The organism is Nocardia asiatica NBRC 100129, assembly GCF_000308415.1.
Lineage (GTDB): Bacteria > Actinomycetota > Actinomycetes > Mycobacteriales > Mycobacteriaceae > Nocardia > Nocardia asiatica.
Genome location: NZ_BAFS01000170.1, coordinates 1 through 57,671, shown reverse-complemented (window position 1 = coordinate 57,671; position 57,671 = coordinate 1). Strand labels below are relative to the sequence as shown.

The window sequence follows — 57,671 nt, the reverse complement described above, 5'->3', positions numbered from 1 at the left end:
AGCCGGTGATCTTCTGCCACGGATTTCCGCACACCTGGTACATCTGGCACCGCCAGCTTCCCGCGCTCGCCGCGGCGGGCTATCGCGCCCTCGCGCCGGACCTGCGCGGTTACGGGCAGACCGACGCCCCGGCCGACCCAGAGGCGTACACGAATCACGCGGTCGGCGCGGATCTGCTCGCCCTGCTCGACGACATCGGCGCCGAGCAGGCGGTCTTCGTCGGCCTGGACTTCGGCGCGGCGTTGGTGTGGGAACTGGCCTTGCGCGCGCCGGAGCGGGTGCGCGGCGTCATCGTCCTGAACAATCCGTTCGCGCCGCGCCCGCCGCGTGCTCCGTCGCAACTGTGGGCCAAGGCGGCGGCTCGGCACTTCCTGCACCTGCACTACTTCCAGACGCCAGGGGTCGCCGACGCCGAACTCGCCGCGCGTCCCCGCGATTTCCTCACCCGCGTCTACTACGCCCTCAGCGCCGACTATCACTATCTGGACACCTGGCGCTTCCCGGCGGAGGGCACCGGTTACCTCGACGTGCTGCCGGAGGCGCCCGCGTTGCCGTGGCGCTGGCTCGGCGCGGACGAGTTGGACGTGCTGGCCGCTGATTTCGAGCGCACCGGGTTCACCGGCGGATTGAACTGGTACCGCAGCCTGGATCGCAACTGGGAACTCACCGCCGAGTACGCGGACGCGAAAGTCACCGTGCCCGCCTATTTCCTCTATGGCGACCGCGACCCGGACATGGAAGGTTTCAGTGGTCGCGACCCGCTGGCCACCCTGCGCGAGCATGTGGTCGACCTGCGCGCGGTGACCGAGATCGGCGGCGCGGGCCACCTCGTACAGTTGGAGCGGACCGAGCGGGTGAACGCGTTGCTCACCGCGCATCTGGCCCATCTGGCCGCGCACCCGGACCGGCTTCCGGCCTGAGGCGAAACGTCTTCGGTCCCACCGCCGTTCGTTGTCGGTGGGCACCGCTAATGTTCGGTGAATGAGTTATAGCCTGAGCATCTACGTCGTCGAACTGGACAGGGTCAAGGGCGCCATCGGGTCCGGGGACGACAAGCTCCGGCGGATGATCGGGGGCCGGTTCAAGGCCCAGCTGACCCATGACGACGACTGGTTCGCCGAGGAGATCGCCGGCGGCGCGCCCACCCGCTACGAGGCGGTGCGCGCCGTCGTCGACGGCGGTCCGTTCGACCCGGCCTATGGTTTCCAATACGGCTACGCCTATCAGACGATCTGCCAGTTCTACGGCCGGTTCGCGGACAACCGCTACTTCTCGGCGTTCCGCGGTCGCTGGCTCGATCACATCGACGACGGGCTCGCCACGCTGGGCATCAAAGCGGTCAGCGTCCGCGCGTTCATGTACCACTCGCTGCCGCCTTCGCTGCCGCAGCCCGACGAGTTGCCCGGCTACGGCGAATGGACGCCGGAGCAGTGCGCGGAAGCGCTCGTACAGTGGGAGTCGACCACGCCACCGCAGCGCGAAGAGGTCGACCACGAGGTCCTCGCCGCCATCGAGTCCTGTATCGAGTGGATCCGGGAGGCTCAGGCGCGTCCGGGCTGGGGGATCGCCGGGTTCTTCTACTGAGCCGGCGGTCTAGCGGTATTCCTCGGCCAGCTTCGGATAGTCCGACCACCGTGGCAGCGGCTGGAAGTCGAGGTAGGCGGTCAGGCGATCGAGCAGGTACTGCCACCGTGGGCCGATGACGCCCGCGTCGGCGGGGCACACGTGGCGGCGGGTCAGCTCCACGGTGGTGACCACGCCGACCTGGCTCGTCCGCACTTCGAGCAGGCAGCCGTCGACATGCACGACGAACTCGTGCGGCGCCTGGCAGTGGTCGACGCGCACCGCGACCGGGCCGGGAACGGGACCGTCGAACAACTCGATGGTGAGGTTCCCGTTGCCGCCGGAGACGGCGCCGAGCCAGCGGGCGAGCTGGCCGCGCTCGGTGGCCGCCGACCATACGTCCAGGACCGGCTTGTGGAACGAACGCAGGTAGTGCAGGAGCACCAGATCGCCGTCCGCTGTGTGCTCGTGCTCCGGCCGTACCTCGCCGAGCATGGACATCGTGGTCATCGCCGTGTCCTTTCCGCTGCTGGTCACCGTCACCCTCACTGTATTTCCACTATTCACCCGCCGAATCGGATTACCGGGAAGGCCGGGCCTCGGCGCGCCGCGGGTCCGCGCCGGTCGCCGCGCCCAGCAGCCGCAGGGCCGCGGCTTCGATGCGGTCCTCGTCGAGCAGCACCGTCGCGGCGGCCGGGCCCAGTGGCACGAAACTGTCCTCGCTGGTGACGCGCGCGATCCGTCCGGTGAAACCGGCGTCGAGCAGAGCCGCGCACACCGCTTCAGACACGCCCCCGCCGCGGCGGGTCTCGTCCGCGACGAGAACCCGGCCGGTCGCGCGCGCGTGCCGCAGCAGGTCGTCCGCCGGGAGCGGAGCCAGCCAGCGCAGGTCGAGCACACGTGCGTGGATCCCGTGCCGGGCCAGCCGCCGCGCCGCGCGCAGGCTCATCGGCACGCCGTTGGCGAAGCTGACCAAGGTCAGGTCGGTCCCCTCGCCGTAGACCCGGGCGCGGCCGATCTCGATGTGCTCCGCCGGAGAGGGGCGGGCCAGCCAGCCGTCGTCGCCCGGACGGTGCAGGTCGCGCGTGTGATACAGCGCGATGGGCTCGAGGTACAGGCAGACTCTGCCGTCCACTCGTGCGGCGGACACGCAAGTGCGCAGCATCGCCGCCGCGTCGTCGGCGCGGGACGGGGAGGCGAGGACGACGCCCGGGATGTCGCGCAGCGCGGCCACCGAGTTGTCGTTGTGGAAGTGGCCGCCGAAGCCCTTCTGATAGGCGTATCCGGCGATCCGCACCACCATCGGGTTGCGGTAGCGGCCGTCGGAGAAGAACGACAGCGTGGCCGCTTCGCCACGGATCTGATCGGCGGCGTTGTGCAGGTAGGCCAGGTACTGGATCTCCGGGATCGGCAGGAATCCGGCCAGCGCCGCGCCGAGCGCCGTGCCCAGGACGCTCTGCTCGTCCAGCAAGGTATCGAACACGCGCCGCGCGCCGAACGTCTTCTGCAACCCTTTGGTCACGCCGTACACGCCGCCTTTGCGGCCGACGTCCTCGCCGAAGACGAGCACGTCGCGATCACGCTCGAGCAGGTGGGCGAGAGTGTGGTTGACCGCCTGCGCCAGGGTCATCGGATCGCTCTGCGCGACAGCGCCGTTCACGCGGTGCGGCGCACCGATGCGCGGGATCGGATGGCCGCTGTGCGCGGGTTCGCGCGGAAGCGGGTCGGTGCGCAGCGCGTCGGCGCGCACGAGCGCGGGACGGGAGGGCGCGATCGGTGCGATCACGGCCGCCGCCGACGTGAGTTTCGGTTCGGCGCACACCAGCTCGGCGGTCTCGGCGACTCGGCGGCCCAGGTCGGCGTAGCGGTCGAGTAGGCCGGCGGGTGTGGCGACGCCGCATTCGATCAGCAGCCGCGCGGTCGCGGCCACCGGGTCGCGAGCGAGGTCGGCGGCGATCTCGGCGGAGCGGCGGTAGGCGGTCTCGACGTCGGATCCGGCGTGACCGAGCAACCGCACGGTCCGCAGGCGCAGGAACGCGGGCGCGCGGTGCTGCCTGACCCACCCGGCGGCGGCGTCAGCGGTGGTGAGCGCGTCGAGCGCGGCGCAGCCGTCGGCGCTGAAGTACGCCAGGCCGGGCCGGTGGCCGAACGCCTGCTCGATCCAGCCCGGTGGGGTGGGGACGCTGATCCCGATGCCGTTGTCCTCGCAGACGAACAGTATCGGCATCGGAATTCCTCGACCGGCGGCGTGAATCGCGGCGTTGATCGCTCCGGCCGCGGTGGAGTGGTTGGCCGACGCGTCCCCGAAACTGCACAGCACCACCGCGTCGGCGGGCCAGGGACCAGGGACACCCAGCCGCGCGGCGCGATCGATCGCGAAAGCCAACCCGACGGCGCGCGGAAGATGCGACGCGATGGTCGAGGTCTGCGGGATGACGTTCGCGGCGGCACTGCCGAACACCTTGTGCCGCCCACCGGAAATCGGGTCCGTCGCCGCGGCGACCACACCGAGCAGGACGTCCCGGATCGGGTCGAGCCCCGGCACCTGACGAGCCCGGTGCACGAAGAACGCTCCCGACCGGTAGTGCAGCAGGGCGGGGTCGGTGCTGCGCAGGGCGGCCGCCAAGGCGGCATTGCCCTCGTGGCCGGACGAGCCGATGCTGTAGTAGCCGCGCCGGTCGCTGCCGAGGCGGCGCGCCGCCAGATCGAGTTGCCTGCTCGTCGCCTGTGCCTCGAACAGCTCCAGGCAGGCCGTGCCGGTGACCGCGCTGCCGGACACGATCGCGCGATCCGCCGGACGGCCGGGCCCCGGCACGCATGCGGCGACGGCGGCGCGGAACCGCTCGTCCAGATCCACTGCCTGATCGGTCACCGACCGATCATCTCGTAAACCGCGCCGTCAGGACGGGTTATCCGCCGGTGTTCTTTCGGAAACGCTGGACGATATCGGACAAATTTACGAAATGATCGTCCCGTGACGTAGTCAGCGCAGCCCGGCAGCCGCCTCTTGGTCCAGCAGCCAGGTCGTGGAGTCGATTCCGGTCGCGCCGGCCGCGGGCACGTCCGCCGGGTTCGCGCCGCCGATGGCCGCGGCGACCGCCTCGGCCTTGGCTGCGCCGCCGACCACCAGCACAACGTGGCGGGTCCGGCGGATCGCGGGCCGGGTGAGGGTCACCCGCACCGGCGGCGGCTTCGGCGAGTTCGTGACGGCGACAACGAGTTCGTGCTCTTCCCGCACCGCCTCGGTGTCCGGGAACAGCGAGTTCACGTGGCCCTCGCCGCCCATGCCGAGCAGGTGCAGATCGAACGCGCCGTGTTCGGCGAGGTAGGCGTGCACCGTCGCGGAGTACTCGGCGGCGGCCTCCACCGGGTCGGGGTACTCGCCGTCGGAGGCGGCCACCGGGTGCACCCGAGCCGGGTCCACCGGCACGTGGTCCAGCAGCGCGTGCCTGGCTTGCAGGTCGTTGCGCTCGGGATCGCTCGCGGGCACGAAACGCTCGTCACCCCAGAACACCTCCACCCGGGACCAGTCGATGTCGCCGGGCGACTTGCGCACCTGCTCCAGCAGGGCGATGCCGGTTCCGCCGCCGGTCAGCACCACCGACGCGGAGCCGCGCTCGGCCTGCGCCGCGACCACGACGGAGACGAAGCGGGCCGCCGCGGCGGCGACCAGCGAGTCGGTGTCGAGGTGCACCTCGACGGTGTCGCTGGGGAAGGGCGAATCGGTGTGCTCACTCATAGATCACCTTCTCGATTCCGGCCAGCGCCTCCGCGTAGGTCTCGTCGGCGTCCAGCCTGCGTAGGTCCTCGGCGAGGCAGTCCCGGGTCTCCCGGCGCGCCAGCGCGATCCGCTGCACCGGTTCGCCGGTGCGGGTCAGTGTCGCGGTGCGGCCGGTCTGTGGGCGTTCGATCGCGATGGAGACGGTCGGGCGGTGCAGTTCCACCAGCAGTGGGCCGGTGCGGCGCCGAACCGGGCAGCCGAGCCGTGCGGCCAGCCAGCCGGCCAGGATGTCGAGAGCGGGCTCGTCGCGCAGCCCCGACACGGTCGCCGATTCCACCGATTCGAACGGCGGCTCGTCCATGGCGGCCGCCAGCAGCGCGCGCCAGTACGTGATCCGGCTCCAAGCCAGATCGGTGTCACCGCTGGCGTAGGAGTGCAGCCGTTTCTTGATCGCCGCCTGCGGATCGGGCGCGAACGTGGCGTCGGTGATGCGGCGGCCCGCCAAGCGTCCCACCGAATCCTTGGACGGGAACTCCGGGGCGCCGCGCGGCCACCACGCCACCACCGGCGTATCCGGCAGCAGGAACGGGGTGACGACGCTGCTCTCGTGGCTGACCAGCTCGCCTTGCAGCCGCAGCACGATCACCTCGGCGGCCCCGGCGTCGCCGCCCACCCGGATCTGCGCGTCCAGCCGGGTGGCGGCCTCCCGGTCGCCGCGCGCCAGCACCACAACACGGCAGGGATGCTCGCGGCTGGCTTCGTTCGCCGCGTCGATCGCGTCCTCGGCCTCGGAACTGTCGAGCGTGCACACCACGAGGGTGAGCACCCGGCCCACGGTGATCACGCCGTTGCTCTCGCGCAGCTGCACCAGGCGCTTGGTGACCTCGCCGGTCTTGGTCTCGGGCATGTCCACGATCACGGCCGCCGCCATTCCCGCCCGGTGCGGGCGATCATCTCGTCGGCCGACGGCGGACCCCAGGTGCCCGCCTCGTACGGTTCCGGCCTGCCTTCGGCGGCCCAGTGCTCGAGCACCGGATCCAGGATGCGCCAGGACAGTTCGACCTCCGCGTTCACCGGAAACAGCGAAGGCACCCCGAGCAGCACGTCGAGGATCAGGCGTTCGTAGGCCTCGGGGGAGGACTCGGTGAACGCCTCGCCGTAGGTGAAGTCCATGTTGACGTCGCGCACCTCCATGCCGGAGCCCGGCACCTTCGAGCCGAACCGCGTGGTGATGCCCTCGTCCGGCTGTACCCGGATGACCAGCGCGTTCTGGCCCAGTTCCTCGGTCATGGTCTGGTCGAACGGCAGATGCGGCGCCCGCTTGAAGATCACCGCGATCTCGGTGACCCGGCGGCCGAGCCGCTTTCCGGTGCGCAGGAAGAACGGCACGCCCGCCCAGCGGCGGGTGTCGATCTCCAAGCTGATCGCGGCATAGGTCTCGGTCTTCGAATTCGGGTCGAAGCCCTCCTCCTGGAGCAGACCGGCCACGTGCTCGCTGCCCTGCCAGCCCGCGGTGTACTGCCCACGCGCGGTGGTCTCGTCGAGCGGTTCGATGAGCCTGGTCGCCGAGAGCACCTTGATCTTCTCGGTCTGCAGTTGCTTGGGCTCGAAGCTGATCGGCTCCTCCATGGCGGTGAGCGCCAGCAGTTGCAGCAGGTGGTTCTGGATCACGTCGCGCGCGGCCCCGATGCCGTCGTAGTAGCCCGCGCGGCCGCCCAAGCCGATGTCCTCGGCCATCGTGATCTGCACGTGGTCGACGAAGTTGGCGTTCCAGATCGGCTCGTACAACTGGTTGGCGAAGCGCAGCGCCAGGATGTTCTGCACCGTCTCCTTGCCCAGATAGTGGTCGATGCGGAACACCCGCTCCTCGGGAAACACCCCGTTGACCAGAGCGTTGAGTTCCTGGGCGCTCTGCAGGTCGTGCCCGAAGGGCTTCTCGATCACCACCCGCCGCCAGGGTTTGCGCCCGTCCGGCCCGGCTGTCTGCGCCAAGCCGTGCGAGCAGAGCTGATCGAGCACCACCGGGAACATGTTCGGCGGGATGGACAGGTAGAACGCGTGATTGCCGCCGGTGCCGCGCTCCTTGTCCAGCGTGGTCAGGGTGTCGGCGAGCCGGTCGAACGCCGCGTCGTCGTCGAAGGTGCCCTGGACGAACCGGATGCCCTCGGAAAGCTGGTCCCAGACCTCCTGGCGGAACGGGGTACGGGCGTGCGCCTTCACCGCCTCCAGAACCACCTGGGCGAAGTCCTCGTCGGCGTAATCCCGGCGCGCGAAGCCGACCAAGCCGAAGGCCGGGGGCAGCAGCCCCCGGTTGGCCAGGTCGTAGATGGCCGGCATCAGCTTCTTGCGGGACAGGTCGCCCGTGACGCCGAAGATGACCATGCTGCACGGTCCGGCGATGCGCGGGAGCCGTTTGTCCCTTTTCTCACGCAGCGGGTTCCGCCATTCGGCGGCGTCCGGCCCCTCCGCGGGCGCTGCACCGGCCATCGGTCAGCCGTTCCCGGTCGACGCCGACTTCAGCTCGTCGGCGGTGGCGGAAAGCAGCTCCTCCCAGGACTTCTCGAACTTGTCGACGCCCTCGCGCTCCAGCACCGCGAACACGTCGTCGAGGTCGACGCCGACCGCGGCGAGCCGGGCGAAGACCTCCTCGGCCGCGGCGGCCTCGCCGCTCACCGCGTCGCCGCGGATCACGCCGTGGTCGGCGACCGCCTGCAGCGTCTTCTCCGGCAGCGTGTTGACCGTGTTCGGCGCGACCAGCTCGGTGACGTACATGGTGTCGGAGTAGTCCGGGTTCTTGACGCCGGTGGACGCCCACAGCGGACGCTGCCGATTCGCGCCGGCCGCCGCCAGGTTCAGGAAGGTCGAGGTGTGCTTGCCGCCGTCGAACACGTCCTGGTACTCGGCGTAGGCCAGGTGGGCATTGGCGATGCCCGCCTTGCCGCGCAGCGCGAGCGCCTCCTCGGTGCCGATGGCCTCGAGCCGCTTGTCGATCTCGGTGTCCACCCGGGAGACGAAGAACGAAGCGACGGAATGGATCTTGGCCGGGTCGTGTCCGGCGACCTTGGCCTTCTTCACGCCTTCGAGGTAGGCGCCCATCACCGCGCGGTAGCGCTGCACCGAGAAGATCAGCGTGACGTTCACGCTGATGCCTTCCGCGATCACGGCGGTGATGGCAGGCAGGCCCTCTTCGGTGGCCGGAATCTTGATGAACAGGTTGGGACGGTCGACGATCTTCCACAGCTCGACCGCCTGCGCCACGGTCCGGTCGGCGTCGAACGCCAGGCGCGGGTCGACCTCGATCGAGACCCGGCCGTCCACGCCGCCGGTGGCCTCGAACACCGGGGCGAACACGTCACAGGCCGCGCGGACGTCGTCGGTGGTGATGGTGCGGATCGCCGCGTCGGCGTCGGCGCCTTGCGCGGCAAGGTCTTTCAGCTGGTCGTCGTAGGCGTGGCCCTGGCTGAGCGCACCCTGGAAGATCGTCGGGTTGGTGGTGACGCCGACGACGGACCGGGTCTCGATCAGCTCGCGCAGATTGCCGGACTTGATCCGATCCCTGGACAGATCGTCGAGCCATACGGACACTCCCGCCGCCGACAGGGCGGCGAGATTCTCGTTCTGAGCCATGGGCGCTTATCCCTTCACGTTCTCGAGCGTGCGCTGCGCGGCGGCAACGACGGCTTCCGGAGTGAAACCGAATTCGCGGAACAGGGTCTTGTAGTCGGCGGAGGCGCCGAAGTGCTCGATGGACACGATCTCGCCTGCGTCGCCGGCGAACCGGTGCCACGGCATCGCGATACCGGCCTCGACGACGACGCGAGCGGCGATCGCGGGCGGAAGCACCTCGTCCCGGTAAGCCTTGTCCTGCGCGTCGAACCACTCCACACACGGCATCGACACCACGCGGGTGGCGATGCCCTGCTCCTCCAGGGTAGTGCGGGCGGCGACCGCGAGGTGCAGCTCCGAACCCGTGGCGATCAGGATCACCTGCGGGGTGCCCGTGGACGCCTCGGCCAGCACGTAGCCGCCCTTGGACACGCCCTCGTAGCTGGTGCCCTCCAGGATCGGGAGATCCTGGCGGGTAAGCGCCAGCCCGGACGGGCCGTCCTGGTGCGGCGGCTCGGACACCGAGAAGTGCGACCGGTGCTCGCTGCTGTCGCGTTCCAGGATGGTGCGCCAGGCGTAGGTGGTCTCGTTGGCGTCGCCAGGACGGACCACGTTCAGGCCCGGGATGGCGCGCAGGGCGGCCAGGTGCTCGATCGGCTGGTGCGTCGGGCCGTCCTCGCCGAGGCCGATGGAGTCGTGGGTCCAGACGTAGATCGCGGGCACCCGCATCAGCGCGGCCAGCCGGACGGCGGGACGCATGTAATCGCTGAACACCAGGAAGGTGCCGCCGTACGGACGGGTCGGGCCGTGCAGCGCGATGCCGTTGAGGATCGCGCCCATCGCGTGCTCACGAACGCCGAAGTGCAGGGTGCGGCCGTACGGGTCGGCCTTCCACATGCCGGTGGAGATCGACTGCGGCCCGAAGCTGGGCTGGTCGGGCATGGTGGTGTTGTTGGACTCGGCCAGGTCGGCCGAGCCGCCCCACAGCTCCGGCAGCACCGGCGCCAGCGCGGCGAGCACCTTGCCCGACGCCTTGCGGGTGGCCATGCCCTTCGGGTCCGGTTCGTGCACCGGGAGATTCGCGGTCCAGTTCTCCGGCAGCCGCCGCTCGATCAGGCGGTCGAACAGGGCCTTGTTCTCCGGGTTGGCCGCGGCCCACGCGTCGAAGGACTGCTGCCACTGCTCGTGCGCCTTGCGCCCGCGTTCGACGACCTTGCGCGTGTGCTCGATGACGGCGGGGTCCACGTCGAAGGTCTTGTCCGGGTCGAAGCCGAGGACCTTCTTGGTGGCGGCCACCTCGTCGGCGCCCAGCGCCGCGCCGTGGGCCGAACCGGTGTTCATCTTGCCGGGGGCCGGGTAGCCGATGATGGTGCGCAGCACGATGATCGAGGGCTTGGCGGTCTCGGCCTTGGCGGCCTCCAGCGCGGCCTCGATGGCGACCACGTCCTCGCCGCCCTCGACCACCTGCACGTGCCAGCCGTAGGCCTCGTACCGCGCGGCGACGTCCTCGGTGAAGGCGATGGTGGTGTCGTCCTCGATGGAGATCTTGTTGTCGTCGTAGACCAGCACGAGGTTGCCCAGCTGCTGGGTGCCCGCCAGCGAGGACGCCTCGGACGTGACGCCCTCCTCCAGATCGCCGTCGGAGGCGACGACGTAGACGAAGTGGTCGAACGGGCTCGTGCCGGGCGCGGCGCCCGGGTCGAACAGACCGCGCTCGCGCCGGGCCGCCATTGCCATGCCGACCGCGGAGGCGAGACCCTGGCCGAGCGGGCCGGTGGTGATCTCCACGCCGTCGGTGTGCCGGAACTCCGGGTGGCCCGGGGTGAGCGAGCCCCACTTGCGCAGGTTCTTCAGGTCGTCCAGTTCCAGGCCGTAACCCGCCAGGTAGAGCTGGATGTACTGGGTGAGGCTGGAGTGTCCGCAGGACAGCACGAACCGGTCCCGGCCGACCCAGCTCGGATCGCTCGGGTCGATGCGCATGGTGCGCTGGTAGAGCGTGTACGCCAGCGGCGCGAGGCTCATCGCGGTGCCGGGATGGCCGTTCCCGGCGTTCTGCACCGCCTCGGCGGCCAGGACCCGGATGGTGTCGACGGCCTTGGTGTCCAGGTCCGTCCAGTCGTCCGGGTGGTTCGGCTGAGTGAGGGCGCGGATGTCGTCTGTGATCGACACGACCGAGGTTCTCCTGACATTGGTTTCGTCGACGGCGGGTGGGTTTCTGACGGCGATGATCGCGCGGCAGCTACGGCGTGCGTACCGGCTGTACCCACCTACCCTAGATGTGCCCGCTGACCGGCACACCATTAACCCTTGCTTGGTTCCGTGGGTCTTACCGCGCTGGGTGTTCGCAGGTGGAGTTTCCGCGCCCGCGCCCGCGGCGGCGGTGTGTTCGCGGCCTTGCAGCGGGCCATGAAGCGGGACGAGACCCGTGCCATCGGTGCAGGTGGTTCGGCCCTTTTCGAACCCGCGGCCCGCTGCGAATGCGCTCGTCAGTCCGCATTCGGCGGGACGGAACGTTTCGATCAAGCGACCGCTTCGCCTTATGTCTCGCCGCTGCGGCGAGAGTTGCCGGAAACGGCCCGTTCGACGGCGCGGTGTATTCGCGGGCTCGAGTTTCGGGCCACGAAATTATTCGCCCGCCGCTACGAGTGTCGGCCAGTAGCGCGGAACTCGGCTGCTCGGGCGTCAGCGGCCCGTCACAGAACGGCGCCCTTGCGCGGGGGCGAGGGGAGGGGGACGGGCGGTGGGGGTCTACCATCCTCTGTAGTAGTAGTCGCGCCGCACCGGTCGGAAGGGCGCCGGGGCGGACGAGGGTCCGGCGTTGGCACATCCGTACCACCGGGACGAGCGCACTGCTGGTCCATGCCGGATGCGATGCACAGCGTGCGAGGAGAGACAGTGCGGATTGGGCAACAGCCGGGTGGCGACGGTGCGCACGGCTCCTCCGCGACGGCGCTGGCCGACCGGTTCACGGGGCCCGGCCTACCGTCCCGGTTGACGCGACGGACGCTGGCCTACGTCGCCCTGACCAAGCCCAGGGTGATCGAGCTGCTGCTCGTCGCCACCATCCCGACCATGCTGCTGGCCGACCGCGGCACCGTCGACATCCGGCTGATCCTCGCGACCCTCTTCGGCGGTTGGATGGGCGCGGCGAGCGCGAACACGCTCAACTGCGTCGCCGACGCCGATATCGACAAGGTGATGAAGCGCACCGCCAAGCGGCCCCTGGCCCGGGAGGCGGTGCCGACCCGCAACGCCTTCGTGTTCGGCGTCGTGCTCGGGCTCGGCTCCTTCGCCTGGCTGTGGTGGCAGGCCAACCTGCTCAGCGGCCTGCTGGTCGTCGCGACGATCCTGTTCTACGTCTTCGTCTACACCCTGGGTCTCAAGCGCCGTACCTCGCAGAACGTGGTGTGGGGCGGTGCGGCGGGCTGCATGCCCGCCCTGGTCGGCTGGTCGGCCGTGACCGGGAGCATCGGCTGGCCCGCCGTCGCGCTGTTCGGCGTGATCTTCTTCTGGACGCCGCCGCACACCTGGGCGCTGGCCATGCGCTACAAGGAGGACTACCGCGCGGCGGGCGTGCCGATGCTGCCGGTGGTCGCCACCGAGCGGGCCGTCACCAAGCAGATCGTCGTCTACACCTGGCTCACCGTGCTCACCACGCTCGCCCTGGCGCCCGCCACCGGCGTCGTCTACGCGGCCGTGGCGCTGGTGGCCGGCGCATGGTTCCTGCTCATGGCCCACCAGCTGTACGCGGGCGTGCGGCGCGGCGAATCGGTGAAGCCGCTGCGGCTGTTCCTGCAGTCGAACAACTACCTGGCCGTGGTGTTCTGCGGCCTCGCGGTGGACTCGGTGCTCGGCTGGGACACCATCGGCAGCTTCTTCGGCTGATCGCGCCGATACAGCCGTCCGGTCGGACGAGAACCCCGGTGCTGACGAGCCGGTGGGCGACCCGATGGACCCCTGTCGTCGGCTCAGGGCAGCAGGACGATGGAACCGGTGGTCTTGCGGCCTTCCAGGTCCCGGTGGGCCCGCTCGGCGTCGGCGAGCGGGTAGGTGGCGCCGATCCGGATGTTGAGCGTGCCCTTGGCGATGGCGTCGAGGATGTCGCCCGCCCGCCAGGTGAGTTCGGCGCGGTCGCGGGTGTAGTGCGCCAAGGTGGGCCGGGTGACGAACAGCGATCCGGCGGTGCTGAGCCGTTGCAGGTCGAACGGCGGTACCGGACCGCTCGCGCCGCCGAACAGGGCGAGCGTGCCGCGCACGCGCAACGCCGCCAGGCTCGCCTCGAAGGTCGCCGCGCCGACGCCGTCGTAGACCGCCGCCACGCCGACGCCGTCGGTGCACTCGCGCACCTGATCGGCCAGCCCGTCGCCGTAGCGCAGCACCTCGGCGGCCCCCGCCGCTCGCGACAGCGTCTCCTTCTCGTCGGAGGACACCGTCGTGATCACCCGCACGCCGCGCGCGGCGAGCAGTTGGGTGAGGATCAGCCCGACACCCCCCGCGCCCGCGTGCACGAGCACCGATTCCCCGGGCTCGGGCCGGTGGATCGACTCGATGAGATAGTGCGCCGTCATACCCTGCAACAGCGCGGAGGCGGCGACCGGCGGGTCGACACCGTCCGGTACCGCGATGGCGACGGCGGCCGGGATCACGACCTTCTGCGCGTAGCTGCCCGGTCCGGCGGCCCAGGCGACCCGGTCGCCGACCGCGAACTCGGTGACGTTCGCGCCGACTTCGGCGACCACGCCGGTGCCCTCCGCGCCCGGGATGTACGGGACGTCCTGGGGGTAGCGCCCGGTGCGGATATAGGTGTCGATGAAGTTGACGCCGATCGCCTGGGTGTCCACCAGCAGCTGGTCCGGCCCCACCTGTGGATCGGGCGTCTCCACGTACTTCAGGACCTCGGGACCACCGTGCTCGGAAACCTGAATGGCGCGCATGAACTCAGTTCTACACCCGAGCCGCGGGCGTGGTGCCTACCGGTCGGTAAACTGCCTGCCATGAGTACCGAAACCGCCACGGCCCCGGTGAAGCTGTCGGGCGCCCTCGTGGAGTCCGTTCGGGGATTCGTCGCCGACCACGGCAAATCCGCCACGGCCGTGCTCCAGCCGATCGGTCGCGCCGGGGTTCGCGTCACCCTGGTCGGCGCCGACGGCGTCCTGGGCGACCAGGTCGTCGCGGACCTGGACACCGCCAAGACGTTGATCGAGACCGTCGACGGCCTCACCGAGGCGGACGAGTGGGATCGCGAACTCACCTCGATCGTCACCCCGCGCAAGGGCCACTGGGCCAAGATGGCGGGCTGGGTCGCCAAGCAGGCTCGTTTTCCCAAGGCGCGCAACGAGAAGTGATCGGTGCGTAGCCGAGTGACGTCGCCCGGACGCATCGTCGCGGTGCTGGTCGCCGCGTGCGCGGTTCTCGTCGCGGCGGCGATCCCGGCGGCCGCGCAACCGGAGGAGGTCCCGATCGCGCTGCGCGCCTGCACGCCCGGGGACTATCCGCCGTACTCGATCAGGGACGACGCGGGCGGCCATCGCGGCGTGGACGTCGACCTCGCGCAGGGGTTCGCCGCCCTGCTCGGCCGTCCGATCGAATTCGTGCCCGTGACCTGGGCGACGCTGAAGACCGATTTCGCCGAGCGGAACTGCGATCTCGCGGTCGGTGGCATCTCCGACCTGCCGTCGCGCCGAGCGTTCGCGGACTTCTCGATCACCTACGGGACCGACGGCAAGGCCCCGGTCACCCACCGCGCGGACGGCGCTGCGTACTCGACCATCGCGGAGATCAACCGTCCCGATGTTCGCGTGATCGCCAATCGCGGAGGGACGAACGAGGAATTCGCGCGGAAGAACTTCCCCGCCGCGCAGCTCACCTTGTGGCCCGACAATCTGACCATCTTCGGAGAACTCGAACAGGGCCGCGCCGACGTGTTCGTCACCGACTCGGTCGAGGGCCGCTACCGCGTCCGTCAGCACCCCGATCTGCAAGTGCTGCGTCCCGAATCGCCGTTCGACTCGTTCGGAAAGGTGCTGCTGGTGCGGAAGAACGATCCGGTCCTGGCGGCGATGGTGGACGCCTATCTGGCGACCCAGCTCGCTACCGGCGCGGTGGACCGGCTGTTCGACCAGTGGATCGGGCCGAACGCTTCCGCTCGCTGACCTCGTTCACCGCGGCCGACGGTCAGTTCGGCATGGGACGTGCGGCCCCATTTCGCCGCGGATGTTCCAGGAGCGCTTGCCAAGCAGTGTGCCAAGGGAAGTGGGGCAGGCGCGCTTCCCCGGTGCCCCGCTCGTGCGGCTCACCTTCGCCGATCACGATGGTGACGCCCCACTCCGACAGCTTTCGCATGCCCTCCTGGATCGCCGGAAAGCTGATCTGCGCCCGATTCGAGTAAGGCACGCCCACGATCGGCAGACCCTTGCCGAGTCCTTCGACCAGCAGACCGAGCAGCAGCGTATCGGAGATTCCCGCAGCCCATTTCGCGATCGAATTGCCGGTGAGCGGAGCGGCGATGATGCCGTCGGCGGGCGGCAGCACATCCGGCGTACCGGGTTGCTTGTACTCGCTGCGCACCTGATAACCGGTCTGCGCCGCTACGGCGTCGGCGTCGATGAAACGCGTGCCGGAGGGCGAGGCGATCACGCAGGCGACCCATCCATCCGCCTGGGCCAGCGCGATCAACTTGCCGACGTCACGCGCGGCGGGCGAACCGGTCACCAAGGCGTACAGCACGGGATTTCCATTGGCGTCCACGGGTTCATGGTGTCACGCGCGGGATACCCGCTCCACCGCTCACCCGCCGGCCGCAACTCCGGTCGCTGTCGCCGACGAACAGGAGTGGCGAGGGGCTGTGGACGACACGGTCGCGAAGGTCCCGCGGCGGGGACGAGGGTCAGGTGGGGACGGCCCCGACGCGTTTGGCGAGGCGGCCGAGGTCACCGGTGGTGAGGTCGCGGCGGGCGGTGCGCATCATGTGGCCGACGAGTTCGCGGACATGGGTCATGCCGCGGACTTGTTGCGGAGCGATGTGTTCGGCGCGCAGGAGGGCGTGCAGGGAGGCGCGGTAGTCGCGCTTCAGGGCGTGGGCGCGGCCGATCTCGACGAAGTACTGGGCTCGGCGGCCTTCGGCGGGGATGGTCTCCGGGTCGAGAGTGGGGGCGAGTTCGAGGACTTGGCCTGGTTCGCGGCGTTCCATCGCCGCGCCCATTCGCCACAAAGTCACGTTCGACGCGTTGAAAGTCGGATTGCGCAGCAGGGCGGGGGTCGGCGCGACTCGTCGCAGGCGGGCGACTTGCTTGTCCGCTTCGTTCAGGTGGTCGGCCGGGTCGCCGCCGAGCGCGGCGGTGACGAGCGCGGCTTGCAGGTGCAGCATGCCGTACGTCTCGACTTCTCCGACCGAGCGCACCTCGGGTGCCAGCCGCTCGGCCGTCGCCTCGGCATCGTGGAGTGCGGCGGGCAGAGTTCCGGGGCGGGAGAGCAGTACCTGGCTGCGGGTGTAGGCGGCGGTCGCCGGACCGGATGTGCCGCCGATGTTCTCGGTGGCGCGCTCGATCTCCTGCGCCGCCGTCCACGCCAGTCCCGGATACCCGCGGCGCGATGCCGACTGCGCGGTGAGGTAGGCGACTCCAGCCAGCGCGTCCCAGGCCCGATCCCGGTCGACGCCGGTTGCGTCGCGAGTATGCCTATAGCAGTCGATCAGCAGCGGGGCGAGCCTCGGCCCGAGGCGCGCGTAGTCACACGCACGCCGCAGTTCAGCCGCCCTTCTCGTCGCGGCCGTGAGTTCGTCCAGGCTTCGCGGGGCGGCGGCATTCGTGGTGTTGCCATGGGTCCACAGAGCGGTCTCGATATCGGGCACCGCGGCATGGAATCCGGCCGACGACGGATCGAATCGGTCGTCTCGGTCTCCGGTCAGGTCGCCGACCGCCACGCCCAGTGCCTGGGCGAGTGCGTGCAGAGTCCGCCGGGAGTCGATGGGCCGCTCGCCGTTCTCGTACTTGGCGATGGCTCCCCGGCTGATGCCGACGCGGTCGGCCAACACTTGCTGTGAAATGCCCCGGCGCGCGCGGATGACACGCACTTGACGGCCGATGTACCGGCCTTCGTCCTTCCCCGGATTTTCGCTCATCGGCTCTCCCTCGCCGGGTGCTGATCGAACCCATGCTAGACGCGTTTTCCGCTGTCCCGCTCCGGGACAGCGCGAGTTTCGCGGCCCGCCAAGCTTTCTCGAGCGCTCGCCGGGCGCGGGCACCACCGTGCGTGCGGCGCGTCGGTGCGCGACACACCGGTTGTGGTCGCTCGGCGGGTGCTCACAACGAATGAGCAGGGGAAGGCGGAAGTGATGCGGGGAACGGCATTCGAGTGCGCGCGATTCGACGGGTTGGAACCGGAGGGCGATGACATCGTGGTGCGGCCGGTCGCTGACCGGTACGGGCATGCCTGCGGCGCGTCCGGCGTGGAGTTGGAGCCCGGATCTTCGCTATGGCTAGCGAATCGGCTTTGTCGCAACCGTTTCGCGAAATTCATCGCTTATCGCGCCGTTCGCTTCGGCGTGATGGCGATCAGGTGCCTGCGTCCCCGCTGCGACCGGCGCATGGTGACGAATGGGGTTCCGCTCCGTGCCCGGCACCCTGGCGAGTCGGCTGCGGGGGAGAGCGCGTGGTGAGCGAAGCGTGCGATCCAGCGGCCGACTCTCCGGCCAGTCGGTGCCGTTTCTACCGGCAGTGCGGACTCCCCGCGGCCGTGCAGCCGGAACTCGGGCGGATCATCGTCCCGGCGGGCCGCGTCGGCGCGATCACCATGCCCGCTCGTCTCGGCCAGGAGGTGAAGGCGCTGATGCAGGTCAGGCGGTCGTCGGTCGGGCCGATCATCTCGCATCCGCGTTCGAGACGCTGGACCTATCTGGTTCGGCCGGACCTGCCCGACGAAGTGAGCTTGTTCGCCGAACTGTTCCGGCTGGACGTGTCGGTCGCGCGCGGCGGTGCGCAGATCGTGCTGCCCTCGCCCGCCGACCGGTCGCCGGGCTTGCGGGTATGGGTGGAACCGCCGCGCGACACCTTCCGGCCCTCGGGCTCGGTCGTCGTCGCGGCGATTCGCGTCCGCGTGGGACGCCGATGGTGACCGGGCCGGAGCACCGGTCGCCGCGGCCGGACGAGAACGACGTCCACCTCTCGGTCCAATTCCACGATGTCCGTTTGGATTTCGCGGCTTGCGCGACCGCGGCCGCGCGCTTCGTCCAGGAATGGCGCGCCCGCCACTACGAGGACGCGGTCACGGTGCTGCCGGACGATCCGACCGGCCTGCCTCGCCTGCCCAACGAGCGGTTGTACCTCGACCCGTGACGAGGGTCGACGGGGTGTGGACACGGCCGGGCGTCCGAGCGGGACAGGCTCGGCGGGCGGCGCGGCCGACGTCCACACCCCCGATCCGTGTCGAGCGCTGGCTGAGCTGTCCCCGAGCGCAATGGCGAATTCTCCGCAAAGTGGATCAACCGTCGCATCTCGCTCGTATTCAGCATCGGCTCCGCTCGGGGCGATACCCTTGAACAGGAAACACCGACGTCGAGGAGCTGATGTGACACACCGACGAGGTGGGGGAGCGCCGTGATCAGCCGCCGCATGATCAGTTTCGGCTGATTCCGAGCTACCGATGCGCGAGCCGATCGATCTGGTCGATTCAGCGGAACGAACCCGCGCGGCGCTCGCCGCCGTCGTGGCGGAGTTCTCGGAGGCTTGGGCGTCCGGGTCTCCGCCCGATTTGTCCGCGTATCTACCCCGTGAGCGAGCCGAGCGGCGCACGATCCTGATCGAACTGATCAAAGTCGATCTCGAGTATCGCTGGATTCGATACGACTTCCCCAAGCGGCTGGTCGACTACCGAGCGGAATTCCCCGAGCTGCGCAACGGGCCGTTTCCGGCCGATCTGGTCTACGAGGAATTCCACGCGATGCGCCGCGGCGCCCACGGAAGCGATCCCGGCCTGGCCGCGACGGCCACGGCGGCCGCTCCCGAACTCGACCGGCTCACCAGCGACTACCGCAGCACCATGATCGCCCGCCCGAGCGCTCAGGTGGCTCTCGACGCCATCGACGTCGGCGATCAGGTGGACGATTTCGACCTCCTGATGCGAATCGGCGTCGGTGCGTTCGCCCAGGTGTATCTCGCGCGCCAGCAATCGATGCAGCGACTGGTCGCGGTGAAGATCTCGCACAATCACGGCAACGAGCCGCAGACGCTCGCCCAGCTGGACCACGAATACATCGTGCGCATCTTCGACCAGCGACTCATCGCCGACGGCGAGCTGAAGCTGCTCTATATGCAGTACCTACCCGGCGGAACACTGCTCGACGTGCTGCGCCTGGCGCGCGCGACGCCGCCGGAGCGGCGCGGTGGGCAATTGCTGCTCGACGCCATCGACGAGGTGCTCGCCGACAAGGGCGAGGTGCGGCCGACCGAATCCGCCGTCCGGGCCAGGATCGCCGCGCTGACCTGGCCGGAAACCGTCGCCTGGCTCGGCCGCAGGCTCGCGGACGCGCTGCAGCACGCGTCCGAGCGCGGGGTGCTGCATCGCGACATCAAACCCGCGAACGTGCTGCTGAGCGCCGAGGGCAGTCCGAAGCTGGCCGACTTCAACGTCAGCTTCAGCAAGCGCGTCAAGGGCACCAGCCCGCTGGCGTACTTCGGCGGATCGCTGGCGTACATGTCGCCCGAACAGCTCGAAGCCTGCCATCCCGACCTGCCCGCGACCGCCGCGGACCTGGACACTCGAAGCGATATCTTCGCGCTGGCCGTCATGCTCTGGGAACTGCTCACCGGCCACCGTCCCTTCGCGGACGAAACATCCGCGGGCGACTCGCAGACGTCACTGGCCCGCATGATCGAACTGCGGCGCAGACCCGTCGAGCCGGCGTTCCTGTCGGAGCTCCCGCCGGATTGCCCCGTGGCCCTGCGCCGCGTGCTGCTGACGTGCCTGTCGCCCGACCGCGCGGACCGCTACGCGTCCGGTTCGGAGTTGGCCCAGCAACTCGACTTGTGTCTCGAGGAGAGGGCCCGCGATCTCGTCTATCCGCCGCCCGACAGCTGGCGGCTACGACTTTCGCGCCGGCCCACCCCCGTCCTTTGGTTGTCCTCGCTGGCCGGGGTCAGCCTCGCCACGATCTATATGGCCGTGCACGTTCAAGAGCTGCTCAGGGAGCGCCTGTCCGATGCCACCAATCGGCAGCTCAACATGGGTGTCTACGTTTTCGTTCTGATCGCGGGGCCGCTGTCCATCGTCATCTACGCCTACATGTCCCGTGATCTGCTCGCGGTGCCGCGCGGCTTGCGCGAGGGCAGACGCTATGACGAGGCACTGCTCGCGCGGGTGCGGGCGCGAACCCTGTTCTGGGGCGATATGTGCGCGCTCAACACCTTTCAGACCGGCATGTCGGCGACCGTGACCGGGGTGATCCTGTGTCTGTGGCTCACCGACCTTCCGGCGCGGCTGGTGGTCCACGCGGCGATGACCGTTTTCATGGCCGGCGTCATCTCCGTCGCCTACACGTTCTTCCTGTCGACCTTCTACATCGTCCGCTCGGTCTTTCCGGTCTATCTGCGCTACAGCCGCACCACGGCGCACGACCTCGGCTACATTCGCGCGCTGCGCCGTAGAACCACGATCTATCTCGCGGTCACGGCGTCCGTGCCGCTGGTTGGGGTGCTGGCCGGATTCAGTCTTCTCGAACCCGAGGAACTTCCCCTGGTGCGCGATTCGGTCCTGGGGCTGTGTGCCGTCGGCGGACTGGCGTTCGTCGCCGTGTACTGGTTGTACCGGACGCTCGACGCCGACCTGCGCGCACTGCAGCGAGTGGTCAGGGGACCGGCGGCGGGGGTGCGCTGATCGGCCGCGCTCGTGGAGCTAGGGGGCGAACCGGGCGATCGCGCGTCGGATGGCGGCACCCATGGCCGGGTTGCCGGTATGGCCGGAATCATCGATGACCTGGAGTTCCGCGTCGGTCCACGCCTGGGCCAGCTGCCAGGCGGTGTACAGGGGTGCGCTCAGGTCGAGCCTGCCGTGGACGAGCACGCCGGGGATGCCCGTCAGCCGATGCACGTCGCGCAGCAGTTGCCCGTCCTCCAGCCAGGCCGCGTTGGCGAAGTAATGCGCGCAGATCCGGACGAACGCCAGTCGCGCGGCGTCCGGTTTGGCGCTGTACTGCCCCGGACTGCCCGACTGCTCGTGCGCGATCACCGCGTCCTCCCAGGCGCACCACCGCCGCGCCGCCGCCGCACGGGTCGCCGCGTCGGGGCTTTCCATCAGTCGTCGATAGGCGTCGACGAGGTCGCCGTGCCGGTCGGCGAGCGGAACACCCATGCGGAAGGTCTCCCACTGCTCGGGCAGTAGCCGCGCGAGGTCGCGGTAGAGCCAGTCGATCTCCTCTCGCCGGGTCATGGTGACCGCGGCCAGCACGATCTCGCTGACCCGCTCGGGATAGCGCTGCGCGTAGGCGAGGATCAGCGTCGCGCCCCAGGAACCGCCGTAGAGCAGCCAGCGGTCGATGCCGAGGTGTTCGCGCAGCCGTTCCATGTCGGCGATCAGATGATGGGTGGTGTTGCGCGTCAGGTCGACCGCGGGGTCGGAGGCGTGCGGGAGGCTCTCGCCGCAGCCACGTTGATCGAACAGGACGATCCGGTAGGCCGCCGGGTCGAACATTTTGCGCGAGCCGCGCTGTCCGCCGCCGCCCGGCCCGCCGTGCACCACCAATGCTGGTTTACCGTCCGGGTTACCGCTGGTCTCCCAGTAGATCCGCTGGCCGTCCCCGACGTCCAGCAGTCCGCGGGCATACGGCTCGATATCGGGAAAGGGCTGCGGCGCATCGGATCGCTGGTCGGGCACGACCGCCCACGCTACCGCCGAGCGCAGCCCAGCGTCCCGCGTCGCGAGAACACCCTGGCGCGCGGACGGGTGGCCCATGCGCGTCGAACCCTCGGCGCCGCACATCCCGGCATGCGGGGCGTGTCCAGTTCGTTCCTGCGCACGACGTGTTCGCTCGCTCAGGCGGGCGCTGCCGGGTGCGCCGAAGTTCTCAGCGTAGGGAGCCCCGGGGTGGGGCCGCTTGCCGTGCCGTATCGCCCCGGCCCCGTTCCTGCGCACGACGTGTTCGCTCGCTCAGGCGGGCGCTGCCGGGTGCGCCGAAGTTCTCAGCGTTGCGAGCCCCGGGGTCGGGCGGTTGCCGTGCTGTATCCCACGGCCCCGTTCTCGCGTCGAATGTGTTGCGCTCGCTCAGGCAGGCAGCTCTCGGCGCCGCGAGCCGGGAGGAGGGGCGCCGACCTACCGGTGGTTTCTCACCCCGGATGCGTTCGACCTGATCAGACGGCCTGGGCGGCTGGGTCCGGCTTCGGGGCCGCGACGCGCTCCCGGGTGCGCAGCGAAGCCCACAGCGCGGCGGTGGCGGCGGTGCACGCGGCGGCCCCACCCACGTGCACGACGACCAGCGCGGCGGGGACATCGGTGAAGTACTGGACCACGCCGACCAGCCCCTGGGCGCACACCACCCCGAGCAGCACGAACAGCCGGATGCGCACAGCGGGCGTGATACCGACCGCGAACAGGCCGAAAGCCAACCCGACCAGCAACGCGAGATACCCGACCAGCAACTGCGAGTGCAGATGCACCAGGGTGACGATCTCGACCTGCAACCGCTCCACCGGCCGCTCGATGCTCTTGTCGCCCGCGTGCGGACCCGCGGCGGTCACCAGGGTGCCCGCGATCAGGACCGCGCCGAGCACCACGGCGGCGAGCGCGGTGAGCCCGCGCAGCGGAGCGGGCGCTCGCGCGACGTCGATCCCGTCGTCGGGTTCGCCGATCTTCGCGTACAGCACCACCGCGAGCCAGACCATCACCATGGACGCGAGCAGGTGCGTCGCGACGGTCCACCACAGCAGCCCGGTGCGCACCGTGATGCCGCCGATGATCGCCTGCACGACCGTGCCGCCGGGCATCAGCCACGCGTACACCAGCACCTCGCGGCGGCGGCGCGCCCGGGTGACCGCCAGCACGATCGCCGCCGCGCACAGCGTCACCACGAAGGTGAGCAGCCGGTTGGAGAACTCGACCGCCTGATGGATCGCCGGAACCTCCGACACCGCGACCGGGGTGAAGCTGCCGGGGAAGCACTGCGGCCAGGTGGGGCACCCCAGGCCGGACGCGGTGACCCGCACGACCGCGCCGGTCACCGAGATGCCCGCCTGGGACAGGATGACCGCGAGCGCGATCAAGCGCTGGGCCCGCAGAGAGGGCAGCGGCAGCTTGTCGACGAGTCGCAGGAACGCGCGATATAGCACGTCGAGAATGGTAGCTGGGCCCGATCCGGCCCCGGCATCCGGTCTACTACATTTCGTCGTTGAGTCTGCCCGCCCGCCGTGCTGGAGGTGCCGCTCGTGCCGCCGCGCTGCCGGCGACCTCGCCGCGTCCGGAAGTCAGTGGAAGCGGAACAGGCGGGTGGCCGCGACGCCGGAGACCACGCCCCACACGGCCAGCACGGCGATGCCGAACCAGTCGACCTCGGTGTGCATCGCGTTCTCCAAGGCTTCCGCCAGCGCGCCCGAAGGCACCAGCCGGGCGAGCACGCTCACCACGGCGGGCAGGTCGTCGGCGGCGAAGACGATGCTGGCCACGCCGAGCATGACGAACCACAGGATGTTCGCCAGCGCCAGCACCACCTCGGCCTTGAGGGTGCCGCCCAGCAACAGGCCCATGGCCGCGAAGGTCGCGGTGCCCAGCGCGATCACCGCCGCGCCCAGCAGCAACCCGGCCGGCTCCGGCCGCCAGCCCAGCGCGAAGCCGATCAGCCCGAGCAGGACGGCTTGCAGCACGACCACGATGAGCACGGCGGCGCTCTTGCCCGCGATCACGCCCCAGCGCGGCAACGCCGTGGCGCCGAGCCGCTTGAGCGCGCCGTAGCGCCGGTCGAAGCCGACCGCGATGGCCTGACCGGTGAACGCGGTGGACATGACGGCCACCATCATCACCGCGGGAACGATCTTGTCCACCCGGTGCGTGCCGAGGTCGCCGAAGGGCAGCAGGCTCAGCCCGACCAGCAGGGTGATCGGGATGAACATGGTCAGCAGGAGTTGTTCGCCGTTGCGCAGCAACAGGATCAGCTCGAGCCTGGTCTGCGCGAGCAGCATCGCGGCGCGCCCGCTCGGGCGGGGGCCGGGCGCGAAGGTGCCCGGCGCGAATCGGTTGGCGGTCCGGTCGTGCTCGCTCATCCGCGCAGGTCCCGTCCGGTCAGTTCCAGGAAGACGTCTTCGAGGCGGCGCTGGTCGATCCGGATGTCGGTGGCCAGCACGTTCATTCGCGCGCACCACGCGGTGACGGTGGCGAGCACTTGCGGATTGATCTCGCCCTCCACCAGGTAGGTGCCCGGGGTGGTCTCCCGGGGCGCGAACCCTTCCGGCAAAGCGTTCGCCAGAAGTTCCAGGTCCAGTCTGGGCGGTGCGCAGAACCGCAGCTGCCCGGCCGCTCCGTGCGCGGTCACCTCGGCCGGGGTGCCGGAGGCGACGATCCGGCCGTGGTCGATGATGACCAGCTGGTCGGCGAGCTGCTCGGCCTCGTCCATCATGTGCGTGGTCAGCACCACGGTCACGCCGTCGCGGCGCAGGGCGTCGATCAGCTCCCAGACGATCAGCCGCGCCTGGGCGTCCAGGCCCGCTGTGGGTTCGTCCAGGAACACGATCTCCGGCTTGCCCACCAGCGCGCAGGCCAGCGCGAGCCGCTGCTGCTGGCCGCCGGACAGACGGCGGTAGGGGGTGCGGCGGTTGTCCTGGAGGCCGAGGGTGCGCAGCAGCCAGTCGGGGTCGAGCGGGTCCGCGGAGTAGGCGGCCACCAAATCGAGCATTTCCCCCGCTCGCGCACCGGGATACGCGCCACCGCCTTGGAGCATGACGCCGATGCGCGGACGCAGCCGTTCGGAATCGGCGATCGGGTCCAAGCCGAGCACGCGCACCGTGCCCGCGTCCGGGGCGGCGAATCCCTCGCACATCTCAACGGTCGTGGTCTTGCCCGCGCCGTTCGGGCCGAGCAGCGCGAGCACCCGCGCCGGTTCGACCTCGAACGTGAGGCCGTCCACGGCGGTGGTCTCGCCGTACCGCTTGACGACGCCGTCGACGCTGACGGCCGGTCCGGACGAGGTGGTCACGACTCGGCCTCGCCCACGCTCGGTTTCGGCGAACCCGGTGATGCGGTGTAGATGGCTCCCTCGCCACGCTCGGTCACGATGTCACACCGTAGGAGGTCGGCGCCTGTGACGGAGCCGACACCCCCGTCTGCCCCCGCCAGGGCAGCGAGTTGCGCGTGATCACGATGAACAGCACCCCGACGATCACGGTGGCGATCGCGGCGCCCACGATCTGGAACACCTCCAGATTGGCGCCGCGCGGCATCAGGATGACGCTCACGATCGCCGAGAACGCCACCGCCGGAACGCGGAACACCGGCCGGGTCGCCCAAGCCGCCATCGGCACGATCGCCCACAGCAGATACCAGGGCTGCACCACCGGGAACAGCAGCACGATCGCGCCCAGCGCGACGCCCAGCGCACCGACCGGATGCAGCCGCCCGGTGCCGGTGGCCACCAGCATCCGGACGGTGAAGAAGCCCGCTACCACCGCCGCGATCGGCCGGGTGATGCTCAGCAGCGCGGTGGTGTGATCGCCCAGTCCGAGCAGCACACCGCCGAATCCGGTGATGATGCCGAGCGCGGTGGGCAGCGACATCCAGCTGCGCACCGCGTTCGCGGTGTTCAGCGTGTAGATCCAGCCGAAGCCGAGCCCGCTCACCGAACTGATGAAAAGCGTTGTGCCGATGGCGATCGCACCGAGCATGGCGGCCGCGACGGCGACCGTGCGCAGCGAAGCGCCCCAGCGCCGCGCCAGCGCCATCCCGACGAACCCGAGCACGATGATCGAGGTGAACTTGATCGACGACGACAGCGTGATGATGATCGCCCCGCTGATCAGCCACGCGTAGGCGCGGCCGTCGAACGGGTGGGTGTCCTCGATGGCGCGCAGGCAGAACTCCATGCCCGCCAGCATCAGGCCGAGCATCAGCGCGTCGTTGTGCACGCCGCCGACCAGGTGGAACAGCACCAGCGGATTGGCCGCGCCGAGCCACAGCGCGCTCACCGCCGCGACGCCGCAGCGCGCCGACAGCCGGGGCAGCGCCCACACGATCAGCGCGACGCCGCCGAGGGCGAGGATGCGGTGCACCCACACGCCCGCGATGATGTTGTCGCCGGTGATCTCGGCGATGCCGCGCCCGATCCAGAGGAACAGCGGACCGTAGGGCGCTGGCGTGTCGCGCCAGATGGTCGGAACGTTGTTGGTGAGAACGTTGTCGATCCCGAGGCCCGCGACGGGGCCTTCTTCGTAGGGGTCGATGCCGCGCGCGGCGATCTCGCTCTGCGCCAGATAGGAATAGACGTCGTTGCTGAACAGCGGGGGAGCGACGCTGAGCGGGATGATCCACAACAGCAGGGTGCGATCCAGCTGCGAGCGGGTCAGCCGGTGCACGGGGGAGCCGCCGATGCCGCCGACCGCGAACCGGCCCAGCAGCAGCCAGGCCAGCACCACCACCACGGTGCCGGTCATGCACATCGCCAGCGAGCCGGTGTGGGCGCGGGCGAAGATGCCGAGCACGCGGACGCCCGAGGTCGGGTTCTGGTGCACGGGCTGCGCGCCGATGCCGAGCGCGCTGATCGCCATCAGCACGGTGCCGGTGGCGCCCATCAGGCGGATCCGGTCCAGCTGCGCGAGTTCCTTGCGGTCGAGACCGGGCACCTCCGACTCGTCGCGGTGCAGCACCGCGATCGTGTGGTCGGCCGCGGGCACATCGAGTCCGAGTGCCCGGCGCCCGAACGCCAGTGTCCTGCGCCGCGCGCCCTCCAGTACCGCCACGCAACGAAGCCTAGTGGGTAGTACCAATGCTCGTCCGGGGCATCCTGTGGTGGTACGCGGGGTGTATATGGGTCGGGGGCGGCAACGTCGGTACTGGTGTTGGTCGAGGCCTCGCGGGTGAAGGCGCCAGTGGAGCGGCCGAGTCGGCGTTGTAGCGGTGCTGGAACCCGACCGCTAAATCGGATGGGTTGGCGAACCTGCTGCGGTTGTGGCAGTGCGCGGCATGGCCGACCTTGCTGGAATTCAGATCGTTCGCGGTGCTCGCGTTCCGGCCACCTGTCTCATTGGCAGCCCGAGAGTACGCCGCTGTTCTGGGGCCACGCCCTGACTTGGCAGAAGCCCCCACGCCGGAGCAGCAAGGATCGGCTGCCAGGGCTGGGCGATATGTCACGCCAGGTCTGCCTGCGCGAAGGCGCCACATCCCATCCGTCGATGAGCTAGCGCCCTGCTCCGACCGCGGGCCGCCGAACCAAATCGAAAGAGGTCACAGCGGCTCTAGCTGCGCCTAGTTGGGATCTGTCAGGTCCGTCCGGCCCGTAATTCGCTGAAGGCATTTTCGGAGGAATGAGGGCGGGCCATTCGGCCTGCCGTCACTGGTGACGTAGTCATCGGATGGATGTTTGTGGCGCATGGATGGCGGCGAGGTAGCGGCCGGCGAGTCTGCGTACTCGTGGCGACAGTCCCGATGCTGTTTGAGCTGGAGATGCCCCGTTCGACTGCGTTGCGGTCGCGACAGAGCACTGGTCGAACGCTGTCGGGCTGCCACCTGCGCCACAGCAATACCGGCAGTGTGCGGCATGGTCGGCCGCGACCGCAATCGAGGCTTTATCCTGCGCAGCCAGTCTCGGTTGGCACGGCTGGAGTCACCTTGTGGGGTAGTACCGGGGCCAGCCGCACCCGTGCCCGCCCGCCAACGGCCTTGGCCACCTCGATCGCGTAGAGCAGCGACGCAAATTTCGGGCGGTCACCTGCCTGACCAGCTGTGATGAGCATCGCCAAGATGCCAAATCACTGCTCGCACGCCAGATGCAGCTCGGGGGTCCCGCCACCGCGTGAGCAGTCCAGACCGAGATCGGCAGCTTCACAGCAACTCGCGCCACCCGGCTACTCGGCCTTACCGGCGCCATTGCGGACGACACCGGCGGCGTGTTGACGGCCCCTAGGCGTTCACGAGATCGGCTACGTCAACTTTGATCTTGGTCGAATCAGCTGACTGAGACCTTGCCGCTTCATACCAGCCCCGCAGATCAACCCCACATCTGCGACCCCAAGCCAATCGGCGTCCACACTTTTCGTTGCGAAAACGCATTGTGTATCGCTCACCTGACGCCCAGCACGTCGTAGCGCGGGTCGGCTGGCAGCCCGCCTCGGCCGGGCACTGTTGAGCGCGACAATGCCTTGGCCATTGCCCTCGACACCGAGGCCATGTCCCTAGGTTGCGCCACTGAGAACTCGGCTGAAAATCTGCTTACCGTCGTGTGTACCACCCAGACAATATCCAGGAGTGCCCACCGCTCCCGCTATAATATCGCCGCCCCCCGCGCGGCACATAGCAACAGTGACTCCCTTCTCGTCAGTGCCGACAGCCGACACGGATGCAAGCATGACGAGCCACGCTGACACGACTGCCAGCAGAGGCAGGTTCTTCATCACTATTCGCTCCTCGGTACTCTCGCAATTCTGCTCGATCTGACAGGACCATAAGGGGTACCGATACCCAACTTGCAACACTATGTCATTCTTTTGGCAGTCGGGTGACAGTCTGTCGGCTTCTCGAATCGACGCCGCACTCAAGTCGGTCGTATAGATGGCAGTTGAAGCAGATTGACAATCTGAGTCGGTAGGTGAAAATCTGATCACGCCGCAGTGAGAAGCCGTGGCATATGCTAGGGGGAGCCTTGAGGTTTGAACAGTACTGTATTCACGATCGTGAGTTCTTCACGAAGTCTGCGCCCCAAAGCTATTCGGAATCGGTGTCGTTGGCGGTCGAACTCCCGGAGTACTTCGTTGACAGTGATGGTTACTGGACCCATTTGATTCCGAAAGCCGGCTTCGAAGTAGATATTCAGGGTTGGAAGATCCACTTGAGTTCCGCGCTCGGAACTGAGCAGGAGGTAGTTCGAGAAGCAGCAAGGATATGTGGCGAACTTGCACTGCCTTTCAAACACGTCTCGTCTCTTGCTATGTATCGGATGGCCAATTCTAAGAATGCCGCCCGGACGTCCGCAGGTAAACTTGTTACTATCTATCCACCACCCGAGTTGCTCCAGCAGACGTTAGATCGACTTGAGGAAGCGCTGGAGAGATTCCCTGGTCCAAACATACTAACGGACGTACGGTGGAAGAACGGGCCGGTATTCGTTCGGTATGGAGCTTTCAAAGAAGTGAAGCACGGCGATACGTATTGCATTCGACGTCCGGACGGGACGTTGGAGGAGGACATCCGCGAGCCGTGGTTTACATGCCCGGAATGGGTCGATGTACCCGAGTTTCTGCGACCTGCTATCGAACGTAGACTAGTGCACGATGTTCCCTTCGCGATAAAATCTGCAAAGAAGCATTCAAACGCCGGTGGAATATATCTTGCCGAATGTCTCCAAACGGGCCGGGAGATATTGATAAAAGAGGGCCGCCGTTACGCGGGATATACGATCGACGGCGCCGACGGATACGATCGAGTTTCTGGCGAAGCACGAGTGTTACGCGAACTCGGCGGAGCGGGTGCCAGCCCTCTCCTGCTTTGGGAAGGAGATCTATCCGATCACTACTTCATGGCAGCCAGCAAGCATGCCGGTATTACGCTACAGCTGTGGATGGCTAGCAATATACCGGTATATGATGATAGTTGCCAAGCATGGGAAAGATATGCAGCGAGTTGTGCGCATATTGTCGGCAGACTAGTCGAAGCAGTGTCGGCTTTATCTGCGGCCGGTTTTGTCCACGGTGATATTCATCCGCAAAACATATTGATAGACCCGGACACGATGAAAATTGGGCTAGTCGATTTTGAAACCGCAATGCCACTATCGGGAAGTATGACCCGCGGCATCAATGCGCCTGGATACACGGCACCGACAGAAATAAGTCCGCGTGATTTAGACCGCTTCGCTATTGTGACTATAGTGACGGATCTACTAACCGGTCGTGTCGAGCACGAAGATATCACCGTGTCACGGTATAACTGGACTGTGCCGGCATTGCTTGAGCGACTGAAATTAAATGGGGGCTCTGTTCCGACGCCGGTGCTTAGGCTTGTCTCCCTTCAGCAGGAGATGCTGCGAGCTATGGAGCAGTACGGCGGCAACACCAACCAGCCTCCACCTAGCGATTTTCTTTTGAGAATAAAAAAGGATCTGCCGAAAATAACGGCTACTGCACGCAAGCGTTTCGGCCATCTGCCGGTGCACTACGAGGCGTTCGAGGACGACCTAAGCGGTCTCGGGCTGGGATTTGCGGGGCAAGTAATGGCCTATCCCGATTGCGCAGACGAAGAGGTAGTCATTCGATCACTGATCGAGGAAGCCAGCAAAACACATCGTACCGGACTGTTCGACGGGTTATGCGGGTCAGTTTATGCTTTGCTGACGGTAGGTGCTGCAAAAGAGGCTGGGGCACTGCTGAGAGACGGCGACATAGTCGGACGGACGAAGAGTCTGCGCATGTTTGATGGGCTTGCCGGCATTTTCCTAACTGCGCTGAAGATAGAATCGTACCCGAAGCTGGTCAAACATATCTCCGACAATATCGAGAACAATATCTCCGCCATTGCTCACAGATATCTGGCCTCGCGTAGACCGTTTAAAGCGAAGCTTGGTGTGAGAACCAACAGATTCGTACAACAGTCGTCGGGACTCATGTACGGTGATCTCGGTTTGGGTTGGCTATTTGCAGAGGCATACAAGAGGTACGGAAATAACCTGTACATGGATGCCTTGAATCGAGCGCTTCTGGCGGAACTAGATAACTACGAGGTCGACCCACGAGGAGGCCTGCAGTATAGGGATGATGGCCGCCTGCTTCCGTACTTGGCTACCGGATCCGCCGGCTTCGGTGTCGTACTGCACGATCTAGACAGCAGGATGATAGATCCGGCGATCGTCACAGTTGTCGATGATTTGATACGTGCCAGTTCGCCGTCTATGTCTACCGGTTGCGGCCTTTTCAACGGATATGCCGGATTGTTCTATGGCGCCAACGGATTGCGAAAATTCGCCGGTAAGGATTGCAAGCCATTATCCGATCTGGAAGGTACCGTACGAGGCTTTGCCGTTCCCACCTCCTTCGGTATGTGGGCCGTGCCGGGTGACGAAAATATTCGGATAACGACGGATCTAGCAACCGGTGTGAGTGGGATAGTTCATGCCACAAATATGGTTGCGCAGGGTCATTACGGGATGCTTCGCACGCTGTAGACGTGACGCCGAACGCGTCATGAGCCTCGCCCTGCGAGGTTTGGAAACCAACGAAATAGAAGGAATGGAAATGTCGCAACTCGATGTGCTTGCTCTGCAGAAAGTCACTGCTCAGACCGGTGGCGAGTATCAAACGATTACGAGCTCGATTAGCTGGTCTCGCTGTGGTGGTGTCAGTGCCCTGAGTCATAACAAGTGTGGATGGGACTGATCTGTAATCGATGAGCAGCTGTAGCAGTGCGCCGTTGTGATTCCAAGTCCCCCGGCGCCTGCTATGGCGCGTTCTCTCAAGCTAATAATCGCGCCGTGCAACTACAAAGATATCATTATGAAATTTGCTCAAGTGGCCAGTGAGGTGTCGAGCCGGAATGCTCGTTTACTGGTAGCACTCGATCACCTGGCCGAACCAGATTGGGTCAAAGAGCGACGTATGGTCGCCGACGCAGGTGCGATGGAGAACCTGCGGAAGCTGCCAAAATTGATCGGTGCGACGATCGCCGCAGGGTGGCGAAGCGCACGGTGGTTGATGGCAGCGGCTGCCGTGATCAGTGTTATTGGGGGGTGTCTTACGGCTTTAGGACTGCTGGCCACTGCCGATGCCCTGGGCGTCGTGATGACATCAGCTATCACACCAGACCGCTTGGTCGATTCGGCCGACGAAATCGCGATGGTAGTCGCGATCTATGCGGCCCGTGCCGCTGTCGAAAGCATGCATAAGGTAGTCGAGGCGTGTTTACGTCCGCACATAACCCATGCGGCGGAAAACCAGATTGCACGTACACTTTCCCGCATAGACCTTATTTCTTTCGAGGACGCGAGTTTTCGCGAACTTGCGACGCAAGGAGGTCAACTCGGGGTCCGGGCACTTGCAAATGGTGTGGCGCCACTGCTCGGCACAGTGTCGTCGTTGGTAACGGTGGGTGTATCGATCGCAACCTCCTCATTTTTTCACCCCACAATGGCGCTCGGAATCATTCTCGTGTGTATTCCTTCGGCATGGGCCGCAGCTAGAAGTAGTCGTGTGAGTAATTCGTACGTTCTCGAATCCGTCTCGGATCACCTGAAAAAGTCGATTCTCGGCGATATTTCCACTGACCGGGAATTCTCCCTTGAGAGGACTGTATTTACGCTGCGTTCGAGGTTGCTGGAAGAATTGCGTGTAGTGTCTACGCAGCTACGAAGGCGAGAAATCGAATCTATAGTTCGTCGCGCGCGGATCCAGATGCTTGGTCGAATCATGGCGGGCGTGTCGGCTGGGTGCGCCTTCGGCTTGATTTTTACACTCGTATATTTTTCGCGGATAGACATAGCCACGGCTGGAGCAGCGGCCGTCGCAATGCGTATGTCGATTAACTCCGTCACCGCGGCGGCCGGCACGGTATATCAGTTCCTTGAGTTAGGGTTGGGAATCGAACTCTATGGGGAATTGCTGAATACGGCAAAGCACCGTTGCCGCCCTGGGGCGACCGTTTCACTAGAGAGCGTAGGTCCAAAGGTCGTCGAGCTTCGTGGGGTCGGGTTCAGTTATCCGGGCGGCGAGAAGCAGTCGCTGTCGGAGATCGAGCTGAGGATTCATGAGGGTGAGGTGATTGCGGTCGTCGGTAGCAATGGATCTGGAAAATCCACATTGGTCAAGCTACTTGCAGGGTTGTACCCTCCATCGACGGGAACGGTGCTTTGGGACGGAATCGATATCTCGACCGTTCGCGAGCAAGACGTTCGGCAACAGGTTTCCTTTGTCGCCCAAAATCCAGTGCACTGGCCGACCACAGCTGGTAACAACATTTCTATTGGGCGAGACCCTGCGCTGTTGGTCGACACGATGGACTGGGATGAGGCTCTGTGGGTCTCAGGCGCCGATGCTGTGATCGATGAATTGCCCTCGAAATTGAACGCTTTGTTGTCCGCACGGTTCGTAGGTGGCCGGGATCTATCCGCGGGCCAGTGGCAACGACTGGCGATCGCCAGAGCGTTGCTGCGGTGTGGGTCTTTACTGATCGCTGATGAAGCGACGTCTGCCCTCGATCCGCGTACCGAAGATCGTGTGCTCGGATACTTGACTGATAAGAAGAATTCGCGTCTCATCACCACGGTAGTGTTCGTCACACATAGGATACTTAATGCACGCCGGGCGGACCGGATTGTGGTTATGGACAATGGGCGCATTGCGGAAATGGGTACTCATGACGAACTTATGCGATATACGGGTGGGATTTATCGAAAAATGTACGAGCTTCAAACCTCTACATTAACTACCGCCACTGTACTTGTATCCGACGAGAAGGGGGGTGACACGGAATTGATTAGCAAGCGCATATATTAACCGAATTTAGAATATTGTGAATACTCGTCTATGGCATGCGGATACGTCTTGCAAGCTGATGTTTTGGAGAAATGCAAGTGATTAAAAGCAAACTTATTCCTTCTGTAATCGCGATGCTGGCTGTATTGGGATCGATTGGAGTCGTGGGAGCCGCTACGGCGAATGCGGGTCCTGCGACTGCTGCGGTTACCCCCGACGTCTCAAGGCATTTGAGGAACCCGGGACCGCCGAAGACGCCCTGTAACCAGCGGAACGATGGTCAAACCACAGTGGGTTCTGATGGTACGATCTGGGAGTGTTCATTCGAGGGCGGGTACTTCCACTGGATTCAGCTAGACTGACTTCCGCGGTCCACTTGATTGTACAACAGAGACGGCGGGACCTACCGCATCAAGGATGATGATGTGGTAGGTCCCGCCGTCTGAGCGAACTCTCATGTGTAAGAGGCTCGCATCTGATCCAAGACCTTCTGGTCTAGGCTGTTCAGCTCCAACTGTTCGCTGAGCACTTGCACTGGTAGAGAATTTCCCTCACGGATGATCGCCAGGAAAAGATGTTCAACACCGAGATGATCGTGGCCCATATCGTTTGCGATCTTGGCTGCGGAGGAAATTACACGGTTGTACCGAGGTGTGGGTTCGAGTGTTGCCATCACGTGTTCCTTTCTGATTGAGGTAGAAGGATTCGGTAGGGTGAGTCTTTTGCCTCCTCCGATCACGTTGAGATAAAAGGAACGTCTCGTGAGATGTAGTATATGTCTCTGCGCCGGATGTGGCTACCGCATACTGCGAGTGTTGTAGCAATAGCCCTGGTTTCGAAGTCGACTCAACAGGTGCGTCTGTGGTGGGTCGGCGGTGTCATGGTTCACCACGTGCGCCCGCTATCTCTGATGGGCTGCGGCGTCTGGGTGGTATCCGCCGTGTTTGCAGCGTTGGAGCTTGCGCGAGCGGATCGGTCGCAACTGCCGGATGAAGAAGTTCTACGCGGCCCGCGATCCCGAGAATCTGGTAGATCTTGCGAATGCGTCGGTACATCGACCTTTCAGACATATAGTTCTGGCGAGCGATCTCGGCAATGGTCATCGGTGTCCGGAGCATGCTTATCAGTTCGAGCTCGGATCGTCCGAGTGCAGAAGTCTCGGTTCCTATAATGTGGGCGAAGTCTTCGGTTTCGCCGTTCGCTGTGCTTTTTTGTTGGGTGCTGGCTATGCAGGTGTGCAGGTTCACCACTTTGTGAGCGTCGTCACCAGTGGCTGTGCCTTTGGACTGAGCAGAGGTCTCGTGCGTGACCGCATCCCGGGTGTGGCTGTACAGCTGTGATTGGACGAGCGCTGACTGATACTCGTTGGGTATCGCGAGGTTGACCACAAAGGTGGCACCCGAACGTATCGCATAATACGTGGGGTGCCCCGTGACGTCATTGGTGATTGCGATCAGGAGTGCCATCGGATGCTGCGCTCGTACCGATTGCAGCTGGTCGGCTTGATGCTCAGTGTTGACAGGAAGCAGTACTGGGTAATTCCGGATTGCATCTGCGGTGGTGAGGCCGATATAGTCGATGTATTCAACGCGAAATGAATCGGTAAGATAGACGCGTAGTCCAGGCTCGGATCCATCGAGATATCTGCCCAGACTCGGGTGCGCTAACACTATCGTTTCAGCGGAATCTGTTTTACTCTTGATGGGCTTCATTGGTCCCCCCAGGATCGGCTTGCGTTGTTTCTTAGTTTCATGTCGTTTAGGGTTCGGGCTCAGTGTCTGCGTTGACCTCGTTGAGTCGGTAAGCCTTCTGTCGGCTGGTCAGCGGTCATGGACTCGAGTGGAAGTGGACTAAGCGCTGGATCAGCGGCTGTCGACTCCGCGCTGCGGTGTAAGCATTGATTTGGCGAGCGGAGCCTGTTCTCATGTATTTTTGCTCTGCTTTCCTCATTTGGGTCACTTGAGGCGAGGAGGATCAGAGCGTTATCACGTGCCGGACGGGCGCGATCCCGAGGTCGTGGTCGGTATCGACCTGCGGTGTTAGGCGGCGTGTCGCAGTCCGGCGTCGGCGGTTCGGAGGGCAAGGTAGGTGGCATCGGCCTGCCCTTCCCTCGCCAGAGCATCGATGTGGGCCTGCCGGGGTACCGGTCATCCGCCTATCTCCGATCCGAGACTTCGCTGTTCACTTATATCGACGCAGCGGGGCTGCGTTCGGTTCCATCACTTGCGGTGGCGCCATACTGAGGCGGCTGTGCGAGTCGTCGGGCTCTCGCGCGCGGAGGCGCGGGGGAGGCCAGCGGTCGCTCCATGGATGGCGTGTCCCTTAGAGAGGCCTGCAGTGACCATCTACCGCTCGTCACCGTCTGGACGCTGCAGTCCTGGCTGTTGCCACGCTCGGAAAGACGGGAGCGGCACGGGGAATCATCCGTCAGCGGATAGGCTTACCCGGTTGTTGTGCGGCTTGGCTGTGTCGCAAGACTGGTTCTCGGTGGCGCAGGTGGTTTCGACAAGTCCATCAGTAGAGGAAGTCGGTAGGCATCCGGTAAATATGATCGGACTGTGACAGATGAGAAGCCCGAGAAGCTTACAGTCAGTCGGCGTTCAGTCGTGATGGGATCCGCGGCGGCTGCCGCAGGCATCGGAATCGGGGTAGCCGCGGCGGCAGCAGTCGACACAGACGACGCCGCGTCGACCGCCGAAGGCTCGTTCACGGTGGTCGACAATCGCGGCAAGCAGCGATTTCTGATGGCGACGACCAAGCCCCCCATCATCCTCAGAGCGACGACATATCCCGCGCAGATGCGGCAAGGACCGGATGCTTCGTATCTGCTGTTCAACGACGAGAACGGCGACGAGAAGGGTGGGATCGCCGCCTCTAGCGTCGGTGCGCAGATCTCGTTGGACTATCCCAACGGGGATGCCATTCATCTGGGAGCCAATTGGGAAGCCGAGCCTGCCGGCGCTGCGCTGACCATGAAGCACATAGGAGATCCGAACACGCCGCTCGAAGAAGCACGTCACACCATGGGTCTGAGGTTGTTCGTCGACACCGAGAACGGAACGGGGCTTACATTGTGCGATCCGCAGGGGCGGCCGCGAATGCAACTGCGCGTGGCGATGGACGGCACACCATCGATTGCGATTCTCGATGAACATGGTGCAGTTGTAAGGCAGCTATAGGCCCCGCTCGCGGGGCACAATCGACAGATGGTTTCGGAGTCCAGGCGGCGGATCGAGGTGGCCGCGTCCGGGCTGCTGGCGCGGCACGGGTATCACGGGTTCGGTCTGAAGGCGTTGAGTGAGGCGGCCGAACTGCCGTACGGCTCGATCTATCACCACTTTCCGGGCGGCAAGGAGGAGATCGCCGTCGCGGCGATCACCGGCACCGGTGTGCTGACCGGCCGGATGATCCGGCAGGCGCCGACCGACGTGTTCGCCACCATGGCCACGCTGTTCGAATTCATGGTGGGCAAACTCGCGGACTCGCAGTGGACCGACGGATGCCCGATCGGGACACCCGCGCTGGACGGCGGCAGCGACGTCGAGGCGGTGCGCTCGGCCTGCGTGAGCGCCTTCGACACGATGGAGCAGGCGTTCGCCGGGCTGCTCGCCGAACTCGGGCTCGGCGGGGAGGACGCGGCCGAACTGGCCACCACCGTGGTCGCCGCCTACGAGGGCGCCACCATCCTGGCCAGGATCCGGCAGACGGACGCGCCGCTGCGCACCGTGGCGAAGTCCATGGAGCGGTTGATCCGGGCCACCTTCGCGGCGGCCGGCATCGGCGGCGATGAGTCAGCGGCGGGCAGCAGGGCTACGCCGGAGGCCGATCCCGCCGGAAGAATTCCGGAAATGTCTGCTGAACAGGACGATCCGAGGTGAAAGCCTTGACTAGAAAGAACGTTCTAGCGACACTCGGACGATGAAGCGTCTGATGCTGACCGGTCCCGGCGCGATGCGCTGGGAGGAACATCCCGACCCCGTCCTGAGCGGGCCGGGCCAGGCGCTCGTGCGGCCGGTCGCGCTGGCCACCTGCGACATCGACCCGGCCGTGCTGCGCGGCGCCTTCCCGCTGCCGGGGCCGTATCCGTTCGGGCACGAGGCAGTCGCGGAGGTGGTCGCGATCGGCCCGGAGGTCCGTGGCGTCGCCGTCGGCGACTCGGTCGTCGTGCCGTTCCAGATCTCCTGCGGTACGTGCCGGGCCTGCACCCGGGGGCGGACCGGAAACTGCACGAGCCATCCGCGGCTGTCCACGTTCGGCCTCGGCGCCATGGGCGGCCTCGACTGGGGCGGGTTGTGGGCCGACCTGGCCCTCGTGCCGCACGCCGACGCCATGCTGGTCCCGCTGCCGCCCGGCGTCGACCCGGCCGCGGTGGCCAGCGCCAGCGACAACATCCCGGACGCCTACCGCGCGGTCGGGCCGCGCCTGGCCGACGATCCCGGCGCCGAGACGCTGGTGCTCGGCGGGCCCTCGGCGCCGTCGATCGGGTTGTACGCCGCCGGGCTCGCGGTCGCCCTCGGCTCCGCTCGGGTGGTCTATCTCGACAATTCCGTCGAGCGCCTCGACATCGCGAAGTCGTTCGGCGCGGAGGCGATCGAAGGACCGCCGGACGCGCGGGTCGGCCGGTTCCCGATCGTCGTGGAGGCGGGCGGCGGCGCGAAGGCGTTGCGCGCGGCGATCGACGCGACCGCCTACGACGGGTGGTGCACCAGCGTCAGCGTCCAGTTGCGGGACGTCGCGGTGCCGATGTTGGACATGTACACCCGCTGTTGCACCTTGCACACCGGCCGCGCGCACGTCCGCCCGGTCATTTCGGAGGTCCTCGACCTCGTCGCGACCGGACGCTTCGACCCGTCGCTGGTCACCACCGCGACAGCCGCCTGGGACGAAGCGGTGGACGCGCTGCTGGAACTGCCGATGAAGCTGGTGGCGGTACGCGCGGACGCCCCTTCGGCGTGAGGCGCATCCGCGCGAAATGCTCCGGTGGGCATGGTGCCGATTTCGGTTTGTGACCAATCGCACTCTTGGTGATCGCGCTCGCTCGGTCCATCGGCTTGGAGCGCTTTCAACGGGGACGTGCCGGGCCGGATGCTCGCGCGGCGCCGTCCGTCTGCGCAGGTCAGCGGAACGGGCTGCGGAAATCGAGCGGCGGTGGCGGAATCAGTGGGTTCCCATGGGGTCGCCGCCGCGCGGGAGATGTCGCGCGAGTGGCACCGGTGGCGCGATCTCCGCAGGTCGGTCGGGTCCAGAACTCAGGGCACCCTTATTAGATTTCAGGAAGTAATTCCGCCACACTGATGTTGTGAAAACCGTGGGTTTGCGGAGAGGCGACGAAGGGGCTGGTCGCAGGACCGGCGCCGGGTCGGTCGCTGCGCCCGCGACGGTCGGCGGTGAAGGGCATACCCGAGCGGCCATCGTCCAGCTGCTGCTGGAAGAAGGACCGATCACCGCGACCGCCATCGGGAACAAGCTCGGCCTGGCCCCGGCGGGCGTGCGCAGGCATCTGGACGCCCTGATCGAATCCGGTCAGGCGCGCGCGAGCCGATCGGCGCCCTGGCAGCAGAAGGGCAGGGGCCGTCCGGCCAAGCAGTACCAGCTCACCGCGGCGGGGCGAGGCAAGCTCGGCCACGCCTACGACGATCTGGCCGGCGCCGCCATGCGGCAGCTCGGGGAGATCGGCGGGGAACAGGCCCTCACCGAGTTCGCTCGCAAACGGGCACGCACTATCGTGGCCGGGATCGAACCCGTCGCGCAGCACACCCCGCAGCAAACCGAGGCCAAGGCCGAGGAGATCGCGGAGGCGTTCACCGACGCCGGGTTCGCCGCCACCACCCGCAAGGTGGGCGCGGGCGTGCAGATCTGCCAGCACCACTGCCCGGTGGCGCACGTCGCCGAGGAGTTCCCGCAGTTGTGCGCGGCCGAACTCGAGGCGTTCCGCGAGCTGCTCGGCACGCATGTGCAGCGGCTGGCCACGATCGCCAACGGCGACTGCGCGTGCACCACGCACGTGCCGCTGCTGGTCCTGCCCCACCCGCAGACCGGAACTTCAGCACCAACCGCTGCACAGCCCGCAGCGGTACGAACGAACGACTCCGGAAGGAGTGCCGAATGACGACGACCACCGACCAGGTGCAACCGCTCACCCAGGAAGAGGCCATCGCCTCGCTGGGCAAATACGGTTACGGCTGGGCCGATTCGGATGTGGCCGGCGCCAGCGCGCAACGAGGTCTGTCCGAGGCGGTTGTCCGCGACATCTCGGCGAAGAAGAACGAGCCGGAATGGATGCTCGAACAGCGGCTCAAGGCCCTGCGGATCTTCGATCGCAAGCCCATGCCGCTGTGGGGCTCCAATCTGGACGGCATCGACTTCGACAACATCAAGTACTTCGTGCGCTCCACCGAGAAGCAGGCCGCGTCCTGGGACGAACTGCCGGAGGACATCAAGAACACCTACGACAAGCTGGGCATCCCCGAGGCGGAGAAGCAGCGGCTGGTCGCCGGTGTCGCCGCGCAGTACGAGTCCGAGGTCGTGTACCACCAGATCCGTGAGGACCTGGAGGCCCAAGGCGTGATCTTCCTGGACACCGACACCGGTCTCAAGGAGCACCCGGAGATCTTCCAGCAGTACTTCGGCTCGGTGATCCCCGCGGGCGACAACAAGTTCTCCGCGCTGAACACCGCCGTCTGGTCGGGCGGCTCGTTCATCTACGTGCCGCCGGGCGTGCACGTCGACATCCCGCTGCAGGCCTATTTCCGGATCAACACCGAGAACATGGGGCAGTTCGAGCGGACCCTGATCATCGTCGACGAGGGCGCGTACGTGCACTACGTCGAGGGCTGCACCGCCCCGATCTACAAGTCCGACTCGCTGCACTCCGCGGTGGTGGAGATCATCGTGAAGAAGGGCGGCCGCTGCCGCTACACCACCATCCAGAACTGGTCGAACAACGTCTACAACCTGGTCACCAAGCGGGCCAAGGCGGAGGCGGGCGCGACCATGGAGTGGATCGACGGCAACATCGGCTCCAAGGTCACCATGAAGTACCCGGCGGTCTGGATGACCGGCGAGTACGCCAAGGGCGAGGTGCTCTCGGTGGCGTTCGCCGGCGAGGGCCAGCACCAGGACACCGGGGCGAAGATGCTGCACCTCGCGCCGCACACCTCCTCGACCATCGTGTCGAAGTCGGTGGCGCGCGGCGGCGGTCGGGCCTCCTACCGCGGCCTGGTGCAGGTGAACAAGGGCGCGCACGGCTCGAAGTCGACGGTCAAGTGCGACGCCCTGCTGGTCGACACGATCAGCCGCTCCGACACCTACCCCTACGTCGACATCCGCGAGGACGACGTGACCATGGGGCACGAGGCGACCGTCTCGAAGGTCTCCGAGGACCAGCTGTTCTACCTGATGAGCCGCGGTCTCACCGAGGACGAGGCGATGGCGATGGTGGTGCGCGGCTTCGTGGAGCCGATCGCCAAGGAACTGCCGATGGAATACGCGCTCGAGCTGAACCGCCTGATCGAACTGCAGATGGAAGGAGCCGTCGGCTGATGGCAGTGGAGAACGTTGCCGAAGCGGCCGAGGCCCGTACCCCCGCGGTCAACAAGGGTGAGGTGTTCACCTCCTTCGACGTCGACGCCTTCGAGGTGCCGTCGGGGAAGGACGAGGCGTGGCGGTTCACACCGCTGCGCCGCCTGCGCGGCCTGCACGACGGCACCGCGGTCCGGGACGGCCACGCGGTCGTCGAGGTCGCCGCGGCCGAGGGCGTGACGGTCGAGACCGTCGACCGTGCCGACAGCAGGCTCGGCGCGGGCGGCGTGCCGTCCGATCGCGTCGCCGCGCAGGCCTACTCGGGCTTCGAGCGGGCCACCGTCGTGTCGGTCGGCAAGGAAGTCGAGGTCGCCGACCCGGTCACCGTCACGATCACCGGGCCCGGCGAGGGCAGGACCGCTTACGGCCACCTGCAGATTCGGCTGGAACCCTTCGCCAAGGCCACCGTGGTCATCGACCAGCGCGGTAGCGGAACCTACGCGGAGAACGTGGAATTCGTGCTGGACGATTCGTCCAAGCTCACCGTGGTCGCCGTGCAGGACTGGGCCGACGACGCCGTCCACACCACCGCGCACCACGCCAAGCTCGGCCGCGACGCCACTCTGCGGCACACCTCGGTCACCCTCGGCGGCGACCTGGTGCGTCTGACCGGCAACGTCCGCTACGACGGTCCCGGCGGCGACGCCGAACTGCTCGGTCTCTACTTCGCCGACGCGGGCCAGCACTTCGAGCAGCGCCTGCTGGTCGACCACGCGGTGCCGAACTGCAAGTCGAACGTGCTGTACAAGGGCGCGCTGCAAGGCGATCCGCACTCCCCGAAGGGCGACGCCCGCACCGTATGGGTCGGCGACGTGCTGATCCGCGCCGCCGCCGAGGGCACCGACACCTTCGAGGTGAACCGCAACCTGGTGCTCACCGACGGCGCGCGCGCCGACTCGGTGCCGAACCTGGAGATCGAGACCGGCGAGATCGTCGGCGCGGGGCACGCCTCCGCGACCGGCCGTTTCGACGACGAGCAGCTGTTCTACCTGCGCGCCCGCGGCATCCCGGAGGACGCCGCCCGCCGCCTGGTGGTGCGCGGATTCTTCCACGAGATCATCCAGAAGATCGCGGTGCCCGAGGTCCGGGAGCGGCTGGAGGCGGCCATCGAGGCCGAACTCGCCGCCATCGGCGCCTGATCAACGACGACCCCACATTCGGCAAAGGAATTCGAATTCGATGACCACCCTGGAAATCAAGGACCTGCACGTCGAGGTCGCCAACCCCGACGAGTCCGGCGAGCCCATCAAGATCCTCAAGGGCGTGAACCTCACGGTGCGATCCGGTGAGACGCACGCCATCATGGGGCCCAACGGCTCCGGCAAGTCGACGCTGTCCTACGCGATCGCCGGGCACCCGAAGTACACGGTGACCTCCGGCTCGATCACCCTCGACGGCGAGGACGTGCTCGCGATGTCGGTGGACGAGCGCGCGCGGGCCGGTCTGTTCCTGGCCATGCAGTACCCGGTCGAGGTTCCGGGCGTCTCGATGTCGAACTTCCTGCGCACCGCCGCCACCGCCGTGCGCGGTGAGGCCCCGAAGCTGCGGCACTGGGTCAAGGAGGTGAAGGAGTCGATGAGCGAACTGGAGATCGACGCCGCCTTCGCCGACCGCAGCGTGAACGAGGGCTTCTCCGGCGGCGAGAAGAAGCGCCACGAGATCCTCCAGCTGGGCCTGCTCAAGCCGAAGATCGCGATCCTGGACGAGACCGACTCCGGCCTGGACGTCGACGCGCTGCGCATCGTCTCCGAGGGTGTCAACCGGTACAAGGAGCGCGAGAACGGCGGCATCCTGCTGATCACGCACTACACCCGCATCCTGCGCTACATCCAGCCGGAGTTCGTGCACGTCTTCGTCGGCGGCCGCATCGTCGCCCAGGGCGGCGCGGAACTCGCCGAGGAGCTCGACGCCAACGGCTACGTCCGCTTCACCGCTAACGCCACTGCTGGAGCTTGATATGACCGCTACGGTCCGCACCCTCGACGTCGCCCGTATCCGGGCCGACTTCCCGATCCTGAACCGCACGGTCCGGGACGGGAAACCGTTGGTGTACCTGGACTCCGGCGCGACCGCGCAGCGGCCCATCGGCGTGCTCGAAGCCGAACGCGATTTCCTGATCACGAGCAACTCGGCAGTGCACCGCGGCGCGCACCAACTGGCCGAGGAGGCGACCGACGCCTACGAGGGCGCGCGGGCCGACATCGCGCGGTTCGTCGGCGTCGACGCGGGCGAGATCGTGTTCACCAAGAACGCCACCGAATCGCTGAACCTGGTGACCTACGCGTTCGCCGACGACCGGTTCCCCTACCACGTCGGCCCCGGCGACGAGATCGTCGTCACCGAGCTGGAACACCACGCGAATCTGGTGCCCTGGCAGGAGCTGGCCCGCCGCACCGGCGCCACGCTGAAGTGGTACGGCGTGACCGAGGACGGCCGGATCGATCTCGACTCGCTGGAATTGTCGCCCGCCACCAAGGTGGTCGCGTTCACCCACCAGTCCAACGTCACCGGCGCGGTGGCCCCCGTCGAGGAGCTGGTGCGCCGGGCGAAGGCGGTGGGCGCGCTGGTCGTGCTCGACGCCTGCCAGTCGGTGCCGCACATGCCGGTGGACTTCCGTGCGCTCGGCGTGGATTTCGCGGCGTTCTCCGGGCACAAGATGCTCGGCCCGTCCGGTGTCGGCGTGCTCTTCGGCCGCCGCTCGCTGCTCGAGGAGCTGCCGCCGTTCATCACCGGCGGGTCCATGATCGAGACGGTCTTCATGGACCACAGCACCTACGCGCCGCCGCCGCAGCGCTTCGAGGCCGGGGTGCCGATGACCTCCCAAGTGGTCGGATTGGGCGCAGCCGTGCGGTATCTCGAAGAGATCGGCATGGACGCCGTCGCGGCGCACGAGCACACGCTGGTCGGAGCGGCGCTGGACGGGCTGGCCGGAATCGACGGCGTGCGGATCATCGGCCCCACCGAGAACGTCGATCGCGGCGGGGCCGTGGCGTTCGTGGTCGAGGGCATCCACGCCCACGACGTCGGGCAGATCCTGGACGACGAGGGCGTCGCCATCCGGGTGGGCCACCACTGCGCGTGGCCGCTGCACCGGCGCTTCGGCGTCGCCGCCACCGCGCGCGCGTCCTTCGCGGTCTACAACACTGTCGCGGAGGTCGACGCGCTGGTCGCCGCCGTGCGGAAGGCTCAGAGCTTCTTCGGAGTTGCATAAGACATGCGCATGGAGCAGATGTACCAGGAAGTGATCCTGGACCACTACAAGCACCCGCACCGCCGGGGGCTGCGCGAGCCGTTCGGGGCCGAGGTGCACCACGTGAACCCGACCTGCGGCGACGAGGTGACCTTGCGCGTGCGGCTCGACGACAACGGTGACGTCGCCGACGTCTCCTACGACGGCCAGGGCTGCTCGATCAGCCAGGCCGCCACCTCGATCCTCACCGACCAGGTCATCGGGCTGCCGGTGCAGCAGGCGCTGAAGGTGGTCGACTCCTACAGCGAGATGATCTCCAGCCGCGGCACCATCGAGGGCGACGAGGACGTGATCGGCGACGGCATCGCCCTCGCGGGCGTGTCGAAGTACCCCGCGCGGGTGAAGTGCGCGCTGCTGGGGTGGTTGGCGTTCAAGGACGCCGTCCTCAGGATCGGGCCCGAGCAGCCCGCGAGCGCCGCGGAAGAATCGAAGCGTCCGAACGGAAACGGGGAAGCGTCATGAGCGACACACCGGCCACCGACACGACCGAGCAGACCGCCGAGCTGTCCGAGCTGTCCGAAGAGGACGTCAAACTGCTCGAGGACATCGAAGAGGCGATGCGCGACGTCGTCGACCCGGAACTGGGCATCAACGTCGTCGACCTCGGTCTGGTCTACGGCTTGCGCGTCGAGCAGGACAATGTCGCGGTCCTCGACATGACGCTGACCTCGGCGGCCTGCCCGCTGACCGACGTCATCGAAGACCAGTCCCGCAACGCGCTGGTGCGCAGCGGCCTGGTGGAGGATCTGAAGATCAACTGGGTCTGGATTCCGCCGTGGGGTCCGGACAAGATCACCGAGGACGGCCGCGAGCAGCTGCGTGCGCTCGGGTTCACGGTGTAGTTCGCCAGGCTGACAGCGGCCGCCGGCAGCGCCCGAACGGGTGCTCCGGCGGCCGAGTCGTATCGCTGGACCGGGAGTGGATGACGCGATCTGCCGCCTCGCCGGGAGTGGGAAGTCGGCGCTTTCGACAAAGCCGGCGGGCGGGACCATGATCTGAGCCCGGAGTCGTTCGCCACACGGGGAGGATCACATGTCGGTGCCGCACAAGGCTGCCCTCGGGCTCGCGGCGGTCTCGGCCGCCACCTGCGCGGTAGTCGGCGGTCCCGCGGGCACAGCGGGTGCGGCCGGGACCTACTACGGTGCGCTGGCGCTCTCGTCCAGCACCGGCGCGGTCGCTTCGGCGGTGGACTACGCGAGCGCCGCCGCCGCCGAGACCGCGGCCCGGACGCAATGCGGCGTCACCGATTGCCGTACGGTCGTGCAGTTCTGGAATGCCTGCGGCTCGGTCGTGCGCGGCGCCGACGGCAAGCACGGATGGGCGTGGGGGCCCACCCGCGCCGAGGCCGAGCGCCGGGCTATCGACGTTCTCGGCCCCAGCGCGCCGCCTTTCCCGAGCCTCGGCAGCGCCATTCCCCGGCCTGCGAGCGTTCGGCTGACAGCCTGCACTTCGACCGCCGGTTAGTTCGGCGGCGCGATAGTTCCGGGCGCGGCGGAAGTGTCCTTGCTCGACAGCGCCGCGGCTGGACTCATCGAGCCGGGCGTGCGCGTCCCGGCCGCGCGGCGGCGGACCCGGATTCGGAAGTAGGTCTGCGCGCTCGTGTTCATGAGCACTTGCCGTCGCGGACGCAGGCGAGCAGCAGCTGCGTGACATCTGCCCGTGGCGGCGTCGTCGAGCGCGGCTGGACGGCCAGCGGGATCGGCGCGAAATCGGTCGCGTGCGCCGTGCCGAGCTGGGTGGCGGAGCGGAAACCGTACCGCTTCCAAGCGATTCGCTGGAGCTTCTCGTCCTGCAGCGCCGTGATCAGCCGATGAGCGGGGGCGGTGAGGGTGAGGATCGGATTGCCGTTGAAGATGGTCGGATCCGGGTAGAGCATTCGGGCGTTCGCCAGAAGCGCCTCGGTGGCCGGTCGGTTGTCGCGGTAGTCGACCAGTTGGCGCAGGATCTGGCTCTCGTATCCGGCGTACAGCGTGGCCGCTCCCTGGATGAGCCATTCCCGGAAACCGCCGTCGGAACTGTCGGACTGCAAGCCCTGCGCGTCGTAGAGGTCGCGCACGGCGGCCAGCCCGGATCTGGCCTCGGCGACCGTCGGCGGCTGGAAGACGTCGTTGGAGGCGATGACCGTCAACTCCAGTGGCAGCAAGGTGAATCCGGAGTTCGAGGACTTCGGTCCGTGCTGGTGATGCGAATGGGGCCGGCCAGGTCGCGCGCGCCCAGCGATTCCCACCGCAGACAGAATCCGTCGTAGGGCGCGTCGCCCCCGTCCAGCAGCCGAGCCTGGTCCACCGACCCGAGTTCGGTCATGGTGCAGGTCAGCTTCTGCTCCCGGCACCACGGCTGCACCACCTGCTGGAACACCGCGTCGTGCTCGGAGCCCGCCACGATGTTCAGCACATTCGCGGCCGGGGCCGGACCCGCGATCCTCCCCGCAGGCCGACAGCAGGCCGCACACTGTGGTGAACGCTGCGACAAGCAATTTCGTTGCGGCGATACGGCAATTCGCCACCTTCCCCTCGATGACGCGATCGTAAGCGGCGGTGGCGGGGGAGTGGTGAATAGCCGGTGACGTCCTAGCGAATCCTCATCGCCACGGCTCAGTGGGCTTTCCGCAGCCAGTCGCGGTAGTGGGTGGGGGCGAGGTGGGCGTCCGGTCCGGCGATCAGCACATCGCCGGTGACCGCCGCGAACATGCCCGCGTTGTCGTCGGTGACGACGGTCCGGCTGTCCCGGCGCGCGGCAAGGGTGATCCTGCCGAGTTCGTCCAGCGCGAAGACGTCCGGGCCCGCGACATTGCGGATGCCCTCCAGTGGTGTGCCGGTGGCGACCTGCACCACCGCGTCGACGACGTCCGCGGCGGCGATCGGCTGGAGCCGGGTGGCGGGCAGGCGGACGGTGTCGCCGTCGGCGTTCCAGGACAGGACCGCGTCCATGAACTCGAAGAACTGGGTGACGCGCACGATCGAGTACGGCGTCGGGCCCTGCCGCAGCAGATCCTCCTGCAGCGCCTTGGCCCGGTAGTAGTCCAGTTGAGGCACCTGGTCCACGCCCAGGATCGAAAGGACGACCTGGTGCCGCACACCGGCAGCCTCGCCCGCGGCGAGCAGATTGCGCATGGAGGTGCGGAAGAACTCGAGCGACGCTTCGTCGAAGGTCGGCGAGTTCGCCAGGCCGATCACGACGTCCGCACCGTCGAGCGCGCGGTCGAGGCCCGCGCCCGTGAGCAGATCGACACCGGTGGACGGCGCCGCCGGGACGGCCTCGTGTCCGGCCGCGGTCAGCTTCCCGACGACCTGCGAGCCGATTCGCCCGGTACCGCCGATGACTGTGAGCTTCATGGTCTTCCCCTTTCGCGCTGTGCCACCGGAATGTGGTTCTTGCACGCGTCGTGCAGGGTGAGTCTCGGTGAGCAAGTAAACCAAGATCGTCACGAGTACGGGGCGGATTCCCGGCAACCATCGCCCGGGCGAGACGGGCCCGGTTGCCGGTTTCGACGCCGCCGGGGCGGGAATGCGTCGAGGAGTCGACGTGAAGGAGTCCTCCGTGCCGGATGAGAACATCACGGGCCCGCAGCGGGTCGTCATCGTCGGTAGCGGGTTCGCCGGGTTCACCTGCGCCCAGAAGCTTTGCCGCATCGCGGCGCGAGCCGGCCGGGACATCGAGGTCGTGCTCGTCACCCCCAACGACTACATGCTCTATACGCCGCTGCTGCCGGACGTGGCGGGTGGACTGATCGACCCTCGCTTCGTCGCGATCTCCCTGGCCGACGCACTGCCGCGGGTACGGTTGGTGGTAGCCACGGCGCGCTCGGTCGACCTGCGGAACAAGACCATCACGGTGGCCGGGGACCACCAGCCGCCGCGAGAGCTTTCCTGGGATCGGCTGGTGCTCACGCCGGGGTCGGTCACCCGGCTGTTCGACATACCGGGATTGGCGGAACACGCGCGGGGGCTCAAGACTGTCGCGGAGGCGCTGTACTTGCGCGAGCAGTTGTTGCGCCAGCTCGAACTCGCCGACGACGAAGAGGACCCCGAGGTGCGGCGGGCTCGCCGCACCGTGGTCGTCGTCGGGGCGTCCTACGCGGGCACCGAGCTCGTCGCGCAGCTGCGCGCCCTCGCCGACGCCTACGCCGCCCGCCGCGGCTTCGACCCCGCCGAGGTGCGATTCCTCCTGCTCGACATGGCGCCCAGGGTGATGCCCGAGGTCGGCGAGCGGCTCAGCGACAAGGTGCTGAAGGTTTTGCGGCGACGCGGCATCGACATCCGGTTGGAGACCTCGCTGACGAAATTGACCGACAACCAGGTCGAACTGACCGACGGCACGGTCGTCCCGACGTACACGGTCGCCTGGGTCACCGGGGTGACGGGAGCCCCGGTGCTGGGCACGCTCGGCCTGCCGCTGGAGAAGGGCCGGGTGATCGTGGACGCCGAGCTGGGCGTTCCCGGACATCCGGACGTCTTCGCGGGCGGCGACGCGGCAGCGGTGCCGGACCTCACCGAGCCGGGCCGGATCACCCCGCCCACCGCGCAGCACGCGTCCCGGCAGGGCAAGACGCTGGCCAGGAACGTCGCCGCCAGCCTCGGCATCGGCACGGCCGCCCGGTACAAGCACCGCGACCTGGGCTTGGTGGTCGACCTCGGACCCGGCTTCGCGGTCGCGAACCCGATGGGCATCCGCCTGTCCGGCCTGCCCGCCAAGGCGGTGACCCGCGCCTATCACACCTTCGCCGTGCCGCGAGCGGTCAACCGCTGGGCGATAACGGTCTCCTACCTGACCATCGCGGTCACTCCCCGGCCCCTGGCCCTGCTCGGACTCGTCAGCCACGAGGAAGCCAGCTTCGGCGCCAGCGAGGGCATTCCGACGCCGGAGTGAGTCCGCGTCCGGAGCGCAAAGCGCGGAGCCGAGGCGCACACGCCGCGCTCGGCACCGCCGAGCCGGGTTCTCCGGCGAAACGCGTGCGCGAGGCCGACGGCAGCGGAGATGATGCGGGGGTGGACGAGGTGACGTACCGGCAGTCGCGTGAAGGGCTGCACGCGGTGGCGGAAATGTTGATCGCCGGGCCGCAGTACCGAGAGTTCGGCACCATCCGGCTACGGGCAGTGCAGGGGGGTTTCGGGGGTGTGCCGTGGCCGGTGTCGGTGGTCGGCGAGGAATTGGTGTGGCCGGAGGGGCGCATTCGGCTGGAGGGCACGTATCGAGAGGTCGCCCGGGCCGCCGGTTTCGAGCCGGGGCCGCCGGAAGGAGCGTACGCGGACACGACGGGAGTCGACCTCGACGAGGCGATCGCGGTGGACCCCTCGGCGGCCGGGCTGATCGAGCACTGGTTCGCGGTGGGGGACAAGGCATTGCGCTGTCTGGCGCCCAGCCTGACGCCGGTGCTGTGGCCCGAGCATTTCGATCTGGCCGCGACGATCGATGAGGTGAACTATGGGGTGTCGCCGGGCGACGCCGCGCATCCCGGCCCGTACGCGTATGTCGGCCCGTGGACCCCGCGCACCGGCGATTTCTGGAATGCGCCGTTCGGCGCGCTGCGGCGCCGCGACGCGGTGAACACCGTGGCGGCGCTGCTCGGGTTCTTCGAAGCGGGCCGCGAACACGCGGCGCAAGTCTGACCTGCGCGCACACGCCTACGGTGTCCGACGGAACCTAGGCGCCCTTGCGGGCCGCGGTCTTCTTGGCCGCTTTCTTGGCAGGCGCCTTCTTCGCCGCGCTCTTCGAAGCGGTGCTCTTGGCCGTGCTCTTGGCCGCGGCGCTCTTGGCAGCGCCGCTCTTGGACGCGGTGCTCTTGGCCGTGGCCTTCTTCGCCGTCTTCTTCGGTTCGCCGCCGTCACCGCCCGCGCTCCGGCGACCGCTGGCCTCCAGGCTGCGCTGTAGCGCGGCGACCAGATCGACCACTTCGGCATCCATCCCGCTCGGCACCGCCTCCGGCTGCTCGGGCACCTTGCCGGTGCCGCTGGCGATCGCCTCGTCGAGCAGTCGTTTGAGCTCGATCTGGTACTCGTCGGTGAACTGGTCGGGATCGAAGTCGTCGGACATGGCGTCGACGAGCGTCTCCGCCATTTTGATCTCCTGCGGCCGGGGTTCGGCGACACCGTCCAGGGATTCGAAATCGACGGAACGGACCTCGTCGGGCCACAGCAGCGTCTGCAACACCAGAATGCCCTCCCGCACGCGCAGCGCCGCCAGCCTGGTCTTCTGGCGGAGCGTGAAATACACCAAGGCGGTGCGTTCGATCTCCTCCAGCGTCCGCGCGAGCAGGACGTAGGCCTTGGGCGTACTGGAATCCGGTTCCAGGTAGTAGCTCTTCTCGAACAGGACCGGGTCGATCTGATCGGACGGCACGAACTGCAGCACCGGGATCTCGTGCTTCTCCGCCACGGGCAGTTTCGCGAAGTCCTCGTCACTGAGCACGACCTTGTCCCCGTCGGGGGACTCGTAGGCCTTGTCGATGTCGGTGTACTGGACGGATTGACCGCACACGGTGCAGACACGGTCGTATTTGATCCGTCCTCCATCCTTGGCGTGCACCTGATGGAACCGGATGTCGTGGTCCTCGGTGGCGGTGTAGACCTTCACCGGGACGTTCACCAGCCCGAATGCGATCGAGCCCTTCCAGATCGATCTCATGGAACCATCATGGCCGAAGCCCCTCGACCTCGCGAGCGAACCGGAATCCCGAGTGTCGCGGCCGCGACACGCCGACGCAGCGGACCCGGCAGAGCTCCGAAGAGCGATCGCATGGCCGCGATCGTGCCGCCGAGGTCGGCGCGGCCCGACAGGTACGCCCGCTGCGCCGCCGGAGACAGCGTGAAGAACGTGTCGAAGAACACCGGGATGTCCTCGGGCGGCAAAGCCAGCAGGGCGCGCAGCCCGGCGCTGCGCAAACGGTGGACGGCGCGCGCCGCGGCGGGCCAGACGTCCTGTCCCGCCGCCATGGCGTCGGCCGAGGCCAGCGCCGCGCCGACGCTGTATCCGGTCGCCGGGTGCAGGAACCCGCCCGCCGCGCCGAACCTGCGCGGCCCCGGGCGGCCACCCTGCACCGGGAATCGGACGTGCTCGACGGGTTCGGCTCCGGTGAGCTCGACGCCCCTGGCGCGGAGCCGGTGGCGCAAGCGCGTCCGCAGTTCGGCGCCCGTGAGTGCGGGACGACCGGCCAGGCAGGTCTCCTCGAGCAGCATCCGCTGGTCGTCGAGCGGGACGGCGTAGAGGAACGAACGCGGCGCGCCGGACGGGGCCCCGTTGTCGGAACGCCAGTCCATGAACAGCGGGTCCAGGCCCGCGCAGCGGCTCGCATCGGTGATCACGCCGTAGGCGGTCTGCTCGGCGCGTGCCGGGGACCGGGTGAGTCCGCGTGCGTCGACTACTCGCCCGCCGGCGATCGTCGCGCCGGACGCCAACCGCACCCGCTGGGCAGCGACGTCGACCGCGCGATCCACGACGACCCGCGCATCGGGAAGCCGCAGTGCGATCTGCAGTCGCGCGTTGTCGAGCACGATGTAGGGACGGTCCAACCGGTGAGCGCGAGTTCCCCAGGCCAACGGCCGGGGGACCGTCGCCGCGACGACCTCCGGCGTCAGCCAATCCGGCAGCTCGTCGGCCCATGCCGCGTAGGTGGCCGTCCACGCGCGCTCCGGAGCGGGATCCACCACGGTCACCGCGAGCCCGCGAACCGCCGCGCGGTGCGCGAGAGCGCGACCGGCCGGGCCGAGACCGCAGACGACGAGGTCCGGCTTCACGCTGCGCCCCTTCGGGACGAGTGGAGTGCGATACGCATGCTTCGAGCCTCCCATTCGCCCGCACGAGGCGAGCGCACCGACGTGTCCGGCGAGGGCCGAGATGAACTTCCCGCGAACATTCCCGCGGCGGTTCTTGCCGCGGGTGGGAGTGTGCGCTGGTCCCGATCACGCTGCTGGTGATCGGGGGCCGCAGCAGCACTGCGGCCCGGGGCCGCGACTCGGCCCGGTGGACGGAATGTGTTCGCGCTCACCGTAGTTTCTCGCACGTTGCTAGGATGCCGGGGCGCTGGCGCACGCATCCGGCCCGGTGCCGAGTGTGCGGTGTCGGCGTACCGGCGTGCCGTGGATGGCGCGCCGGGCACGGTGCCGACCGGAGCCCGCTGGAGTCGGGCGAAAGCGGCGCGACCGGAACGAGTTAGGGGTAGACGCAGTGTTCGAACTGACCAGGCGGCGCAGCCGATGGATCCTGGCCGTGTTCGTGGTCCTCGCACTGGCGATGGGCACGCTGAGCGCGACGCTGTTCGACAAAGTGCAGGGCGGCGGGTACATCGACCCCGACAGCGAATCGAGCCGGGCGACCGCCGTGCTGCGGGACACCTTCGGTCAGGCCACCCCGAACCTGGTGCTGCTGGTGCAGACTCGCCGGTCGGTGGATGACGACGCGGCGGCCACCGCGGCGACGAACCTGGTCACCGAACTGAAGTCGGTGTCCGGCGTCGCGGGCGTCACCTCGTACTGGACCGACAAATCGCCCGCGCTGCGCAGCACCGACGGCACCAAGGGGCTGATCGTGGCCAGCGTCCTCGGTGCGGAAGCCGAGGTCGACAAACGGGTGGGTGATCTGGCCGACCGGTTCGGCGGCACCCAGGGCCCGCTCGAGGTGCGGGTGGGCGGCTACGCGATGCTGCTGCACGAGACGGTGCAGCAGAGCGAGAAAGACGTCGTGCTGGGCGAATCCATCGCTTTCCCGATCACGCTGATCGCGCTGCTGCTGGTGTTCGGCGGCCTGGTCGCGGCCAGCCTGCCGCTGGTGGTCGCGATGATCACGGTGATGATGACGATGGGCGCGCTGTGGCTGATCGCGAGCGTCACCGATCTCGCCGCGACCGCGACCAACGTCGCCACCTTGCTCGGGCTCGGCCTGGCGATCGACTACAGCTTGCTGATCATCAGCCGCTACCGCGACGAACTGGTCGCCGGGCAGCAACCCGGGGCCGCGGTGGCCGCCACCATGCGCTCGGCGGGCCGGACCGTCGTGTTCTCGGCCGTCACCGTCGCGGTCGCCCTGTCGGGGCTGCTGTTCTTCCCGCTGCTGGCCGTGCGGTCGATGGGATACGCCGGTCTGGCCGTCGCCGTGATCGCCGCGACGGTTTCGCTGACCGTGCTGCCCGCGATCCTGTTCCTGCTCGGCACCAAGATCGACAACGGACAGCTGTGGTGGTTCCTGCGCGCCGCCCGTCCCGCGCCCGGCGAGGGCGCCTGGCATCGCCTGGCCCGATTCGTGATGATGCGGCCGGTGCCGATCGGGCTGGCGGTGACCGCCCTGCTGCTCGTGCTGGGCGCACCCTTCCTCGGCGTGAAACTCGGCTTCCCCGACGAACGTTCGCTGCCGGAGTCGATGAACAACCGCCAGGTCACCGAAACCATCCAGCGGGACTTCGCCGCCACCGAACAGAACGGGCTTTTCGCGGTGCTGCCCGAAAGCGCTTACAGCGCGGCGGGACTGGACGCCTATGCCCGGGAGCTGTCGGAAATCGAGGACGTCCGCCGGGTCGACACCGCCACCGGCAGCTACAGCCACGGCGGTCTGCTCGCCCCGCCCACCGCGGCCAGCGAGCGCTTCCGCGCCGAGAACGCCGCCTATCTCGCGGTGGTCCCGGACACCACCGATCCCGGCGCGCTGGACCGGATCGCGCGCGACGTGCGCGCCACGCCCGCCGCGTCACCGGTGCTGGTCGGCGGCGTGGCCGCGGCCAACGCGGACGCGATCGGCGCGGTGGTCGCGGCTCTGCCCTACGCGCTGGCGTTCGTCGTCCTGATCATGATCGTGGTGCTGTTCCTGCTCACCGGTAGCGTCGTGCTGCCGTTGCTCGCGGTCGTGCTCAGCTTCCTGAGCCTCACCGCGACCTTCGGCGCGCTGGTCTGGATCTTCCAGGACGGTCACCTGTCCGGCCTGCTCGGCTTCACCGTCACCGGCGACCTGCCGCCGACGGTTCCGGTGATGCTGTTCGGCGTCGCGTTCGGCCTCGCCATGGACTATCAGGTCTTCCTGTTGGCGCGGATCAGGGAGGAATACCAGCGCACCAGGTCCAACGCGCTGGCGGTCACCTCCGGGCTGGAACGGATCGGCCGGATCGTCACCGCGGCGGCGGTCCTGATCTCGCTGGTCTTCCTGGGCTTCCTCGCCTCCGACATCACCTTCATGAAGGCGTTCGGGATCGGGCTCCCGCTCGCGGTCCTGGTGGACGCCACCCTGGTGCGCGGCTTCCTGCTGCCCGCGGCGATGGAACTGCTCGGCCATTGGAACTGGTACGCGCCCGGTCCGCTGCGCAAGCTGCACCAGCGGTTCGGCATCGAGGAGGAGCCTGCCGCCCCGGCTGTCGCGGGCCGGGAGGACTGGCTGCAGCCCGCGCGGCTGTGACGGGCGTCCCGGCCGACTCGATCCGGTAGGGTCGGCCGGGCAGTCCGGGGAGGCCCACACGGGGTGGGACGGCTGCTGGGAGATGTGGAGGGCGACCGGGATGACCTATCCATCCGGTTCCGGATTCGATGGCGGCCACCAGGAGCACGGGAAAGCGGACGAGGCGCGGTACCAGTCCGACTGGGGGCGGATGGAGCCGCCGAGCGCGTACCCGATGACGGCGTGGGAGGCGCCGCCGCTGCCGCCGCCGCCCGAATCGAAGACCGGCGTCGTCGTCGCCGGACTGGTCGCCGTGATCGTCGCCGTGGTGGCGGCGGTCGCCATCGGTGTGGCGGTGTTCCCGCGCGAGCACGGGCACGCGCGAACCGCGGCCGGCTCCGCCGAAACGACCACCTCCGCGAGCGGCGTCACCAGCACCCAGCCGGTGCGCCCTTCGTCGGCCAGGCTGAGCTACACCGAATACGCCAAGGACTGGAACTTCCGGTTCGATCGAGTGCAGCTGCACGCCGACTGGGTCGACGGGCGTGATCACCTCGGGTGCGGCCCCATCGAGGCCGCGGGCAAGCTCACCGCCCTCGGCTGCGTCTACGCGGCGGAACTGGTGTACCGGGCCGAAGGCGGCGCGCTGATGCTCACCCAGTTCGTCCTCGGCATGGCCGACGAGGGCCGGGCGGCGGCGGCGAAGGACCGGTTCACCGACGCCGACCTCACCCTGCGTCCCGGCAGCTACGTCAAGGGCTACGCCAACGGCAAGTGGAAGGACGGCAGCGAGAAGGAATTCGTGGTGATCACCTTCGCGACGGCCACCGACGTGGTCGACGCGCCCACGGTCGAGAAATACCTGCGCTACCGGCACGCCGACATCCTCGGCGCCCTGGCGTTCCGGTAGCGCTGGCCGCTCGCGCCGGAGCGAACGGCCGTCGGGCGCGGGTCAGATCCCGCCGGTGGACAGCAGGCCGCCGTCCACCCGCACCGTCTCGCCGGTGATCCACGCCGCCTCGTCGGAGACCAGGAAGCCGATCAGGCGCGCCACGTCCTCCGGCGTGCCCAGCCGCTTCATCGGGTACACGCTCGCGGCGCGCTCCTCGTCGGCCGAGTACAGCGCGTCGGCGAACTTGGTCTTGATCACGCCCGGCGCGACCGCGTTCACCCGGATCTTCGGCCCGAGCTGCCAGGCGAGCTCACCGGTGAGGTGGATCAGCGCGGACTTGGACGCACCGTAGGCGGCGATCACGCCGGTCGAGCGGATGCCCGCCACACTGGCCACGTTGACCACGGCGCCGCCGTTGTCGCGCATCCACGCCCGGTAGGCCTGCTGGATGTAGCCGAGCGCCGCGACCACGTTCACGTCGAAGATCTTGCGCACCGCGTCCAGGTCGGCGTCCATCAACGATCCGTAGACCGGGTTGATGCCGGTGTTGTTGATCAGCACGTCCAGCGAGCCGAACTCGGCGACCGCGCGCTCGACCGCGGCCGCTCGATCCTCGGCGACACCGGAGTTGCCCGCCAGGGCGACGACCTGGCCCTGGTGCCCCAGCGCGCGCAGCTCGGCGGCGGCTTCCTCCAGCGGATCCTTCTTCCGCGCGGTGATCAGCACGTTCGCGCCGCGGCCGAGCAGCTCCGCCGCGACCGCCTTGCCGATGCCCCGGCTGGCCCCCGTGACCAGAGCGCTTTTGCCCAATAGATCGGTACTCATGGCATCGCACGGTAGCGCAGCTGTTCGCCCGAGCCGTTACCGCCGTCACATGCGGGGTGCTGGAATGGGGGAGGACCGTTCGTCCCGGTAAAATCGGTGGTTCTTGTGCGCGTCGGGTCGCACAATCGAGCACGCGTCCAGCACCACGATCCGCGAGGAGAAATTTGTGATCACCGCGACCGACCTGGAGGTCCGGGCCGGAGTCCGCACCCTGCTGTCCGCTCCCGGACCGGCGCTGCGGGTGCAAGCGGGGGACCGGATCGGGCTGGTCGGGCGCAACGGCGCGGGCAAGACCACCACGCTGCGCATCCTCGCCGGGGAGGGCGAGCCGTACGCGGGAAAGATTCTCCGTTCCAGCGATATCGGCTACCTGCCCCAGGACCCGCGCGAGGGCAACCTGGACGTGCTGGCCCGGGACCGGGTGCTGTCCGCGCGCGGCCTGGACACGCTGATCCGGGAGATGGAGAAGCAGCAGGCGTTGATGGCCGAAGTCGCCGACGACTCCGAGCGCGAGAAGGCGGTCCGCAAGTACGGCAGGCTCGAGGAACGGTTCTCGGCGCTCGGCGGCTATGTCGCCGAGAGCGAGGCGGCGCGTATCTGCCACAGCCTCGGTCTGCCCGACCGGGTGCTGGGCCAGCCGCTGCGCACCCTGTCCGGCGGTCAGCGCCGCCGAATCGAACTGGCGCGCATCCTGTTCGCGGCTTCCGACGGCAGCGGGGGGCGCTCGGACACGATCCTGCTGCTGGACGAGCCGACCAACCATCTCGACGCCGACTCGATCACCTGGCTGCGCGGATTCCTGCAGAATCACGACGGCGGCCTAATCGTGATCAGTCACGACGTGGAGCTGCTCGCCGACGTGGTGAACAAGGTGTGGTTCCTGGACGCCGTGCGCGGCGAGGCCGACGTCTACAACATGGGCTGGAAGAAGTACCTCGACGCGCGCGCCACCGACGAGCAGCGCAGGCGCCGCGAACGCGCGAACGCCGAGAAGAAGGCGAGCGCGCTGCGTGCCCAGGCGGCCAAGCTCGGCGCCAAGGCCACGAAAGCCACTGCGGCGCAGAATATGGCCAAGCGCGCCGATCGCCTGCTGGCCGAGCTCGACGACGTTCGCGTGGCCGACAAGGTCGCCCGGATCAAGTTCCCCGAGCCCGCGGCCTGCGGTAAGACGCCGCTGATGGCCGAGAACCTGACCAAGGTCTACGGTTCCCTGGAGATCTTCACCGGTGTCGACCTGGCGAT

At 67.6% G+C, this 57,671-nt stretch carries 49 protein-coding genes (1 of these 49 running past the window's edge); 26 read left to right on the top strand and 23 right to left on the bottom strand.

Annotated elements, in window-relative coordinates; translation table 11 throughout:
- On the top strand, positions 1-920 hold the 3' portion of the coding sequence (locus tag ON27_RS16170) for an alpha/beta fold hydrolase (protein ID WP_051046669.1). The gene continues 28 nt to the left of window position 1, outside the view; 920 of the gene's 948 nt are visible here — the last part of the coding sequence; its start codon lies off the left edge, out of view; its stop codon occupies positions 918-920.
- Positions 921-981: 61 nt separating this feature from the next.
- Positions 982-1,584, top strand: a complete 603-nt coding sequence (locus tag ON27_RS16165) for a DUF7691 family protein (RefSeq protein ID WP_043727081.1) — start codon at positions 982-984, stop codon at positions 1,582-1,584.
- A 9-nt stretch (positions 1,585-1,593) separates the two neighbouring features.
- Here ON27_RS16165 and ON27_RS16160 read toward each other — a convergent pair whose 3' ends face one another.
- The 7 genes from ON27_RS16160 to tkt form a co-directional block, all read right to left on the bottom strand.
- Positions 1,594-2,073 carry an SRPBCC family protein gene (locus tag ON27_RS16160; protein ID WP_043727154.1) on the bottom strand — a complete coding sequence of 160 codons (480 nt, stop codon included), beginning with the start codon at positions 2,071-2,073 and terminating at the stop codon, positions 1,594-1,596.
- A gap of 70 nt (positions 2,074-2,143) precedes the next feature.
- Positions 2,144-4,435, bottom strand: a complete 2,292-nt coding sequence (locus ON27_RS16155) for a transketolase C-terminal domain-containing protein (protein WP_051046664.1) — start codon at positions 4,433-4,435, stop codon at positions 2,144-2,146.
- A gap of 111 nt (positions 4,436-4,546) precedes the next feature.
- On the bottom strand, positions 4,547-5,302 hold the full coding sequence (gene pgl / locus ON27_RS16150) for a 6-phosphogluconolactonase (protein WP_043727078.1): 756 nt from the start codon (positions 5,300-5,302) through the stop codon (positions 4,547-4,549).
- Positions 5,295-6,203, bottom strand: coding sequence for a glucose-6-phosphate dehydrogenase assembly protein OpcA (gene opcA, locus ON27_RS16145; RefSeq protein ID WP_174377848.1), 909 nt, complete (start codon positions 6,201-6,203; stop codon positions 5,295-5,297). Before opcA ends, pgl begins: the two co-directional genes overlap by 8 nt.
- On the bottom strand, positions 6,200-7,771 hold the full coding sequence (zwf, locus tag ON27_RS16140; protein ID WP_043727070.1) for a glucose-6-phosphate dehydrogenase: 1,572 nt from the start codon (positions 7,769-7,771) through the stop codon (positions 6,200-6,202). The genes opcA and zwf overlap by 4 nt, the downstream gene beginning before the upstream one ends.
- 3 nt (positions 7,772-7,774) lie before the next feature.
- Positions 7,775-8,911: a transaldolase gene (tal, locus tag ON27_RS16135; protein ID WP_043727069.1), complete on the bottom strand. Its 1,137-nt coding sequence runs from the start codon at positions 8,909-8,911 to the stop codon at positions 7,775-7,777.
- Positions 8,912-8,917: 6 nt separating this feature from the next.
- Positions 8,918-11,059 carry a transketolase gene (gene tkt / locus ON27_RS16130; protein ID WP_043727068.1) on the bottom strand — a complete coding sequence of 714 codons (2,142 nt, stop codon included), beginning with the start codon at positions 11,057-11,059 and terminating at the stop codon, positions 8,918-8,920.
- Positions 11,060-11,785: 726 nt separating this feature from the next.
- On the opposite strand from tkt, the gene ON27_RS16125 reads away from it, so the two are divergent.
- Positions 11,786-12,775 carry a heme o synthase gene (locus tag ON27_RS16125; RefSeq protein ID WP_043727148.1) on the top strand — a complete coding sequence of 330 codons (990 nt, stop codon included), beginning with the start codon at positions 11,786-11,788 and terminating at the stop codon, positions 12,773-12,775.
- An 83-nt stretch (positions 12,776-12,858) separates the two neighbouring features.
- Here ON27_RS16125 and ON27_RS16120 read toward each other — a convergent pair whose 3' ends face one another.
- Complete coding sequence (locus ON27_RS16120; protein WP_043727067.1) at positions 12,859-13,824, bottom strand: quinone oxidoreductase family protein; 966 nt, start codon at positions 13,822-13,824, stop codon at positions 12,859-12,861.
- A gap of 60 nt (positions 13,825-13,884) precedes the next feature.
- Here ON27_RS16120 and ON27_RS16115 point away from each other — a divergent pair, with 60 nt between their 5' ends.
- Entirely contained in the window at positions 13,885-14,235 is a 351-nt protein-coding gene (locus tag ON27_RS16115) for a hypothetical protein (protein ID WP_043727058.1), read from the top strand.
- A 15-nt stretch (positions 14,236-14,250) separates the two neighbouring features.
- Positions 14,251-15,042, top strand: a complete 792-nt coding sequence (locus tag ON27_RS16110; protein ID WP_043727056.1) for a transporter substrate-binding domain-containing protein — start codon at positions 14,251-14,253, stop codon at positions 15,040-15,042.
- Positions 15,043-15,064: 22 nt separating this feature from the next.
- Here ON27_RS16110 and ON27_RS16105 read toward each other — a convergent pair whose 3' ends face one another.
- Together ON27_RS16105 and ON27_RS16100 are read right to left on the bottom strand one after the other, a co-directional pair.
- Positions 15,065-15,637 carry a flavoprotein gene (locus tag ON27_RS16105; protein ID WP_043727055.1) on the bottom strand — a complete coding sequence of 191 codons (573 nt, stop codon included), beginning with the start codon at positions 15,635-15,637 and terminating at the stop codon, positions 15,065-15,067.
- Between the two features lie 139 nt (positions 15,638-15,776).
- Positions 15,777-17,009, bottom strand: coding sequence for a helix-turn-helix domain-containing protein (locus ON27_RS16100; RefSeq protein ID WP_043727054.1), 1,233 nt, complete (start codon positions 17,007-17,009; stop codon positions 15,777-15,779).
- 530 nt (positions 17,010-17,539) lie between these two features.
- Here ON27_RS16100 and ON27_RS16090 point away from each other — a divergent pair.
- The 3 genes from ON27_RS16090 to ON27_RS16080 all read left to right on the top strand — a co-directional run bounded on the left by ON27_RS16090 (position 17,540) and on the right by ON27_RS16080 (position 20,758).
- Positions 17,540-18,001: a DNA-directed RNA polymerase subunit beta gene (locus ON27_RS16090; protein ID WP_245559971.1), complete on the top strand. Its 462-nt coding sequence runs from the start codon at positions 17,540-17,542 to the stop codon at positions 17,999-18,001.
- Positions 17,995-18,222, top strand: a complete 228-nt coding sequence (locus ON27_RS16085; protein ID WP_043727047.1) for a hypothetical protein — start codon at positions 17,995-17,997, stop codon at positions 18,220-18,222. The genes ON27_RS16090 and ON27_RS16085 overlap by 7 nt, the downstream gene beginning before the upstream one ends.
- A gap of 307 nt (positions 18,223-18,529) precedes the next feature.
- Positions 18,530-20,758, top strand: a complete 2,229-nt coding sequence (locus ON27_RS16080; RefSeq protein WP_043727043.1) for a serine/threonine-protein kinase — start codon at positions 18,530-18,532, stop codon at positions 20,756-20,758.
- 18 nt (positions 20,759-20,776) lie between these two features.
- Here the strand turns inward: ON27_RS16080 and pip are convergent, their stop codons facing one another.
- The 5 genes from pip to mptB form a co-directional block, all read right to left on the bottom strand.
- Positions 20,777-21,832: a prolyl aminopeptidase gene (gene pip / locus ON27_RS16075; RefSeq protein ID WP_083887615.1), complete on the bottom strand. Its 1,056-nt coding sequence runs from the start codon at positions 21,830-21,832 to the stop codon at positions 20,777-20,779.
- A gap of 395 nt (positions 21,833-22,227) precedes the next feature.
- Entirely contained in the window at positions 22,228-23,202 is a 975-nt protein-coding gene (locus tag ON27_RS16070; RefSeq protein ID WP_043727041.1) for a COX15/CtaA family protein, read from the bottom strand.
- Positions 23,203-23,337: 135 nt separating this feature from the next.
- Positions 23,338-24,129 carry an ABC transporter permease gene (locus ON27_RS16065; protein ID WP_043727037.1) on the bottom strand — a complete coding sequence of 264 codons (792 nt, stop codon included), beginning with the start codon at positions 24,127-24,129 and terminating at the stop codon, positions 23,338-23,340.
- Positions 24,126-25,058 (bottom strand): ABC transporter ATP-binding protein, encoded by a 933-nt coding sequence (locus ON27_RS16060; protein ID WP_043727035.1) that lies wholly within the window; start codon positions 25,056-25,058, stop codon positions 24,126-24,128. The genes ON27_RS16065 and ON27_RS16060 overlap by 4 nt, the downstream gene beginning before the upstream one ends.
- A gap of 73 nt (positions 25,059-25,131) precedes the next feature.
- Positions 25,132-26,814: a polyprenol phosphomannose-dependent alpha 1,6 mannosyltransferase MptB gene (gene mptB, locus ON27_RS16055; RefSeq protein ID WP_043727032.1), complete on the bottom strand. Its 1,683-nt coding sequence runs from the start codon at positions 26,812-26,814 to the stop codon at positions 25,132-25,134.
- A 1,898-nt stretch (positions 26,815-28,712) separates the two neighbouring features.
- On the opposite strand from mptB, the gene ON27_RS41295 reads away from it, so the two are divergent.
- Complete coding sequence (locus ON27_RS41295) at positions 28,713-31,226, top strand: class III lanthionine synthetase LanKC N-terminal domain-containing protein (protein WP_157227214.1); 2,514 nt, start codon at positions 28,713-28,715, stop codon at positions 31,224-31,226.
- Between the two features lie 343 nt (positions 31,227-31,569).
- Positions 31,570-33,549, top strand: coding sequence for an ABC transporter ATP-binding protein (locus ON27_RS41290; RefSeq protein ID WP_157227213.1), 1,980 nt, complete (start codon positions 31,570-31,572; stop codon positions 33,547-33,549).
- 433 nt (positions 33,550-33,982) lie between these two features.
- On the opposite strand, the gene ON27_RS41285 is transcribed toward ON27_RS41290, so the two are convergent.
- Complete coding sequence (locus ON27_RS41285; RefSeq protein ID WP_083887612.1) at positions 33,983-34,201, bottom strand: Clp protease N-terminal domain-containing protein; 219 nt, start codon at positions 34,199-34,201, stop codon at positions 33,983-33,985.
- 205 nt (positions 34,202-34,406) lie between these two features.
- Positions 34,407-35,240: a helix-turn-helix transcriptional regulator gene (locus tag ON27_RS42905; protein WP_157227212.1), complete on the bottom strand. Its 834-nt coding sequence runs from the start codon at positions 35,238-35,240 to the stop codon at positions 34,407-34,409.
- A gap of 846 nt (positions 35,241-36,086) precedes the next feature.
- Here ON27_RS42905 and ON27_RS16040 point away from each other — a divergent pair.
- From ON27_RS16040 to ON27_RS15990, 11 genes are all read left to right on the top strand, one after another.
- Entirely contained in the window at positions 36,087-36,707 is a 621-nt protein-coding gene (locus ON27_RS16040; protein ID WP_157227211.1) for a hypothetical protein, read from the top strand.
- A 27-nt stretch (positions 36,708-36,734) separates the two neighbouring features.
- Positions 36,735-37,406: a TetR/AcrR family transcriptional regulator gene (locus ON27_RS16035; protein WP_083887611.1), complete on the top strand. Its 672-nt coding sequence runs from the start codon at positions 36,735-36,737 to the stop codon at positions 37,404-37,406.
- 40 nt (positions 37,407-37,446) lie between these two features.
- Positions 37,447-38,484 (top strand): zinc-dependent alcohol dehydrogenase, encoded by a 1,038-nt coding sequence (locus tag ON27_RS16030; protein WP_043727021.1) that lies wholly within the window; start codon positions 37,447-37,449, stop codon positions 38,482-38,484.
- Between the two features lie 343 nt (positions 38,485-38,827).
- Positions 38,828-39,637, top strand: a complete 810-nt coding sequence (locus ON27_RS16025) for a helix-turn-helix transcriptional regulator (protein ID WP_043727018.1) — start codon at positions 38,828-38,830, stop codon at positions 39,635-39,637.
- A complete protein-coding gene (sufB, locus tag ON27_RS16020) occupies positions 39,634-41,070 on the top strand; it encodes a Fe-S cluster assembly protein SufB (protein WP_043727016.1) in 1,437 nt (478 codons plus the stop codon). The genes ON27_RS16025 and sufB overlap by 4 nt, the downstream gene beginning before the upstream one ends.
- A complete protein-coding gene (gene sufD / locus ON27_RS16015) occupies positions 41,070-42,248 on the top strand; it encodes a Fe-S cluster assembly protein SufD (protein ID WP_043727014.1) in 1,179 nt (392 codons plus the stop codon). The genes sufB and sufD overlap by 1 nt, the downstream gene beginning before the upstream one ends.
- A gap of 40 nt (positions 42,249-42,288) precedes the next feature.
- Positions 42,289-43,065, top strand: coding sequence for a Fe-S cluster assembly ATPase SufC (gene sufC / locus ON27_RS16010; protein ID WP_043727013.1), 777 nt, complete (start codon positions 42,289-42,291; stop codon positions 43,063-43,065).
- 1 nt (position 43,066) lies between these two features.
- Positions 43,067-44,320: a cysteine desulfurase gene (locus ON27_RS16005; RefSeq protein ID WP_043727002.1), complete on the top strand. Its 1,254-nt coding sequence runs from the start codon at positions 43,067-43,069 to the stop codon at positions 44,318-44,320.
- Positions 44,321-44,323: 3 nt separating this feature from the next.
- Positions 44,324-44,821, top strand: coding sequence for a Fe-S cluster assembly sulfur transfer protein SufU (gene sufU / locus ON27_RS16000; protein WP_043727001.1), 498 nt, complete (start codon positions 44,324-44,326; stop codon positions 44,819-44,821).
- A gap of 41 nt (positions 44,822-44,862) precedes the next feature.
- The gene (locus ON27_RS15995; protein ID WP_043727134.1) at positions 44,863-45,201 is read left to right on the top strand and encodes a metal-sulfur cluster assembly factor; all 339 of its coding nucleotides are present in this window, start codon (positions 44,863-44,865) and stop codon (positions 45,199-45,201) included.
- A 190-nt stretch (positions 45,202-45,391) separates the two neighbouring features.
- A complete protein-coding gene (locus ON27_RS15990) occupies positions 45,392-45,823 on the top strand; it encodes a DUF4189 domain-containing protein (RefSeq protein ID WP_043727000.1) in 432 nt (143 codons plus the stop codon).
- A 139-nt stretch (positions 45,824-45,962) separates the two neighbouring features.
- Here ON27_RS15990 and ON27_RS15985 read toward each other — a convergent pair whose 3' ends face one another.
- The 3 genes from ON27_RS15985 to ON27_RS15975 all read right to left on the bottom strand — a co-directional run bounded on the left by ON27_RS15985 (position 45,963) and on the right by ON27_RS15975 (position 47,694).
- Positions 45,963-46,502, bottom strand: coding sequence for a hypothetical protein (locus ON27_RS15985; RefSeq protein WP_043726999.1), 540 nt, complete (start codon positions 46,500-46,502; stop codon positions 45,963-45,965).
- Entirely contained in the window at positions 46,484-46,741 is a 258-nt protein-coding gene (locus ON27_RS15980) for a hypothetical protein (RefSeq protein ID WP_157227210.1), read from the bottom strand. The genes ON27_RS15985 and ON27_RS15980 overlap by 19 nt, the downstream gene beginning before the upstream one ends.
- Positions 46,742-46,953: 212 nt before the next feature.
- Positions 46,954-47,694, bottom strand: a complete 741-nt coding sequence (locus ON27_RS15975) for an SDR family oxidoreductase (protein WP_043726989.1) — start codon at positions 47,692-47,694, stop codon at positions 46,954-46,956.
- 205 nt (positions 47,695-47,899) lie between these two features.
- Between ON27_RS15975 and ON27_RS15970 the strand changes: the two genes are divergently transcribed.
- Positions 47,900-49,228: an NAD(P)/FAD-dependent oxidoreductase gene (locus ON27_RS15970; protein WP_043727131.1), complete on the top strand. Its 1,329-nt coding sequence runs from the start codon at positions 47,900-47,902 to the stop codon at positions 49,226-49,228.
- 119 nt (positions 49,229-49,347) lie between these two features.
- Positions 49,348-49,968 (top strand): hypothetical protein, encoded by a 621-nt coding sequence (locus tag ON27_RS15965; RefSeq protein WP_086007490.1) that lies wholly within the window; start codon positions 49,348-49,350, stop codon positions 49,966-49,968.
- Between the two features lie 34 nt (positions 49,969-50,002).
- On the opposite strand, the gene ku is transcribed toward ON27_RS15965, so the two are convergent.
- A complete protein-coding gene (gene ku / locus ON27_RS15960; RefSeq protein ID WP_043726987.1) occupies positions 50,003-50,983 on the bottom strand; it encodes a non-homologous end joining protein Ku in 981 nt (326 codons plus the stop codon).
- Complete coding sequence (locus tag ON27_RS15955; RefSeq protein ID WP_043726985.1) at positions 50,980-52,092, bottom strand: lycopene cyclase family protein; 1,113 nt, start codon at positions 52,090-52,092, stop codon at positions 50,980-50,982. The genes ku and ON27_RS15955 overlap by 4 nt, the downstream gene beginning before the upstream one ends.
- Before the next feature lie 430 nt (positions 52,093-52,522).
- On the opposite strand from ON27_RS15955, the gene ON27_RS15950 reads away from it, so the two are divergent.
- Together ON27_RS15950 and ON27_RS15945 are read left to right on the top strand one after the other, a co-directional pair.
- Positions 52,523-54,733, top strand: a complete 2,211-nt coding sequence (locus ON27_RS15950) for an MMPL family transporter (RefSeq protein ID WP_051046661.1) — start codon at positions 52,523-52,525, stop codon at positions 54,731-54,733.
- Between the two features lie 100 nt (positions 54,734-54,833).
- On the top strand, positions 54,834-55,622 hold the full coding sequence (locus ON27_RS15945; protein WP_043726983.1) for a hypothetical protein: 789 nt from the start codon (positions 54,834-54,836) through the stop codon (positions 55,620-55,622).
- Between the two features lie 42 nt (positions 55,623-55,664).
- Here ON27_RS15945 and ON27_RS15940 read toward each other — a convergent pair whose 3' ends face one another.
- The gene (locus tag ON27_RS15940; protein WP_043726982.1) at positions 55,665-56,429 is read right to left on the bottom strand and encodes an SDR family oxidoreductase; all 765 of its coding nucleotides are present in this window, start codon (positions 56,427-56,429) and stop codon (positions 55,665-55,667) included.
- 166 nt (positions 56,430-56,595) lie between these two features.
- Between ON27_RS15940 and ON27_RS15935 the strand changes: the two genes are divergently transcribed.
- Positions 56,596-57,671 (top strand): ABC-F family ATP-binding cassette domain-containing protein (locus ON27_RS15935; RefSeq protein ID WP_043727121.1); only part of this gene is annotated, 1,076 nt, incomplete at its 3' end.

Excerpts from the sequence above, each read along its gene's own strand:
- sufU (WP_043727001.1), top strand. The coding sequence starts at position 44,324 with ATGCGCATGGAGCAGATGTACCAGGAAGTGATCCTGGACCACTACAAG.
- ON27_RS15975 (WP_043726989.1), bottom strand. The coding sequence starts at position 47,694 with ATGAAGCTCACAGTCATCGGCGGTACCGGGCGAATCGGCTCGCAGGTC.
- zwf (WP_043727070.1), bottom strand. The coding sequence starts at position 7,771 with ATGGCCGGTGCAGCGCCCGCGGAGGGGCCGGACGCCGCCGAATGGCGG.
- ON27_RS16085 (WP_043727047.1), top strand. The coding sequence starts at position 17,995 with ATGGTGACCGGGCCGGAGCACCGGTCGCCGCGGCCGGACGAGAACGAC.
- sufB (WP_043727016.1), top strand. The coding sequence starts at position 39,634 with ATGACGACGACCACCGACCAGGTGCAACCGCTCACCCAGGAAGAGGCC.
- ON27_RS41285 (WP_083887612.1), bottom strand. The coding sequence starts at position 34,201 with ATGGCAACACTCGAACCCACACCTCGGTACAACCGTGTAATTTCCTCC.
- ON27_RS16035 (WP_083887611.1), top strand. The coding sequence starts at position 36,735 with ATGGTTTCGGAGTCCAGGCGGCGGATCGAGGTGGCCGCGTCCGGGCTG.
- tal (WP_043727069.1), bottom strand. The coding sequence starts at position 8,911 with ATGGCTCAGAACGAGAATCTCGCCGCCCTGTCGGCGGCGGGAGTGTCC.
- ON27_RS16100 (WP_043727054.1), bottom strand. The coding sequence starts at position 17,009 with ATGAGCGAAAATCCGGGGAAGGACGAAGGCCGGTACATCGGCCGTCAA.
- ON27_RS16030 (WP_043727021.1), top strand. The coding sequence starts at position 37,447 with ATGAAGCGTCTGATGCTGACCGGTCCCGGCGCGATGCGCTGGGAGGAA.
- ON27_RS16165 (WP_043727081.1), top strand. The coding sequence starts at position 982 with ATGAGTTATAGCCTGAGCATCTACGTCGTCGAACTGGACAGGGTCAAG.
- ON27_RS42905 (WP_157227212.1), bottom strand. The coding sequence starts at position 35,240 with ATGAAGCCCATCAAGAGTAAAACAGATTCCGCTGAAACGATAGTGTTA.
- ku (WP_043726987.1), bottom strand. The coding sequence starts at position 50,983 with ATGAGATCGATCTGGAAGGGCTCGATCGCATTCGGGCTGGTGAACGTC.
- ON27_RS15945 (WP_043726983.1), top strand. The coding sequence starts at position 54,834 with ATGACCTATCCATCCGGTTCCGGATTCGATGGCGGCCACCAGGAGCAC.
- ON27_RS15940 (WP_043726982.1), bottom strand. The coding sequence starts at position 56,429 with ATGAGTACCGATCTATTGGGCAAAAGCGCTCTGGTCACGGGGGCCAGC.
- sufD (WP_043727014.1), top strand. The coding sequence starts at position 41,070 with ATGGCAGTGGAGAACGTTGCCGAAGCGGCCGAGGCCCGTACCCCCGCG.
- ON27_RS16120 (WP_043727067.1), bottom strand. The coding sequence starts at position 13,824 with ATGCGCGCCATTCAGGTTTCCGAGCACGGTGGTCCCGAGGTCCTGAAG.
- sufC (WP_043727013.1), top strand. The coding sequence starts at position 42,289 with ATGACCACCCTGGAAATCAAGGACCTGCACGTCGAGGTCGCCAACCCC.
- pgl (WP_043727078.1), bottom strand. The coding sequence starts at position 5,302 with ATGAGTGAGCACACCGATTCGCCCTTCCCCAGCGACACCGTCGAGGTG.
- ON27_RS16065 (WP_043727037.1), bottom strand. The coding sequence starts at position 24,129 with ATGAGCGAGCACGACCGGACCGCCAACCGATTCGCGCCGGGCACCTTC.
- ON27_RS16080 (WP_043727043.1), top strand. The coding sequence starts at position 18,530 with ATGCGCGAGCCGATCGATCTGGTCGATTCAGCGGAACGAACCCGCGCG.
- ON27_RS16005 (WP_043727002.1), top strand. The coding sequence starts at position 43,067 with ATGACCGCTACGGTCCGCACCCTCGACGTCGCCCGTATCCGGGCCGAC.
- ON27_RS16160 (WP_043727154.1), bottom strand. The coding sequence starts at position 2,073 with ATGACCACGATGTCCATGCTCGGCGAGGTACGGCCGGAGCACGAGCAC.
- ON27_RS16115 (WP_043727058.1), top strand. The coding sequence starts at position 13,885 with ATGAGTACCGAAACCGCCACGGCCCCGGTGAAGCTGTCGGGCGCCCTC.
- pip (WP_083887615.1), bottom strand. The coding sequence starts at position 21,832 with ATGGGCCACCCGTCCGCGCGCCAGGGTGTTCTCGCGACGCGGGACGCT.
- ON27_RS15990 (WP_043727000.1), top strand. The coding sequence starts at position 45,392 with ATGTCGGTGCCGCACAAGGCTGCCCTCGGGCTCGCGGCGGTCTCGGCC.